At 63.6% G+C, this 53,146-nt stretch carries 56 protein-coding genes and 1 tRNA gene (1 of these 57 running past the window's edge); 35 read left to right on the forward strand and 22 right to left on the reverse strand.

The window, feature by feature from the left end:
- The 4 genes from FJ940_RS26540 to FJ940_RS26555 all read left to right on the forward strand — a co-directional run.
- Positions 1–639: the 3' end of a phosphoenolpyruvate carboxykinase gene (locus FJ940_RS26540; RefSeq protein WP_140658364.1), read on the forward strand. 972 nt of this gene lie to the left of the window's left edge; the window shows 639 of its 1,611 coding nt (coding positions 973–1,611); the start codon falls outside the window, past its left edge; the stop codon is at positions 637–639.
- A gap of 84 nt (positions 640–723) precedes the next feature.
- A complete protein-coding gene (arfB, locus tag FJ940_RS26545; RefSeq protein WP_140491189.1) occupies positions 724–1,161 on the forward strand; it encodes an alternative ribosome rescue aminoacyl-tRNA hydrolase ArfB in 438 nt (145 codons plus the stop codon).
- Positions 1,162–1,250: 89 nt separating this feature from the next.
- Positions 1,251–1,724: a peptidoglycan-binding protein LysM gene (gene lysM, locus FJ940_RS26550; RefSeq protein ID WP_140491191.1), complete on the forward strand. Its 474-nt coding sequence runs from the start codon at positions 1,251–1,253 to the stop codon at positions 1,722–1,724.
- Between the two features lie 103 nt (positions 1,725–1,827).
- Positions 1,828–2,445: an alpha-ketoglutarate-dependent dioxygenase AlkB gene (locus FJ940_RS26555; RefSeq protein WP_140524103.1), complete on the forward strand. Its 618-nt coding sequence runs from the start codon at positions 1,828–1,830 to the stop codon at positions 2,443–2,445.
- On the opposite strand, the gene FJ940_RS26560 is transcribed toward FJ940_RS26555, so the two are convergent.
- The 10 genes from FJ940_RS26560 to hisB all read right to left on the reverse strand — a co-directional run bounded on the left by FJ940_RS26560 (position 2,439) and on the right by hisB (position 9,921).
- Positions 2,439–4,031 (reverse strand): hypothetical protein, encoded by a 1,593-nt coding sequence (locus FJ940_RS26560; RefSeq protein WP_140658366.1) that lies wholly within the window; start codon positions 4,029–4,031, stop codon positions 2,439–2,441. The genes FJ940_RS26555 and FJ940_RS26560 overlap by 7 nt on opposite strands.
- Positions 4,032–4,174: 143 nt before the next feature.
- Positions 4,175–5,134 (reverse strand): type I pantothenate kinase, encoded by a 960-nt coding sequence (coaA, locus tag FJ940_RS26565; RefSeq protein ID WP_140491197.1) that lies wholly within the window; start codon positions 5,132–5,134, stop codon positions 4,175–4,177.
- Between the two features lie 23 nt (positions 5,135–5,157).
- Positions 5,158–5,481, reverse strand: a complete 324-nt coding sequence (locus tag FJ940_RS26570; RefSeq protein ID WP_140524106.1) for a phosphoribosyl-ATP diphosphatase — start codon at positions 5,479–5,481, stop codon at positions 5,158–5,160.
- A gap of 33 nt (positions 5,482–5,514) precedes the next feature.
- Positions 5,515–6,309, reverse strand: a complete 795-nt coding sequence (hisF, locus tag FJ940_RS26575; RefSeq protein WP_181165351.1) for an imidazole glycerol phosphate synthase subunit HisF — start codon at positions 6,307–6,309, stop codon at positions 5,515–5,517.
- Entirely contained in the window at positions 6,306–7,142 is an 837-nt protein-coding gene (locus tag FJ940_RS26580) for an arginase family protein (RefSeq protein ID WP_140658370.1), read from the reverse strand. The genes hisF and FJ940_RS26580 overlap by 4 nt, the downstream gene beginning before the upstream one ends.
- On the reverse strand, positions 7,139–7,888 hold the full coding sequence (gene hisA / locus FJ940_RS26585) for a 1-(5-phosphoribosyl)-5-[(5-phosphoribosylamino)methylideneamino]imidazole-4-carboxamide isomerase (RefSeq protein WP_140658372.1): 750 nt from the start codon (positions 7,886–7,888) through the stop codon (positions 7,139–7,141). The genes FJ940_RS26580 and hisA overlap by 4 nt, the downstream gene beginning before the upstream one ends.
- Positions 7,889–7,892: 4 nt before the next feature.
- Complete coding sequence (locus FJ940_RS26590; protein WP_140491206.1) at positions 7,893–8,183, reverse strand: DUF1330 domain-containing protein; 291 nt, start codon at positions 8,181–8,183, stop codon at positions 7,893–7,895.
- 6 nt (positions 8,184–8,189) lie between these two features.
- Positions 8,190–8,840, reverse strand: coding sequence for an imidazole glycerol phosphate synthase subunit HisH (gene hisH / locus FJ940_RS26595; RefSeq protein WP_140517743.1), 651 nt, complete (start codon positions 8,838–8,840; stop codon positions 8,190–8,192).
- Between the two features lies 1 nt (position 8,841).
- Positions 8,842–9,318, reverse strand: a complete 477-nt coding sequence (locus FJ940_RS26600; RefSeq protein ID WP_140517742.1) for a DUF2628 domain-containing protein — start codon at positions 9,316–9,318, stop codon at positions 8,842–8,844.
- Positions 9,319–9,321: 3 nt separating this feature from the next.
- Entirely contained in the window at positions 9,322–9,921 is a 600-nt protein-coding gene (gene hisB, locus FJ940_RS26605) for an imidazoleglycerol-phosphate dehydratase HisB (protein ID WP_140491213.1), read from the reverse strand.
- A 214-nt stretch (positions 9,922–10,135) separates the two neighbouring features.
- Here hisB and hslV point away from each other — a divergent pair, with 214 nt between their 5' ends.
- The 5 genes from hslV (at position 10,136) to FJ940_RS26630 (ending at position 14,337) form a co-directional block, all read left to right on the forward strand.
- Complete coding sequence (gene hslV, locus FJ940_RS26610) at positions 10,136–10,687, forward strand: ATP-dependent protease subunit HslV (protein ID WP_140517741.1); 552 nt, start codon at positions 10,136–10,138, stop codon at positions 10,685–10,687.
- 75 nt (positions 10,688–10,762) lie between these two features.
- Positions 10,763–11,296 carry a GNAT family N-acetyltransferase gene (locus tag FJ940_RS26615; RefSeq protein WP_140658374.1) on the forward strand — a complete coding sequence of 178 codons (534 nt, stop codon included), beginning with the start codon at positions 10,763–10,765 and terminating at the stop codon, positions 11,294–11,296.
- A gap of 3 nt (positions 11,297–11,299) precedes the next feature.
- Positions 11,300–11,899 carry a DUF2585 domain-containing protein gene (locus tag FJ940_RS26620; protein ID WP_140491219.1) on the forward strand — a complete coding sequence of 200 codons (600 nt, stop codon included), beginning with the start codon at positions 11,300–11,302 and terminating at the stop codon, positions 11,897–11,899.
- A 4-nt stretch (positions 11,900–11,903) separates the two neighbouring features.
- Positions 11,904–13,214 (forward strand): ATP-dependent protease ATPase subunit HslU, encoded by a 1,311-nt coding sequence (gene hslU / locus FJ940_RS26625; RefSeq protein ID WP_140658376.1) that lies wholly within the window; start codon positions 11,904–11,906, stop codon positions 13,212–13,214.
- A gap of 163 nt (positions 13,215–13,377) precedes the next feature.
- The gene (locus FJ940_RS26630) at positions 13,378–14,337 is read left to right on the forward strand and encodes a DUF1402 family protein (protein ID WP_140658378.1); all 960 of its coding nucleotides are present in this window, start codon (positions 13,378–13,380) and stop codon (positions 14,335–14,337) included.
- 69 nt (positions 14,338–14,406) lie between these two features.
- Here the strand turns inward: FJ940_RS26630 and FJ940_RS26635 are convergent, their stop codons facing one another.
- From FJ940_RS26635 to FJ940_RS26645, 3 genes are read right to left on the reverse strand one after another with little or no spacing between them, the layout of a single operon-like run.
- Positions 14,407–15,645 carry an FAD-dependent oxidoreductase gene (locus tag FJ940_RS26635; RefSeq protein WP_181169565.1) on the reverse strand — a complete coding sequence of 413 codons (1,239 nt, stop codon included), beginning with the start codon at positions 15,643–15,645 and terminating at the stop codon, positions 14,407–14,409.
- A complete protein-coding gene (locus FJ940_RS26640) occupies positions 15,642–15,956 on the reverse strand; it encodes a MocE family 2Fe-2S type ferredoxin (RefSeq protein WP_140625513.1) in 315 nt (104 codons plus the stop codon). The genes FJ940_RS26635 and FJ940_RS26640 overlap by 4 nt, the downstream gene beginning before the upstream one ends.
- Positions 15,957–16,001: 45 nt before the next feature.
- Complete coding sequence (locus tag FJ940_RS26645; protein ID WP_140658382.1) at positions 16,002–17,099, reverse strand: fatty acid desaturase family protein; 1,098 nt, start codon at positions 17,097–17,099, stop codon at positions 16,002–16,004.
- Between the two features lie 166 nt (positions 17,100–17,265).
- Here FJ940_RS26645 and FJ940_RS26650 point away from each other — a divergent pair, with 166 nt between their 5' ends.
- The 9 genes from FJ940_RS26650 (at position 17,266) to FJ940_RS26695 (ending at position 26,026) form a co-directional block, all read left to right on the forward strand.
- Positions 17,266–18,297, forward strand: a complete 1,032-nt coding sequence (locus FJ940_RS26650; protein ID WP_140658384.1) for a LacI family DNA-binding transcriptional regulator — start codon at positions 17,266–17,268, stop codon at positions 18,295–18,297.
- A gap of 394 nt (positions 18,298–18,691) precedes the next feature.
- Positions 18,692–19,633 (forward strand): sugar ABC transporter substrate-binding protein, encoded by a 942-nt coding sequence (locus FJ940_RS26655; RefSeq protein WP_140491233.1) that lies wholly within the window; start codon positions 18,692–18,694, stop codon positions 19,631–19,633.
- Between the two features lie 108 nt (positions 19,634–19,741).
- Positions 19,742–20,818, forward strand: a complete 1,077-nt coding sequence (locus FJ940_RS26660; RefSeq protein ID WP_140517734.1) for an ABC transporter permease — start codon at positions 19,742–19,744, stop codon at positions 20,816–20,818.
- 2 nt (positions 20,819–20,820) lie between these two features.
- Positions 20,821–21,588 carry an ATP-binding cassette domain-containing protein gene (locus FJ940_RS26665; protein WP_140491237.1) on the forward strand — a complete coding sequence of 256 codons (768 nt, stop codon included), beginning with the start codon at positions 20,821–20,823 and terminating at the stop codon, positions 21,586–21,588.
- A gap of 116 nt (positions 21,589–21,704) precedes the next feature.
- The gene (gene iolG / locus FJ940_RS26670) at positions 21,705–22,700 is read left to right on the forward strand and encodes an inositol 2-dehydrogenase (protein WP_140658386.1); all 996 of its coding nucleotides are present in this window, start codon (positions 21,705–21,707) and stop codon (positions 22,698–22,700) included.
- Positions 22,701–22,725: 25 nt separating this feature from the next.
- A complete protein-coding gene (locus FJ940_RS26675; protein ID WP_140658388.1) occupies positions 22,726–23,520 on the forward strand; it encodes an SDR family oxidoreductase in 795 nt (264 codons plus the stop codon).
- 455 nt (positions 23,521–23,975) lie between these two features.
- On the forward strand, positions 23,976–25,067 hold the full coding sequence (locus tag FJ940_RS26685; protein ID WP_140658390.1) for a 3-deoxy-7-phosphoheptulonate synthase: 1,092 nt from the start codon (positions 23,976–23,978) through the stop codon (positions 25,065–25,067).
- Positions 25,068–25,185: 118 nt separating this feature from the next.
- The gene (locus FJ940_RS26690) at positions 25,186–25,551 is read left to right on the forward strand and encodes a metalloregulator ArsR/SmtB family transcription factor (protein WP_140524135.1); all 366 of its coding nucleotides are present in this window, start codon (positions 25,186–25,188) and stop codon (positions 25,549–25,551) included.
- Positions 25,529–26,026, forward strand: a complete 498-nt coding sequence (locus FJ940_RS26695) for an SRPBCC family protein (RefSeq protein ID WP_140658392.1) — start codon at positions 25,529–25,531, stop codon at positions 26,024–26,026. Before FJ940_RS26690 ends, FJ940_RS26695 begins: the two co-directional genes overlap by 23 nt.
- A gap of 42 nt (positions 26,027–26,068) precedes the next feature.
- Here the strand turns inward: FJ940_RS26695 and FJ940_RS26700 are convergent, their stop codons facing one another.
- A complete protein-coding gene (locus FJ940_RS26700; protein WP_140561739.1) occupies positions 26,069–26,704 on the reverse strand; it encodes a LysE family translocator in 636 nt (211 codons plus the stop codon).
- 128 nt (positions 26,705–26,832) lie between these two features.
- Between FJ940_RS26700 and FJ940_RS26705 the strand changes: the two genes are divergently transcribed.
- Positions 26,833–27,531, forward strand: coding sequence for a YafY family protein (locus FJ940_RS26705; protein WP_140658394.1), 699 nt, complete (start codon positions 26,833–26,835; stop codon positions 27,529–27,531).
- 20 nt (positions 27,532–27,551) lie between these two features.
- Here the strand turns inward: FJ940_RS26705 and FJ940_RS26710 are convergent, their stop codons facing one another.
- Entirely contained in the window at positions 27,552–28,661 is a 1,110-nt protein-coding gene (locus FJ940_RS26710; RefSeq protein ID WP_140491256.1) for a Gfo/Idh/MocA family oxidoreductase, read from the reverse strand.
- A 155-nt stretch (positions 28,662–28,816) separates the two neighbouring features.
- Here FJ940_RS26710 and FJ940_RS26715 point away from each other — a divergent pair, with 155 nt between their 5' ends.
- The 9 genes from FJ940_RS26715 to phnN all read left to right on the forward strand — a co-directional run bounded on the left by FJ940_RS26715 (position 28,817) and on the right by phnN (position 38,432).
- A complete protein-coding gene (locus FJ940_RS26715; RefSeq protein ID WP_181165350.1) occupies positions 28,817–29,662 on the forward strand; it encodes a MurR/RpiR family transcriptional regulator in 846 nt (281 codons plus the stop codon).
- Positions 29,663–29,802: 140 nt separating this feature from the next.
- The gene (gene iolC, locus FJ940_RS26720) at positions 29,803–31,737 is read left to right on the forward strand and encodes a 5-dehydro-2-deoxygluconokinase (protein WP_140658398.1); all 1,935 of its coding nucleotides are present in this window, start codon (positions 29,803–29,805) and stop codon (positions 31,735–31,737) included.
- Between the two features lie 34 nt (positions 31,738–31,771).
- Positions 31,772–33,622, forward strand: coding sequence for a 3D-(3,5/4)-trihydroxycyclohexane-1,2-dione acylhydrolase (decyclizing) (gene iolD / locus FJ940_RS26725; RefSeq protein WP_140650721.1), 1,851 nt, complete (start codon positions 31,772–31,774; stop codon positions 33,620–33,622).
- A 144-nt stretch (positions 33,623–33,766) separates the two neighbouring features.
- Positions 33,767–34,684 (forward strand): myo-inosose-2 dehydratase, encoded by a 918-nt coding sequence (iolE, locus tag FJ940_RS26730; RefSeq protein ID WP_140524144.1) that lies wholly within the window; start codon positions 33,767–33,769, stop codon positions 34,682–34,684.
- A 40-nt stretch (positions 34,685–34,724) separates the two neighbouring features.
- Positions 34,725–34,943, forward strand: a complete 219-nt coding sequence (locus FJ940_RS26735) for a DUF3329 domain-containing protein (protein WP_140491266.1) — start codon at positions 34,725–34,727, stop codon at positions 34,941–34,943.
- Between the two features lie 4 nt (positions 34,944–34,947).
- A complete protein-coding gene (iolB, locus tag FJ940_RS26740; protein WP_140524146.1) occupies positions 34,948–35,760 on the forward strand; it encodes a 5-deoxy-glucuronate isomerase in 813 nt (270 codons plus the stop codon).
- 151 nt (positions 35,761–35,911) lie between these two features.
- Complete coding sequence (locus FJ940_RS26745) at positions 35,912–36,619, forward strand: DUF1045 domain-containing protein (RefSeq protein WP_140524148.1); 708 nt, start codon at positions 35,912–35,914, stop codon at positions 36,617–36,619.
- Positions 36,620–36,663: 44 nt separating this feature from the next.
- Positions 36,664–37,803 carry an alpha-D-ribose 1-methylphosphonate 5-triphosphate diphosphatase gene (locus FJ940_RS26750; protein WP_140524149.1) on the forward strand — a complete coding sequence of 380 codons (1,140 nt, stop codon included), beginning with the start codon at positions 36,664–36,666 and terminating at the stop codon, positions 37,801–37,803.
- Entirely contained in the window at positions 37,800–38,432 is a 633-nt protein-coding gene (gene phnN, locus FJ940_RS26755; protein WP_181167259.1) for a phosphonate metabolism protein/1,5-bisphosphokinase (PRPP-forming) PhnN, read from the forward strand. Before FJ940_RS26750 ends, phnN begins: the two co-directional genes overlap by 4 nt.
- A gap of 55 nt (positions 38,433–38,487) precedes the next feature.
- Here the strand turns inward: phnN and FJ940_RS26760 are convergent, their stop codons facing one another.
- The 4 genes from FJ940_RS26760 to FJ940_RS26775 all read right to left on the reverse strand — a co-directional run bounded on the left by FJ940_RS26760 (position 38,488) and on the right by FJ940_RS26775 (position 42,901).
- Positions 38,488–39,006, reverse strand: coding sequence for a DUF2231 domain-containing protein (locus tag FJ940_RS26760; RefSeq protein ID WP_140493403.1), 519 nt, complete (start codon positions 39,004–39,006; stop codon positions 38,488–38,490).
- 231 nt (positions 39,007–39,237) lie between these two features.
- The gene (locus FJ940_RS26765) at positions 39,238–40,233 is read right to left on the reverse strand and encodes an ABC transporter permease (RefSeq protein WP_140517717.1); all 996 of its coding nucleotides are present in this window, start codon (positions 40,231–40,233) and stop codon (positions 39,238–39,240) included.
- 50 nt (positions 40,234–40,283) lie between these two features.
- The gene (locus tag FJ940_RS26770) at positions 40,284–41,822 is read right to left on the reverse strand and encodes a sugar ABC transporter ATP-binding protein (RefSeq protein ID WP_140517789.1); all 1,539 of its coding nucleotides are present in this window, start codon (positions 41,820–41,822) and stop codon (positions 40,284–40,286) included.
- A 116-nt stretch (positions 41,823–41,938) separates the two neighbouring features.
- Positions 41,939–42,901 carry a sugar-binding protein gene (locus FJ940_RS26775; protein WP_140491278.1) on the reverse strand — a complete coding sequence of 321 codons (963 nt, stop codon included), beginning with the start codon at positions 42,899–42,901 and terminating at the stop codon, positions 41,939–41,941.
- 551 nt (positions 42,902–43,452) lie between these two features.
- Between FJ940_RS26775 and FJ940_RS26780 the strand changes: the two genes are divergently transcribed.
- The 5 genes from FJ940_RS26780 to FJ940_RS26800 all read left to right on the forward strand — a co-directional run bounded on the left by FJ940_RS26780 (position 43,453) and on the right by FJ940_RS26800 (position 48,654).
- Positions 43,453–44,547: a LacI family DNA-binding transcriptional regulator gene (locus FJ940_RS26780; RefSeq protein WP_181167260.1), complete on the forward strand. Its 1,095-nt coding sequence runs from the start codon at positions 43,453–43,455 to the stop codon at positions 44,545–44,547.
- A 361-nt stretch (positions 44,548–44,908) separates the two neighbouring features.
- Positions 44,909–46,510 (forward strand): flavin monoamine oxidase family protein, encoded by a 1,602-nt coding sequence (locus FJ940_RS26785; protein ID WP_246671092.1) that lies wholly within the window; start codon positions 44,909–44,911, stop codon positions 46,508–46,510.
- Positions 46,511–46,559: 49 nt separating this feature from the next.
- The gene (locus FJ940_RS26790) at positions 46,560–46,973 is read left to right on the forward strand and encodes a cytochrome c (RefSeq protein WP_140658400.1); all 414 of its coding nucleotides are present in this window, start codon (positions 46,560–46,562) and stop codon (positions 46,971–46,973) included.
- Between the two features lie 88 nt (positions 46,974–47,061).
- The gene (locus tag FJ940_RS26795) at positions 47,062–47,574 is read left to right on the forward strand and encodes a RidA family protein (RefSeq protein ID WP_140658402.1); all 513 of its coding nucleotides are present in this window, start codon (positions 47,062–47,064) and stop codon (positions 47,572–47,574) included.
- 279 nt (positions 47,575–47,853) lie between these two features.
- Positions 47,854–48,654 (forward strand): class I SAM-dependent methyltransferase, encoded by an 801-nt coding sequence (locus FJ940_RS26800; protein ID WP_140658404.1) that lies wholly within the window; start codon positions 47,854–47,856, stop codon positions 48,652–48,654.
- Between the two features lie 66 nt (positions 48,655–48,720).
- Here FJ940_RS26800 and FJ940_RS26805 read toward each other — a convergent pair whose 3' ends face one another.
- Positions 48,721–50,259, reverse strand: a complete 1,539-nt coding sequence (locus tag FJ940_RS26805) for a winged helix-turn-helix domain-containing tetratricopeptide repeat protein (RefSeq protein WP_140658406.1) — start codon at positions 50,257–50,259, stop codon at positions 48,721–48,723.
- A 127-nt stretch (positions 50,260–50,386) separates the two neighbouring features.
- On the opposite strand from FJ940_RS26805, the gene FJ940_RS26810 reads away from it, so the two are divergent.
- A complete protein-coding gene (locus FJ940_RS26810; protein WP_140658408.1) occupies positions 50,387–50,848 on the forward strand; it encodes a cupin domain-containing protein in 462 nt (153 codons plus the stop codon).
- Positions 50,849–51,051: 203 nt separating this feature from the next.
- Positions 51,052–51,750, forward strand: coding sequence for a haloacid dehalogenase type II (locus FJ940_RS26815; protein ID WP_140658410.1), 699 nt, complete (start codon positions 51,052–51,054; stop codon positions 51,748–51,750).
- Between the two features lie 118 nt (positions 51,751–51,868).
- Here the strand turns inward: FJ940_RS26815 and FJ940_RS26820 are convergent.
- Positions 51,869–51,945 (reverse strand) — tRNA-Arg (locus FJ940_RS26820).
- Between the two features lie 105 nt (positions 51,946–52,050).
- Positions 52,051–52,977: an HNH endonuclease gene (locus FJ940_RS26825; RefSeq protein ID WP_224684867.1), complete on the reverse strand. Its 927-nt coding sequence runs from the start codon at positions 52,975–52,977 to the stop codon at positions 52,051–52,053.
- Between the last annotated feature and the right edge of the window lie 169 nt (positions 52,978–53,146).

Here is a 53,146-nt window from a genome sequence, read left to right on the forward strand (position 1 = left end):
TATCCGCTCGACTTCATACCCAATGCCAGCAAGACGGGGCGCGCCGGCCATCCCCGGAACATCATCATGCTGACCGCCGACGCTTTCGGCGTGATGCCGCCGATCGCACGACTGACCCCGGCGCAGGCGATGTATCATTTCCTGTCCGGCTACACGGCCAAGGTGGCCGGAACGGAGAAGGGCGTGACCGAGCCCGAAGCGACGTTCTCGACCTGTTTCGGCGCGCCGTTCATGCCGCGCCATCCCTCGGAATATGGCAATCTGCTGCGCGAGCTGATCGCGCAGCACGGTGCCGATTGCTGGCTGGTCAGCACCGGCTGGACTGGCGGCGCCTACGGCACAGGCAGGCGGATGCCGATCAAAGCGACGCGCGCGCTGCTTGCCGCGGCACTCGACGGCTCTCTGAAGACGACCGGTTTCCGTACCGACGCCAATTTCGGTTTCGAGGTGCCGGTGGCGGTGCCGGGCGTCGACGCCGCCATCCTCGACCCGCGATCAACCTGGGCCGACAAATCCGCTTATGACCGGCAAGCGGCAAGGCTGGTCGGCATGTTCGCCGTCAATTTCGAGAAGTTCGAAAACCATGTCGACGCCTCCGTCCTCGGCGCGGCGCCGCACATGCGGGAAGCGGCGGAATAATCGCCCGCCAGGCTCAGCCATCCTCGCAAGGCCCGGTCCCGATCGGGCCTTTTCTTTTTTCGTGCGCCGCGCCATGACTGCGGCATGACGAGCGACGACACAATCATCATTGCCGACGATGCCGTGATCCATCCGGGTGATCTGCACGAGGATTTCATCCGCTCCTCCGGCCCCGGCGGGCAGAACGTCAACAAGGTGGCGACGGCGGTGCAGCTGCGCTTCGATGCACGCAACGCACCCGGCCTGTCGGAGCGCGTGCGCGAACGCACGATCAGGCTTGCCGGCCAGCGCGCCACCAAGGACGGCGTCATCGTCATCGAAGCCGGACGCTTCCGCACGCAGGAGCAGAACCGGGCGGATGCACGGGCGCGGCTGACGGCGCTGGTCGCCAAGGCGGCCGAGCCGCCACCGCCGCCGCGCAAGAAGACGAGACCGTCGAAAGGCGCGGTCGAACGGCGGCTGAAGAGCAAGGCCGGACGCGGCACCATCAAGAAACTGCGCGGCCGGGTAGAGAACGATTAAGCAACACACCAATCGCGCGCGTGAACCCGCTTTCAATTTCGCTTTGCAGATGCAAGGTTTACTCATTGCCACAGCAAGGAGACCTGGAGATGGGTATGTTCGATTTCGTCAAGAGCGTCGGCAAAAAGCTCGGCATAGGCGGTGACGAGGAAGCGGCACCCAGCGCCGATACGCTCAAGAAAGAACTCGATTCGCACAAGCTCGGTACCGACGGCGTGCAGGTCGTCGTCCAGGGCGACACGGCGGTGCTGAAGGGCGTGGTCAAGGACCAGTCGGTTTTCGAAAAGGCGGTCATCGCCGTCGGCAACACGCTAGGCGTCTCCAAGGTGCAGGCGGACGAGTTGCAGGTCGCGCCGGCCTCCGGTTCGGCGGCGGCCGCGGCCAAGGAACCGACCTTCTACACCGTCCAGAAGGGCGACAATCTCTGGAAGATCGCCGAGAAAAGCTATGGCAAGGGCAAGGGCGCCAAGAACACGGTCATCTTCGAGGCCAACAAGCCGATGCTGACCCATCCCGACAAGATCTATCCGGGGCAGGTCCTGCGCATTCCAGACCTCACCTGATCAAGGGAGACGCGAATTTTTCGGGAACGGCGGCTTTCGGGTCGCCGTTTTCATTTTCAGATGGCATGCTCGAACCGACGAAACGGAGCTAGCGACCGACCTCATGCTCGTTCTGCCCAAGGGCGTCCGCCACATGCCGGCCTATCTGTCCCGCGACGTGCAGGAGGCGCTGGTGGAGGATGTGAGAGGCATCGTCCAGCAGGCGCCGCTATTCGTGCCGGCCATGCCGCGCACCGGCAAGGAAATGAGCGTGCGCATGACCAATTGCGGCCCGCTCGGCTGGGTCACCGACAAGGAACGCGGCTATCGCTACCAGCCGACGCACCCCGTGACAGGGACGCCGTGGCCGCCGATCCCGGATGTGCTGATGCGGTTGTGGCGAGAGGTCTCGGCCTACCCGCATCCGCCGCAGGCATGCCTGGTCAATTTCTACGCGCCGGATGCGAAGATGGGCCTGCATCAGGACCGCGACGAGGAGGATTTCTCAGCACCCGTCGTCTCGGTCTCGCTGGGCGACGACTGCCTGTTCAGGGTCGGCCAGACGACGCGCGAGGGGGCGACCCGGTCGTTCAGGCTGAAGAGCGGCGACGTCGTCGTGCTCGGCGGCGAGGGACGCCTCTGCTTCCACGGCGTCGACCGCATCTATCCCTCGACCTCGGCGCTGCTGAAAAATGGCGGCAGGATCAATCTGACGCTGCGGCGGGTGACGAGGGGTCAGTGAGCACTGCTGCGCCGCGCATAGACCTCGATGTAGTCTCCTAGCGCGATCTCTTCGTAATTGCTCATCAAGGCCTGGAAGTCAGCGTTCTGACGCATCCAGGTAGTCCATATTGGAGGATAATTCGCCGCCAACGACAACACGGATTTCTTCTTGTCCAAGCGATCGACAAGGATGATGTCCGGCTTGTTGTCGCGGATCAAGGAGTTGACATAAAGCGTATAGTTGTCGAGGTCGTGCCGCGCTATTCGTTCGTCTTCGCCGTGATAGTTGCCTTTCATCAAACCCCAAAGCGCATGGGCGCCAACCCAATCATGAGCGTAGGCTGAAAGCCAGCGGCCATTGACCATCCTCGCCAGCGGATTCCCGACGGAAAGATCCGAACTGACCTGAACAATGGACGGCGAGGAGTATCGGGCCTTGATTGCATCGACCAGGCTCTTTTCCGGCATCTGGTAAAACTGGTGGTGCGTTACCGTGAGAGCGACAACCACGGCAAAGGCGGCGCTAGAATGAAGTCTTGCATTGGCGCGCTCCGAAGCCGCTTCTTCTCCTGAAAGCGCGAGCACTTTTTGCCTTCGCGATGCAACAGCCAACAGCATCGCGACCAGCAACGCAAGCTGATACGGATACTGGTGATTGGGCCAATATTTGCCAAGATATGCCATTGAGACAAAGAAGCCTGCGCCACTTGTTACCGCAATTGCCACATCACTTCGCCAAGCAGATTTCCGCATCTGGAAGGCTATAAAAACGACGAACACCGCAAAGGTCGGCAACGCCAACAGAATATTTATGTTGGCCCGCAGACTGACATAGTAGCGCATCAGCAAAGGCAAGAACGTATCAAGAAATTCTGGGAACCATATTCGCACGCTGGCGAGATACCCCGTGCAGATCGCGCCTATGACGATATTCTCAACAGTCAGGCAGGCCAGAAGCGACCGCCTTCGCCAGGCGATGACAAGATAAGGCAGTGCGATGCCAAGTGCCCAGTGGGGCTTAACGAGCAGCAACACGCTTGCCGCCAGCCCAACGGTGAATGCAAGTGCAAATGGTATATGCTGGCCTGGACTATCGTTGGAACGCCACATCATCAGGAACAGCATCGGCATGAACAGCATCATACCGATATGCTCGCGTTGTCCGAAAATATTCCCTGGCATGATCAGAAGCAGAACCGCGAGCATGGGATAGACCCACTGGGTTCTGAGATCGACAAAGATCCTGCCTTTCTCGATCACAAGGGCCGACAACAAAATCGAAACGACGAAGATAAGATAGATGAAATATTCGATCGCCAATTCCGGCGAAATTCCTAACCTATGGGACAACCACACTGGTCCGATATACAGAGCGACCGAAAAAGGCGGGTTGGTTTCTAAAATGTCGACATAGAGTTTCTGACCAGAAAAAATCTTCTCGCAGATAATGATTATCCAACTCACATCGGTGTTGTCACCCGCTGTCCAAGGCATGAAAAAGGAGATCACGACGACCAGTCCAACGAGCGAGAATTGCCGCAGACTGCCGTTACGGTACTGGGATGCGACCATCGCATCGAACGTTCTTGCGCCCGACAAGCTCATATGATTGCCTCTAAAAGGACGAGCCTCCGCAAAAGATTAAAGGTCATGATCGAAACTGGGACAGAGGCATAGCTGCTTGCGATCCCATTAAGATTGCATCGGAAACTAGCTCGGATAGCCTAAAGTGCCGTTAATCGCGCCAGCTAAAGCTTGCGCAGCGCCACTTCCTCGACGAGGTGGTCGGCGCCTTTGCGTAGGATCAAGTCGGCGCGGGCGCGTGTCGGCAGGATGTTTTCGCGCAGGTTCTTCAGGTTGATGTTGGTCCACAGGCCTTCGGCAATCGCCCGTGCCGAATCCTCCGACAGTTGCGAATAGCGATGGAAGAACGATTCCGGATTGCGGAAAGCGGTCTCGCGCAGCCGCATGAAGCGGGAAATGTACCATTCGTGGATCAGCTTCTCGTCGGCATCGATGTAGATGGCGAAGTCGAAGAAGTCGGACAGGAAAGGCACGATCTTGCCGTCCTGCGGCAGCTTGCCCGGCTGCAGCACATTGATGCCCTCGAAGATCAGGATGTCGGGCCGGTCGATGGTGACGAACTCGCCGGGGATGACGTCATAGGTGAGGTGCGAATAGACCGGCGCGCGGATATCCGGCAGCGCCGACTTGATGCCCGAGAGGAAGCGCAGCAGCGCGCCGACGTCGTAGCTGTCGGGAAAGCCCTTGCGCTCCATCAGGTTTTCGCGGCGCAGCACCTCGTTGGGCAACAGGAAACCGTCGGTGGTGATGAGATCGACCTTGGGGCTGGACGGCCAGCGCGCGAGCAGCTCCTTCAGCACGCGCGCCGTGGTCGATTTGCCGACCGCGACCGAACCGGCGATGCCGATGATGAAGGGCGTCTTGACCACGTCCGAGGCGTTGAAGAAAGCCTGGCGCTGCCGGAACAGCAGTTGGCTGGCCTCGACATGCGCCGACAGAAGCCGCGACAGCGACAGATAGATGCGCTTGACCTCTTCGAGATCGATTGGATCGTTCAGCGACCGCAGGCGGCGGAATTCATCCTCGCTCAGCGTCAGCGGCGTGTCGGCGCGGAATTGCGACCATTGCTCGGCCGAGAAGAAACGAAAAGGGGAATATTTCTCGGTCGGTGCGAGCTGATCCATCGAGATTCCTGCCCTCCTCGCGGTCAGCGCTTGGACCGTGACGCCTTCTCGGCGATACCCGAACGCCCGGTGCGGCTTTCGAGCTCCCTAAGCACGTCGTCCAGCGGCACACCCGAAATGCCGAGAACGACGAGCCAATGATATATAAGATCGGCACTTTCCGAAACGAGCGCCTGTTTGTCGCCCTTGATGGCGGCAATCACCGTCTCGACCGCCTCTTCGCCGAGCTTCTGCGCCGCCTTCTCGATGCCGCGCGCGTAAAGCTTGGCGGTCCACGAGTCCGGATCGCCGGAATGGGCGCGTTCGCTGATGATTGTCTCCAGGTCGGAGAGTGAAAACTCAGTCATGGCGCCTTGGCCCTGTTTCTTAGCCGCAAGCCTCTAGGGCCGATCGCCCGAGGAGTCCAGCCGCATCGGCAGGCCGGCTTGCGCCATATGGGCCTTGGCCTCGGCGATCGTATAGGTGCCGAAATGGAAGATGGAGGCCGCCAGCACGGCACCTGCATGACCGTCGCGAATGCCTTCGACCATATGGTCGAGCGTGCCGACACCGCCCGAAGCGATCACCGGGGCGCGCACCGCGTCCGATACCGCGCGGGTCAGCGCGATGTCGTAACCGGCCTTGGTGCCGTCGCGGTCCATCGAGGTCAACAGGATCTCGCCGGCACCGCGATCGACCATTTTCCGGGCGAATTCGATCGCATCCATGCCGGTTTTTTCCCGTCCGCCGTGGGTGAATATCTCCCAGCGGTCGGCCTCGCTGGCGCCCGACACTTTCTTGGCGTCGATGGCGACAACGATGCACTGGTTGCCAAATTTGTCGGCGGCTTCGGCGACGAAATCCGGGTTCTTGACCGCCGCCGTGTTGATCGACACCTTGTCGGCGCCGGCCAGGAGCAATTTCCTGATATCGGCGACCTGGCGTACGCCGCCGCCGACGGTGAGCGGCATGAAACATTGCTCGGCCGTGCGGGCGACGACATCGAAGATGGTCTCGCGATTGTCCGATGACGCGGTAATGTCGAGGAAGCAAAGCTCGTCGGCGCCGGCCGCGTCATAGGCCTTGGCGGCCTCGACAGGATCGCCGGCATCGATGAGATCGACGAAGTTGACCCCCTTGACGACGCGGCCGCCCTTGACGTCGAGACAGGGGATGACGCGGGCTTTCAGCATCAGCGGCCTTCTATCGTGGCTATGAGATCGTTGAGCAGCTGCCCGACCAGCGGCGGCACATCGGCCTGCGCATCGAAAGCCGGATCGTAGGCGGAAACGGTGATGCCGACGATCGGCACCGCAAGCGCCATAGCGCAGGTCGCGTCGCGCAATTGTTCCGGGTTCGGCCCGCCCGGCGCTACATAGCGGTTGGCCTGCAGCGCCTCAGGGTCGTGCACGTCGAGATCGAGATGCAAGTGCACGCGTTTAGCGCCGGCGACCTTGAGTTTTTCGGTTGCCGCTGCCGCTCCCGGACATTCCGTGCGGATCACCGGCAATGCCTCCAGAAGCTGTTTCTCGTCCGGGTCGAGATCGCGAGCGTTGACGAGCACGCAGCGCGACGGATCGATCGGCTGGAAGCCGGGAATGGCCGCCGCCATCGGGCGCCAGCACAGGCCAAGCATGGTGGCCAGCGCCATGCCGTCGAGAAACCCGTATATGGATGTGTCGGGCGTGTTGAGGTCGCCGTGCTGGTCGGCCCAGATGATCGCGTCGGCGCCTTCGCCGGCGACCGCGCCGGCTGATGTCAGGCAGTTTCCGGCCAGCACGATGGGAAAGCGTCCCCTGTCGCGGGCAATGCGGACCTCGCCCGAAACGGCATTGCAGACAGCGAAACCGGTGGCGATCTCACGCTCCTGGGCATCGCCGACCTTGCCGATGTCCTCGACCGCGACATCGTGGCCGGCCATGGTCAAGGCTTCGACCAGTCCGCCCGCAATCAGCGCGTCCGGCCCCTGCCCCATGCCGCCATGATAATGGCCGCTGTCATAGGAGGCCAGGATGATCGAGACTTTCAAGATCGCATCTCCACCGGGGGCGCGCCTTTCAGGATCGCCAATGCTTCGGCCGGATCGATGCGGCCGTCGTAAAGGGCGCGGCCGGAGATCGCGCCTTCGAGCTTTTGCGCGTCGGGCATGGTCATGCGCACGATGTCGACGATCGAGGCGAGGCCGCCAGAGGCGATGACCGGGATCGACACGGCGTCGGCGAGGCTGATCGTGGCATCCCAGTTGATGCCGGTCAGCACGCCATCGCGGTCGATATCGGTGTAGATGACGGCGGCGACACCGGCGCCTTCGAATTTCCTGGCTAGCTCGACGACGCCGAGGCTCGACGCCTCGGCCCAGCCTTCGACCGCCACCTTGCCGCCCTTGGCGTCGATGCCGACGGCGACCTTGCCCGGAAAGGCCTTGCAGGCCTGCCTGACCAGGTCGGGATCGCGCACCGCAACCGTGCCGAGGATGACGCGGGCCAGCCCTCGGTCGAGCCAGTCCTCGATCTGCTCGAGCGTGCGGATGCCGCCGCCGAGCTGCACCGGGTTCTTCGTCGCCTTGAGGATGGCGCCGACCGCGGCGCTGTTGACGCTCTGACCCCGAAACGCGCCATTGAGGTCGACGACATGCAGCCACTCGAAGCCCTGCTCTTCAAATGCCTTTGCCTGGGCGGCCGGGTCATCGTTGTAGATGGTCGCGGTCGCCATGTCGCCGTGCTTGAGGCGCACGCACTGGCCGTCCTTGAGGTCGATTGCAGGAAACAGGATCATTTTCTCAGGCGCCTTCGACAATGACGAAATGGCCGGTCGAGGCGGCAAGCCGGAATTTAGAGGCCTGTTGATATTCCGGCGAATGATAGCATTCGACGGCCTTGGCGTAGGATTCGAACTCGACCAGGACGTGGCGGTTGCCGGTTGGCCCTTCCGGGCTCTCGTGGCGTCCCGCCCGCACGACGAATTTCGCGCCGTACTTGGCGAAGGCAACGGCATTCGCCTCGATATACCGCTTGTACAGATCGGGATCGCGAACATCGATCATCGCCATCCAATAGCCCTTCTTGCTCATGGCTCCTCAAGGCCTCCAGCGCAGGAAATTGGTGATCAGGGCGAGGCCCAGCGCCTGGCTCTTCTCTGGGTGGAACTGCGTGCCGACGAGGTTGTCGCGGGCGACGGTCGCCGTTACCGGGCCGCCATAGTCGGCGACCGCGAGCACCTCGTCGGGCTTGCGCGCATCGAGATGATAGGAATGGACGAAATAGGCGTGCAGGCCGGTTGGCCCGGTTGGAACGCCGGAGAACAGCGGATGCTTGCGCATCAGCTCGATCGTGTTCCAGCCGATCTGCGGGATCTTGAGTGCCGGATCGGCCGGCGTGATCTCCTTCACGTCACCTGATATCCAGCCAAAGCCATCGGTGATCGTCTTTTCGAGGCCGCGCTGCGACATCAGCTGCATGCCGACGCAGATGCCGAGGAAAGGACGCCCCTTGGCGATGGCGACTTCCTCGACAGCTTCCCACATGCCGGGGACGGCACGCAGGCCGGCCGCGCAATCGGCATAGGCGCCGACGCCAGGCAGCACGATGCGGTCGGCCGTGCGCACCCGCTCGGCGTCGGCGGTCAGGTCGATGCCGGCGGCGATGCCCGCCTCGCGCGCCGCGCGCTCGAAGGCCTTGGTGGCCGAGCGCAAATTGCCCGAGCCGTAATCGATGATCGCAACGCGCATGTCAGCGCCTTCCCGGAATGTGGGTCAGCCCAAGCGCCATGCCCGGCTGCGCCGGGCGCGCCAGGGCGGCGTCCGGCACCATGCGCGGCGCAGGCTCGGCTCCATCCGCATGCCGCTCGGCCTCCAGGGCAAAGCGCGCATCGGCATCGTCGAGCCAACCGGCTTCGACCACCCCCCATTCGCGCCAGCCGCGGCGGCGGAGCGCCGCGATGCGCAGCGCCTGCCCTTCCAAGCCGACATAGAGCGAGACAAGCAGGGACAGCAGCGAACCGGCCAACCCGAGACCGAGCCTTTCGCCAAGCATCGAAAGCACCGCCATGACAATGAAGGTGAGTGCCGCTTCGATCCACAGCCGATGCCAGGCGAACCACAGCGGCGGCACCAGCAGGCCGAGCCAGGTAAAGCCGTCGCGGACAAGCGCCGTCGCATCGGCCTTTTCGCCAGGGCCCGGCGGTTCCATCACGACATAGCTGGCCATGACCTATCCCTTCAACGATCCCTTGGTGGAGGGAACCGCGTCCGGCTGGCGCGGATCGCGCTCCAGTGCTGTCCGCAGCGCACGCGCCACCGCCTTGAAGCAGGTTTCGGCGATGTGGTGGTTGTTGGCGCCATAGTGATTGGTGACATGCAGCGTGATGCCGGCGTTCTGTGCCAGCGCCTGGAAGAATTCGCGCACCAGTTCGGTGTCGAAGGTGCCGATCTTGGGCGAGGAAAACGAAACGTTCCACACCAGGAAGGGACGGCCAGAGACATCGATCGCCGCGCGCGTCAGCGTCTCGTCCATGGCAAGATCGATCGAGGCATAGCGCATGATGCCGCGCCGCTCGCCCAGCGCCTTGGCCAGCGCCTGGCCGAGCGCGATGCCGGTGTCCTCGACCGTGTGGTGGTCGTCTATGTGCAGGTCGCCCTTGGCCCGAACGGTCATGTCGATCAGCGAATGGCGCGAAAGCTGGTCGAGCATATGATCGAAGAAGCCGACGCCGGTCACGATGTCCGATTTGCCGGAGCCGTCGACATGGACCGACACGGCAATGTCGGTTTCCCTGGTCTTGCGGCTGATTTCGGCGGAACGGGGCGACATGGCCTTGTCCTTGTCCGTGAGTTTAAGCGCTTCAGGCGTTTCGCCTGCTTGAAAACGAAAGCCTTCTAGCAGCATGATCCGGCGATTGCCAGTTGCCATCCGGGTCGGTATCGAGCGTTTGCAATCACCGCCCCCATGCATACATATGGGCCGATCAAAGTCACTCGTACCGCGCCGATCGCCTTTTTAGGGATGGCGCGAATCGGAGCAGCAAATGTCCAATGAACTGACCATGCACGCCACGACCATCGTGACGGTACGCAAGGGCAACAAGGTGGTGATCGCCGGCGACGGCCAGGTCAGCCTTGGCCAGACCATCATGAAGGGCAACGCCAGAAAGGTGCGCCGCATCGGCAAGGGCGGAAACGTGATCGCCGGTTTCGCCGGTGCCACGGCGGACGCCTTCACGCTTCTGGAGCGGCTCGAAGCCAAGCTCGAACAATATCCCGACCAGTTGACGCGCGCCTGTGTCGAACTCGCCAAGGACTGGCGCACCGACCGCTATCTGCGCCGGCTGGAAGCGATGATGCTGGTGGCCGACAAGTCGGTCTCGCTGGCGCTGACCGGCACCGGCGACGTGCTCGAGCCCGAGCATGGCGTCATGGCCATCGGTTCAGGCGGCAACTATGCGCTGGCTGCGGCCCGCGCCCTGATGGACACAGACAAGGACGCCGAGGAGATCGCGCGCAAGGCGATGCAGATCGCCTCCGACATCTGCGTCTACACCAACAACAATTTCGTCGTCGAAACGCTCGATGCTGCCTGAACCAGGCCTGCGTCCGTGATCCCGATCCGAAAGACCGCGCAAGCGAAAAATGGAGGCCGGCTTTCGGAGAAGATCATGGAAAGACACGAAGATAGCTATGATTTTCGGCCTGTGACCGCGAAAGACCTGCCGATGATCGCCGGCTGGCTCGCCGAACCGCATGTCGCTCAGTGGTGGAACGATCCAGAGACGGAAATCGCCGAGATTCGCGATCATATCGATTCGATTTCCGTCGAGCCGCTGATCGTGGAACTCGACGGCACGCCGATCGCTTACCTGCAGAGCTACGATCCACACCTGGAAGAAGACCACCCTTATGCCGACCAGCCGTTCGGGACGCTCGGCATCGACCTGTCGATCGGCCGGCCGGAACTGGTCGGCATCGGCCATGGCTCGGCGATGGTGCGCCAGTTCGTCGAGCAGTTGTTCGAGGAAGGCGTGCCGCGCGTCATCATCGATCCCGACCCATCCAATGGCCGCGCCATCCGCGCCTATGAAAAGGCGGGATTCCGCGCAATTGATCGCCGGCAATCCAGATATGGTGATGTCGTGCTGATGGCAATCGATGCGCACGAGACGCAAGCGGGCGACACGGAAGCGGGGAACTGACGGATGAACGCAGTTGGCGAGGACAGAACGCTCTCGGCCTATGAAGACAGCTGGCGGATGGGGCTTCTGCTCGTGCTCGCCCTGGTCATCTTCCAGGCTGGAGCCCTCTATGGCATGGGGCATCCGCCGATCTGCACCTGCGGCTATGTCAAGCTCTGGCACGGCGTGGTGAACAGTTCCGAAAATTCCCAGCATATATCGGACTGGTACACGTTCTCGCATATCATCCACGGCTTCCTGTTCTATGCGCTGGCCAGGTTCCTGTTTCCGCGTTCGCCGGTCGGCTTGCGGCTGGCTTTCGCCGTCTTCATAGAAGGCGGCTGGGAGCTGATCGAGAACAGCCCGTTCATCATAGAGCGCTACCGCGCCGGCACCATCTCGCTCGACTATTACGGCGACAGCATCATCAATTCGGTGTCGGACACGCTGGCCATGGTGCTGGGATTTGTGATGGCGCGAAGGCTACCTATATGGGTGATCGTCAGCCTCGCCATCCTTTTCGAACTGGGTACGGGCTACCTTATCCGGGACAATCTGACACTCAACGTGATCATGCTGCTGCATCCGTTCGAGGCCATCAAGCAGTGGCAAAGTGGAATTTAGTGATATGAGCACATTTTCTCCCCGCGAAATCGTTTCGGAACTCGACCGCTTCATCATTGGCCAGAAGGACGCCAAGCGTGCCGTGGCCATCGCCTTGCGCAACCGCTGGCGCCGCCAGCAGCTGGAGGGGCAGATGCGCGAAGAGGTGATGCCGAAGAACATCCTCATGATCGGGCCGACCGGCGTCGGCAAGACCGAGATCTCGCGCCGCCTGGCGCGGCTGGCCGGTGCGCCCTTCGTCAAGGTCGAGGCGACCAAATTCACCGAGGTCGGCTATGTCGGCCGCGATGTCGAGCAGATCGTGCGCGACCTCGTCGAGGTCGCCATCGGCCTGGTGCGTGAGAAGATGCGTGAGGACGTCAAGGCGCGCGCCCATGTCAACGCCGAGGAACGCGTGCTGGAAGCGCTGGTCGGCAAGACCGCCAGCCCTGCCACACGCGATTCTTTCCGCAAGAAGCTGCGCGAGGGCGAACTCGACGACAAGGAGATCGAGATCGAAGTGGCCGATACCGGCAATAGCGGCATGCCCGGCTTCGAGATTCCCGGCATGCCGGGCGCCAATATCGGCGTGCTCAATATCAACGACATGCTGTCCAAGGCAATGGGCGGCAAGAAGACCAAATTGCGCAAGACGACGGTGAAGGAATCCTACGACCTGCTGGTCAACGACGAGTCCGACAAGCTGCTCGACCAGGACGAGGTGGTTCGCCGGGCGCTGGACGCCGCGGAAAATGACGGCATCGTCTTCCTCGACGAGATCGACAAGATTGCGGCCCGGTCGGACATCTCCGGCGGCCCTTCGCGCGAAGGCGTGCAGCGCGACTTGCTGCCGCTGGTCGAAGGCACCACGGTGGCGACCAAATATGGGCCGTTGAAGACGGATCACATCCTGTTCATCGCATCGGGTGCGTTCCACGTCTCGAAGCCGTCCGACCTTTTGCCAGAGCTGCAGGGCCGCCTGCCTATCCGGGTCGAATTGCGCGCGCTGGAGAAGGAGGACTTCGTCCGCATCCTGACCGAGACGGAAGCGAGCCTCATCAAGCAGTATATCGCGCTGATGAAGACCGAAGGCGTCGACCTGACCTTCACCGACGACGCCATCGATTCGCTCGCCGGCATCGCCGTCGACCTCAACGCCAGCGTCGAGAACATCGGCGCGAGGCGTTTGCAGACGGTGATGGAGCGCGTGCTGGACGAGATCTCCTACGACGCGCCGGACCGCAACGGCACTGCGGTGACCATCGACGCCGCCTATGTGGAGAAACATGTCGGCGACTTGTCGAGGAACACCGATCTGTCGCGCTTCATTCTTTGAGCAGGCGCGCGCCGGATCGTTCCGGCGCCTGTCGGGCGAATGGATCATGTGTGGCCGGATGGTATCATTCGGCCACCTTTCGTTCTGCCGAGCGCAGGGCCGCTCTCGACTCGACCAGGAGCTTTACCTAGTTTGCGCGGCAATTCTCTAGGCGGCGGGGCGCATGAAAAAACTCATCCCAGTCATTCTCGGCTTGACGCTGGCGGCAACGCTGTTCGGCGCCGACGCGGCAACCCTGGTGCCGCCGGGAAACCGCAATGCCGAGCAGCCCAGCATTCCGGGAGCCTCGAGCCGGCGCACGCAGGCCACCAACACCACTTTCCAGGCGAAGTACCGCAAGGTCTACGCGCTGCTGCAGAACGACGCCGACCTGCGCGGCAAGATCAAGAAGGCGGCAAGCGTCTACGGCATCGATCCAATGCACATTGTCGGCGCCATCGTCGGCGAGCACACCTACAATGTCGACGCCTACGACCGGCTGCAGACCTACTACGTCAAGGCGATCTCCTATCTCTCCAGCAAGCTGTCCTTCGCCTATGACGGCGAGGACATTACGGATTTCGTGCAGCGGCCGGAATTCAGGAAATGCGCCGGAATGTCCGACAGTTACGATTTGTGGGAATGCCGCGAGCAGGTGTGGAACCGTTCGTTCCGCGGAAAGACGGTGGGCGGCGAGGATTTCCCCAACGACCGTTTCGGCGCCACTTTCTTCCAGCCCTACTATGCCGGCCAGACCTTTGGTCTCGGCCAGCTCAATCCGCTGACCGCGCTCCAGATGAGCGATCTCGTGCACAAGGTTTCCGGCCTGCCCAAGCTCGACGTCGGCGATCCCAATGCGGTCTACAAGACCATCATGGATCCCGACCTGACGCTGCCCTACGTCGCCGCGACGATCCGGAAATCGATCGACGCCTACAAGAGCATCGCCGGCTTCGACATTTCGGGCAATCCGGGCCTGACCGCCACGCTCTACAATGTCGGCAATCCCGAGCAGCGCGCCTATGCGCTGAAGGCGGAGAACGACAAGCGCAGCGCCGCCGGCGAGCCGCTGAAGCTACCGGAAGAGAATTATTACGGCTGGCTGGTCAATGACAAACTACCGGAGCTGAAGGCGCTGTTTTAGGGAGCTCAGGCGCGCTGACGTTAATTTGCCAACGCCTGCGCCGCAGACCCTGACAATTGGCGTTGCATCCTACGCCGCCAGCAGCGATTTCAATTTCACCGCCTGCGAACCGAGCGCTTCCGGCGCGGGCCTCGCCCGTTTGCCGATCAGCATTTCCGCCAGCCTGATGTCACGGGCGACCGCATTGCCCGGCCCGATGCCGCTGGCGGCCACCAGCCTGCCGTCCTCGGCAAGGTGAAAGAGAATGAAGGCGCCCTCGCCGAGATCGCGGCGCACCGTGCTGCGGCCTTCGTCGGAAAGCCCCGCGATCTGCAGGGACAGGCCATATTGATCCGACCAGAACCACGGCACCGCCGCATGTGCCTCGGCGGCGCCGAGCATGTTTTTTGCTGCCAGCGCGCCTTGCTCCTGCGCATTGCGCCAGGCCTCCAGCCGTACGCGGCGGCCAGCATAGATGGCAAGCGGGAACGAACAGCAGTCGCCGGCAGCGAAGATGTCGGCGTCGGTGCTGCACAGTTCGGCATCGACTGATATGCCGTTGTCGATGGCCAGTCCCGCTTCGGCGGCAAGAGCCGTCACCGGCACGGCGCCGATGCCGATGATGGCGAGATCGGCGAGGATTTCGCGGCCGCCGGCAAGCACGATGCGCACCTGCCTGCCGTCGTCGGCGATCGAGGCAATGCCTTCGCCGCACGCTATGTCGACGCCTTCGGCGACGTGGGTGTCATGGACGACCTTGGCGATCTCGGCCGGTACGCCGCGCATCAGGATGCGCGGCTGCGCCTCGATGACGGCGACCGCAGCACCGAGCTTGCGGGCCGCCGCGGCGAGTTCGAGGCCGATGAAGCCGCCGCCGATGACGGCAATGCGGTTACCCGCCTTGAGATGGGCGCGGATAGCCAGCGCATCGGCGAAGGTCCTGAGGTAGACGCAGCGCCCGCCAAGGCCGGGCATCGGCAGTTTGCGCGGCGTCGAGCCCGTCGCCAGCAGCAGCTTGTCATAGGGCAGGACCGAACCGTCCGACAGGCGCACAGTATGCGCGGCGCGATCGATCGCTGCAGCCTGAATGGAATGGATATGCCGGATCGACTTTTCGGCGAGGATCTCGTCGCTGGCGATCGCCTTGATCTCGGGCACGCCGCCGGCCATGGCGTCCTTGGACAGAGGCGGCCGTTCATAGGGCAGATGCGGCTCGTCGCCGACCAGCGTCACCGGTCCCTCATAGCCGAGGTCACGCAATGCAAGCGCTGCCCGGCCGCCGCATTCCCCGGCGCCGATGATGACCATTCCGCGCGTCATACCGGTCATCCGATCTGGACGAGGACGCTGCCGGCGTCGACCTTGACCGGATAGGTCCTGAGATTGACGCAGACCGGCGCGCCCTTGGCCTGGCCTGTCTTGTAGTTGAAGCGGCCATTGTGCTTGGGACATTCGATGATGTCGTCCATGACAAGCCCGTCGGCGAGATGCACCTTTTCGTGCGTACACAGGCCGTCGGTGGCGAAATACTCGTCATCGGGGCTGCGATAGATGGCGTAGCTGCGGCCGCCGTGATCGAACCGCATCACATCTTCTTCGTCGATGTCTCCCACAGCACAGGCCTCGACCCAGTCGCTCATACATTTCTCCCGCGAAATTTCCCGATCGCGCCTCACGGGCGGATATCACTCCGCCGCGGCGTTGAAGGCAGCATTGTCGTTGTGCAGATCCTCGCGATACGGCCTGGCCGTTGGCGGCAGCTCGCGCTTGAGGAAATAATCCTCGTTGCGCAACTGGCGCCAGAAGACAGGCAGCATCTCGCGATAGCCGGCCAGGATCGACGGCGTCGGCGCCGGCAAATCATGCTTGATCAGTTCATGCAGCTTCGGCAGCGCATGGTAGGGCACCATCGGGAACATATGATGCTCGACGTGGTAGTTCATGTTCCAGTAGATGAAACGGCTGATCGGGTTCATGTAGACGGTGCGGCTGTTCAGCCGATGGTCGGTGACGTTGTCGGCAAGGCCGCCATGCTGCAGCAGGCCGACCATGACGTGGTGCCAGGCGCCGTAGAGCCGGGGCAGGCCGACCAGCATCAAGGGCAGGAACGAGCCGGTAGAGAGCGCCAGCGCGATGGTAGCGGCATAGATTGCGGTCCAGATGCGTGCAATGCGGATCGCTTTCGGCTGTTCCTGCTCGGGAATAAAGGTCTTTTCGGCCGCGCTGATGTTGCCGGCGGCGTTGCGCAGCATGTCTGACATCGCATGCCAGGCGTCGAGCACGCCGACAAAGCCGAGGATGGCGCGCACCAGGTCCGGCGGCCGCATGACCGAGATTTCCGGATCGCGGCCGACGATGATGGTGTCGGTGTGATGGCGCGTGTGGCTCCAGCGCCAGGTCACCGGGTTGCGCATGATCATGAAGCAGGCGACCTGATAGACCCAATCATTCATCCACTGCGTGCGGAAGGCCGTACCATGGCCGCATTCGTGCCAGCGGGAATCCGTGGACGAGCCGTAGAGCACGCCATAGGCGAAGAAGAACGGCACGCACCACCAGGTGCCCCAGAACCAGGCACCGCCGGCGCCGCTGACGATGAGCGCGGCGATCCAGATCGCCGTGTCGCGGAGCGCGGGCGCGTCGGAGCGCTGCATCAGCTCCTTCATCTGCTTGCGGGGAATGTCGGTGTGATACCATTCGGCCGCCGACAGGCCGGTCTCGACGGCCAGCCTGGCGTCGCGGCCGATCAGGCTGTAGTCACGCCGGGACGGCGCAGCATGCATGGTTGCCTCCCTCGGCAAGGGCATCCGCCACGCGAATGCCCGACATCTCCTGACTTCGAGGCTGAAAATAACGCTAGCTCATGATAGACTCAACATCATAAAGATAGTTTCCATCATTTCCTATCATCAAGATGTAGGAAAGATGCACGGTCAAATGAGGACAGACATGGCGAAACGGCCGACCATATCAGATCTGGCGCGCATCTCCGGCGTCAGCGTCGCCACGGTGGACCGGGTGCTCAACAGCCGCCTGCCTGTGCGCGAGGAAACGGCGCGCCGCGTCTATGACGCCGCGACCGAGATCGGCTATCACGCCGCAGGCCTGATCAAGCAGCGTATGCGCCAGGAATTGCCCGAGTATCGGCTGGGTTTCCTGCTGCTTCGGGGCAATGACGTTTTCTATGGCGATTTCGCGCGGGAACTCGAACTCGCGGTCGCACAATCGCAGCGCTTCCGTGGCGTCGCAACCATCGATTTCGCCAGTTCCCTGGCCCCGGATGAGATCGCCGCCCAGATGCGCAGGCTGGCGGCGAAATCGCGGGCGATCGCCGTGGTCGGCCCTGATCATCCGACGCTGACGGCGGTCGTGGAGGCGCTAAAGGCCAGGGGGCAGCCGGTCTTCTCCCTGCTGTCCGACTTCGCCGCCGGCATCCGCGAAGGCTATGTCGGGCTCGACAACCGCAAGGTCGGCCGCACCGCCGCCTGGATGATCTCGAAGGCTGCGAGGAAGCCCGGCAAGGTCGCCCTTTTTGTCGGCAGCCATCGCTTCCACGGCCATGAGCTGCGTGAGATCGGCTTCCGCTCCTTCTTTCGCGAGCATGCGCCGGACTTCAACGTGCTGGAGACGCTGGTCAATCTGGAGGCCAACCAGGTGACCCATGATGCGACGATCGATCTTCTGACGCGATATCCGGATCTTGTCGGCTGCTACGTCGCCGGCGGCGGCATGGAGGGCGCCGTCTCGGCGCTGCGGACAGCGAAGCCCGCAAGCATGCCGGTGGTTGTCTGCAACGAGATCAACGCCGAATCGCGCGCCGCGCTTGCCGACAACATCCTGACGATGGTGATCTCGACGCCGCTTGCCGCGCTCTGTCGCGAGCTCGTCGATCGGATGGCGCATGCCATCGAAACTGGCGCGGCCAATGCGCCGGGCCAGACATTCCTCCCCTTCGAGATTTATTTGCCGGAAAACATCTGAAGCCATTTCAGGAAAGCGCGGGAGCGGTTTTCCGTCCAGGTCGCGTCGGGACGGGAGGTAGAGCGTTTCCATGAAACGATAAAGCGCCCGGGCAGCCCGGTCTGCCGCAAACCGGCCGCCTAAAATGATAGAATCCATCAGAGGCAGCCGAAAATCGCACGCCCAGATTCGGAATCTCCCTTGACGCCCCGATCCGAAATGGAATAAATATTTCACTGGCTGTACATTTTGGTTCTTTCGTTCCGACAACATCTGGTTCGAGCAGGCAGTTCGGCGTTCCAGCCAGTGGTGAACCGCGTTGGAACGAAATGATATCAGGGAGAGATTCCCCGAGGAGATCGGGGATTCCGGATAGATCGGTGCGACCGGACACCCAAAGTGGAGGAGAGATACAATGAAGAAAATGATTTTGGGCGTCGCTTTCGCGGCGCTGATGAGTTCGTCCGCCATGGCCGCCAAGATCGGCGTGTCGATGGCCAAGTTCGACGACAATTTCCTGACCGTGCTGCGCAACGGCATGATCGAGCAGGCCAAGGGCATGAGCGGCGTGGAGCTGCAGGTCGAGGACGCGCAGAACGACGTCGCCAAACAGCTCGACCAGATCAAGAACTTCGCCGCATCAGGGGTCGACGCCATCATCGTCAATCCGGTCGACACCTCGGCCACGCAGGCGATGTCGGATGCCGCGGCCGCCGCCAAGATCCCGCTGGTGTATGTCAACCGTGAACCGGTGAATGTCGACACGCTGCCTGACAACCAGGCCTTCGTCGCTTCGAACGAGGCCGACTCCGGCACGCTCGAAACCAAGGAGGTCTGCCGCCTGTTCAAGGAAGCCGGCAAGAAGGAAGCCAATGTCTATGTGATCATGGGCGAGCTTTCCAACCAGGCAGCCGTGCAGCGCACCAAGGACATCGAGGAGGTGATCGCAACGCCGGATTGCAGCTTCATCAAGATCATCGACAAGCAGACGTCGAACTGGAACCGCGATGAGGCCCAGAACCTGATGACCAACTGGCTGTCGACCGGCAAGCCGTTCGACGGCGTCATCGCCAACAATGACGAAAGCGCCATCGGCGCCATCCAGGCAATGAAGGCCGCCAATGTCGACATGAAGACGGTTGTCGTTGGCGGTGTCGACGCCACGCAGGACGCGCTCGCCGCCATGCAGGCAGGCGACCTCGACGCCACCGTGTTCCAGGACGCGGCTGGCCAGGGCGCCGGCGCGCTCGACGCGGCACTGAAACTGTCCAAGGGCGAGAAGGTCGAACACAAGGTCTACGTGCCCTTCCAACTGGTGACGCCGGCCAACATCGACAAGTTCCTGAAGAAGAACTGAGCGGCGGAACGGTTCACCTCGGGGCGGCGCTCAAAGGACCGGGCGCCGCTCCTCCTCTCGGCGCTTTCATGGCGCCAGGAGCGACCGCGGCTGACGGAGGATAGACGAGTGGCACAGACATCTCATGGCGTCGGCGGGGTCAGCTATGATGCGAAGAAGCGCATATGGCCGGCGGAATTCAACGTCTTCCTGGCGCTCGTCATTCTTGTCGTCATCTTCGAATTGATCGGCCGCGTCTTTCTCGGCGACAGCTTCCTGTTCAACACCCGCAGCAATGTCGGCGGCCTCTTCAACGAGGCGCGGCTACAGATCATCATCCTGCAAGTATCGATCGTCGGCATCATCGCCATCGGCGTGACGCAGGTTATCATATCGGGCGGCATCGACCTGTCGTCGGGCTCGATCGTCGGCGCCACCGCCATGATCGCCATGAGCTTCGCCCAGGTGGCGACGGTCAACGGCAACCCCAATCCCAAGGCGATGTTCCTGGCTCAGGGCTGGACCGACCTGCCGGTGATCGTGCCGGTGCTGGTCGCCATCGGCTGCGGGCTGCTGGCAGGCCTGGTCAACGGCGCCCTGATCGCCTACACGCGCATTCCGCCCTTCATCGCCACGCTAGGCATGATGGTGACCGCGCGCGGCATCGCCAAATGGTGGTCCAAGGGGCAGCCCATCTCGTTCCCGACCGAGAGCTTCGCCGCCATCGGCAAGGGCCTGATGCCCGTCATCATCTTCCTGTCGCTGGCCGTGCTGTTCCAGCTGATCATGACCTACACACGATACGGCAAGCATTGCTACGCGATCGGCTCCAACGAGGATGCCGCGCGCATGTCCGGCATCAAGATCGCCAACCACAAGATCCTGGTCTACGTCATCGCCGGCATACTCGCGGCGCTCGCCGCGGTGGTGCTGTCTTCCAAGAACCTCACCGCCCAGGCCGGCATGGGCGTGATGTACGAACTCGACGCCATCGCCATGGCGGTCATCGGCGGCGTATCGCTGTCGGGCGGCCGCGGCTCGATCATCGGCACGGTGATCGGCGCGCTGATCTTCGGCGTCATCATCTCCGGCTTCACCTTCCTGCGCCTCGACGCCTACTACCAGGAGATGGTCAAGGGCGTGATCATCGTCGGCGCCGTCGTTCTCGACCAGTGGCGCCAACGCCTGCGGGCATTGAGGGCTTGACCATGTCAGACATCGTCCTGAAGACCGAAAACCTGACCAAGCGCTATGGCGGCGTGCAGGCGCTGGAAGGCGCGAATTTCGAGCTGCGCAAGGGCGAACACGTCGCCATCATGGGCGACAATGGCGCCGGCAAGTCGACTTTCGTGCGCCAGATCACCGCCGTCGAGCAACCGACCAGCGGCCAGATCTGGTTCGACGGCAAGCAAGTCAATTTTTCGGGCCCTATCGAGGCGCGCGAGGCCGGCATCGAGACCGTGTTCCAGAACTTGGCGCTGGCCGACGACCTCGACGTGCCGTCGAACCTGTTCCTTGGCCGAGAAAAAGTGCTGTTCAATCTGGGACCGTTTTCGATCCTGGACCGCCGGGGAATGCGCAAGGCGACCGAAGCGGCGCTGGTGCGCACGGCGGTGAAAATCCCAAACCTGTCGAACACCATCCGCCATATGTCGGGCGGCCAGCGGCAATGCGTGGCGATCGCCAGAACCGCGACCTTCGCCTCCAAGCTGATCATCATGGACGAGCCGACGGCAGCACTCGGCGTGCAGGAGACCGCGCAGGTCGAGAACATCATCCGCACGCTGAAGGACAATGGCGAGCCGCTGATCCTGATCAGCCACAATATGCGCCAGGTGTTCGACCTTTGCGACCGCATCGTCGTCTTCCGGCGCGGCCGCATCGTCGCCAATTTGCGCAAGGAGAACACCGACGGAAACGATATCGTTTCCTACATCACCGGCGCCAAGACCGGAGAGGCCGAACTCGCGGCCTAGGCCGGGCGCGGAGGCGGCGGTCATCGCCTCCCTGTCGATCTTGTCTTGACCGGAAAAACACCTGCGCGCATGACCGGCGCCCCGCCAGCTTCGAACCATCCCCAGAGGAAATTTCCATGACTCTCCGCTTCGCCCTCCTCGGTGCCGGCCGCATCGGCAAGGTCCACGCCCGCGCCGTCGGCTCCAATCCGCAGGCCAAACTGGTCGCCGTTGCCGACGCTTTCGAGAAGGCGGCGAGCGAACTCGCCACGGCCTACGGCGCCGAGGTGCGCACCATCGATGCCATCGAGAAATCCGGGGACATCGACGCGGTCGTGATCTGCACGCCGACCGACACCCATGCCGACCTGATCGAGCGCTTCGCCAAGGCCGGCAAGGCGATCTTCTGCGAGAAACCGATCGACCTCGACGTCAAGCGGGTCGAGCAGTGCCTGGCCGTGGTCGAGAAGGCCAAGGCGACGCTGATGGTCGGCTTCAACAGGCGCTTCGACCCGCACTTCGCTGCGGTGCGCAAGGCAATCGATGACGGCGCCATCGGCACGGTCGAGATGGTGACCATCACGTCGCGCGATCCGGGCGCACCGCCGATCGACTACATCGCGCGCTCCGGCGGCATTTTTCGCGACATGACCATCCATGATTTCGACATGGCGCGCTTCCTGCTCGGCGAAGAGCCGGTGGCGGTCAGCGCGCATGCCTCGGTGCTGGTCGACAGGAAGATCGGCGAGGCCGGCGATTTCGACTCGGTCAGCGTCATCCTCGAAACCGCGTCGGGCAAGCAGGCCGTCATCTCCAATTCCCGCCGCGCCACCTATGGCTACGACCAGCGCATCGAGGTGCATGGCTCGAAAGGCATGGTCGCGGCCGAAAACCAGCGGCCGGTCTCAATCGAACTGGCCAATGAAAAGGGCTATACCCGCCCGCCGCTGCACGATTTCTTCATGACCCGCTACCTCGACGCCTATGCCATTGAGATTGCGTCCTTCATCGCCGCCGCGACGTCGGGCAAGAAGGCGGCACCGAGCGGGACGGACGGACTCATTGCACTTCGGCTGGCGGATGCGGCGCTGAAATCGGCGACATCAGGCCAGACCGTCCGCCTCGACAAGTAACGACTTAAAGCACAGGAGCAGAGCGATGAGCGCATCAGCCGATCGCAATTCACAAACGCGCGCCATCGTCACCGGCGGCGCACAAGGCATAGGCTTCGCGGTCGCCGAGGCATTGGCGGACGAAGGCTGCCGGGCGCTGGCCCTGATCGGCCGCTCGCAGGAAAAGGGCGACAAGGCGGTCGCCACCCTTAAGAAGTCCGGTGTCGACGCGATCTTCATCAGCGCCGATGTCTCCAAGGTGGCCGACTGCAAGCGCGCCGTCGCCACCGCGCTTTCGCATTTCGGCACCATCAACGCCCTGGTCAACGCCGCCGCCACATCCGCGCGCGGCTCGTTGGTGGAGACTAGCGAGGAGCTGTTCGACACCATCTTCGACACCAATGTGCGAGGACCCTTCTTCCTGATGCAGGGCGTTGTGGCGCATCTGCTTGAGAAAAAGGCCCCCGGATCGATCGTCAACGTGCTGTCGATGTCGGCGCATACCGGCCAGTCGTTCCTGACGCCCTATTCGACCAGCAAGGGCGCGCTGATGACGCTGACCAAGAATGTCGCCAATGCCTACCGCTTCAACCGCATCCGTTGCAACGCCGTGCTGCCCGGCTGGATGGACACCGAGGGCGAGGACATCGTGCAGAAGAAATGGCACGATGCACCCGACGACTGGCTCGAGAAGGCCGAGGCCGCGCAGCCGATGGGCCAGCTGGTGAAGCCGGACCAGCTTGCCCGGCTGATCAGCTACATGGTCAGCCCGCAGTCCGGCGTGATGACCGGCTCGCTGGTCGACTACGACCAGAGCATCGCTGGGGCGTCGCCGGAGTAGCGGCCGCGTAAGCGAAACCGTTAACCAGGTGGTCATCCACGGGCGGAGCAAGGAGCGCAGCGACGCGGCGCAGACCCGAGGATCCATGCCGCGACTTCCGGGCCGTCGCTACGGCGCAAGATTCTGCACCGCAGCACTCTCCCATCTAGGTCGCGGCATGGATCCCAGGGTCTCCGCGACGGAGCTTCGCTCCTGCTTCGCCCTAGAATGACGAAATCGCAAAGGCTCGGCCCTCACCTGAAATTGCTTGCTACCAGGGTACGTGACAAACGCCGCCGCTTCGACTATATGAGCCGCATGATCCACCTGACCGCCACCTATTGGTACTTTAGCAGCTCGCTGGCGGCGGGAGGATTGCGCTCGATCTGAAGATTGCAGCAAACAGTCCGACAAGCCGCCAGACCTGGCGGCTTTTTTGTTTCAGCCGGCAGGTCTCCCAACCAGGAGCAGAAGCCGTGTTGACCACCACAGACGACCTTCGGGTCAAGGAACTGAGACTGCTGAGCACGCCGGAAGAGGTGATGCGCGAGATACCGCGCTCACTCACGGCGACGCGCACCGTTGCCGCCTCGCGCAACGCCATCCACTCCATCCTGACCGGGGCCGACGACCGACTTGTTGTCATCGTCGGCCCTTGTTCCATCCACGATCCGGTCGCGGCCGTTGACTATGCCAGCCGTCTGGCGGCGCTGCGCGAAGCTCTGTCCGACCGGCTCGAGATCGTGATGCGGGTCTATTTCGAAAAGCCGCGCACGACGGTCGGCTGGAAGGGCCTGATCAACGACCCCGACCTCGACGGCAGTTTCAACATCGACAAGGGGCTGCGGATGGCCCGCAATGTGCTGTCGGCCGTCAACAATCTGGGCCTGCCGGCGGCGACCGAATTCCTCGACATGACGACGCCGCAATACATCGCCGACCTCGTCGCCTGGGGCGCGATCGGCGCGCGCACGACCGAGAGCCAGATCCATCGCGAGCTGGCCTCGGGCCTGTCCTGTCCGGTCGGCTTCAAGAACGGCACCGACGGCAATCTCAGGATCGCTGCCGAGGCGGTGAAATCCGCCGCCCAGCCGCATCATTTCATGGCGGTGACCAAGGGCGGACGCAGTGCGATCGCGGCAACGACCGGAAACGAGGATTGCCATGTCATCCTGCGTGGCGGCGTTCAGCCCAACTATGACGCGGCAAGCGTCGAGGCCGCCTCGGTCGAACTCGCCCGCATCGGTACCGCGCCCCGCCTGATGATCGATGTCAGCCATGCCAACTCAGCCAAGAAGCCGGAGAACCAGCCCAAGGTCGCGGCTGACGTGGCAGGACAGGTCGCGGCGGGGGACGAGCGCATTATCGGCGTCATGGTCGAGAGCAATCTCGTCGCCGGCCGGCAGGATGTCGTGCCGGGCAAGCAGCTCGTCTACGGCCAGAGCATCACCGATGGCTGCATCGACTGGGCGGCCACGGAGACGGTGCTGCACGGCCTTGCCGGCGCCGTGGAATGGCGCCGGTCGGCGCGCCGCGCCTTGATGGAGAGCCGGCAGGGCGCCGCCTGATCCGGTTGGAGCATAAGGGCGGCGTTTCCGGTTTCAGCCCAGGACCACGCCGCCCTAGGGCCCGCAGCGCTCCACCTCACTTGCACGCCTCCGACCCGCGTGTTACATACTGAACCAAATGGTTCAGTATTCCGCGACCCGCCTGGATGCCTCGTTCGCCGCGCTTTCGGACGCCACCCGGCGCGGCGTTCTGGAGCAGCTCGGCCGTGCGGACGCTTCGATCACGGACTTGGCCCAGAAATTCCACATGACCCTCACGGGCATGAAGAAGCATGTCGGCGTCCTGGAGCAGGCGGGACTCGTCACGACGCGGAAGGTCGGGCGCGTGCGGACCTGCAAGCTGGGCCTGCGCCGCCTGGAGGAGGAGACCGCATGGATCGAGAGATACCGCCAGCTCTGGGCCGCACGCTTCGACGAGTTGGATAAGGTTATCGAGGAATTGAAACGCAAGGAGGACGTCGATGGACGCAGGAAGAGCGAGTGAGGCCAAACGCACGACGGTGGAACGGAGGTCCGACCGGGAGTTGGTCGTTACGCGAAGCTTCGACGCGCCTGCGCGCATCGTGTTCGAGGCGTGGACCAAGCCTGAGCTGTTCAAGCAGTGGTGGGTGCCGAAGTCGATGGGCATGTTCCTGCGTTCCTGCGAGATGGATGTTCGTGTGGGAGGCGGGTACCGTTTGGTGTTCGGGCATGACGGCTCGAACCCTGCCGAGTTCTTCGGCAGGTATCTCGAAGTGACACCGCACTCGCGCCTCGTCTGGACCAATGACGAAGGGGGTGAGGGTGGACCCGTCACCACGGTGACCTTCGAGGAAAAAGGCGGCAAGACGCTGCTAGTCATGCGCGAGCTCTATCCCTCGAAGGAAGCCCTCGACGCCGGCGCCGGGGCGGCGGATGCGATGTCCGGGCAATTCGAGCAGCTGGACGAGCTTCTCGCCACGCTGCAGGGCGCCGCCTGATCCGGCCGGCGCCAGAAGGGCGGCGGTCCGGTCTAGCCGGCATTACGCCGCCCTCAGCCCTTCCCATGCGGTGAACACGGACACCGCGAAGAGCAGCAGCCCGGCCGCCCGGCCGGCAAGGATGGTCGCTCGCGGATTAGCGATCAGCAGCTTGCGGCTGCGGCCGGCCGATATTGCGAGCCCGCCATAGATCGCGGCCTGCGTCAGCACGGTCAGCAGGCCCATCACCGTCGCCTGCATCCAGATCGGGCCGTAGTCCGTTTTCAGGAACTGCGGATAGACGGCAAGGACGAACAGGTAGGCCTTCGGGTTGATCAGGCAGGTCACAAGGCCTTGGCGAAACGCCTTCCATGCCGAGCGGCTGCCGGCGGGCCCGTCGCGACCGACAGTGATGGAGCTGCGCATCAGTGTGATGCCGATGAAGGCCATGTAGGCGGCGCCTGCAATCAACAGCGGCTTGAACAGGATCGGCAAAAAATGCATCAGCAGGCCGACGCCGATCGCGCCGTTCAGCGTGTGCACCATGCCGCCGACCATGATGCCGCCGGTCGCGGCAAGGCCCCTGTCGCGCCCGCCCGTCAGCGCATTGGCCAGCACGAACAGCATGTCCATGCCCGGAACGGCGATGATGCCGAACAGCAGGATAAAGAACAGCCAGAGATTTTCAGCATAGCTCATGTCAGTAGCCTGTCGCCTCGCTCGGCCCAGCCGCAGCGGAACCTGTTGATTTTCAGTCCGATAGACGATCCTATAGGCCGAACCAACTGACGATGATGTGTCAGTTGTGATCGGCAACGGGTGAGAAAATGCGCAAGGCGTCGCGCCTGTTCGAGATCATCCAGATCCTGCGGCTGGCGCGGCAGCCGGTGACGGCGTCAATGATAGCCGCGCAGCTGGAGGTGACGATACGCTCGATCTATCGCGACATCGCAGCGCTTCAGGCCATGCGCGTGCCGATCGAGGGCGGGAGGGGCATCGGCTATATCCTGCGCCCCGGCTTCGACTTGCCGCCTCTGATGTTTTCGATCGAGGAGATGGAGGCGATCGTGCTGTCACTGGCGCTGCTGGAGCGCACGGGCGACGACGAGCTCAAGCAGGCAGCCAAGCGCGTCGGCGCCAAGATCGCCGGCGCCGTACCGCCGCCTTTGCGCCAGACGCTCGACGCCAATGCGCTGCATGCGTGGGGATTCGCCGCGCCCTCTGCAGGTGCGATCGACCTGGCGCTGGTGCGCCGCGCCATACGCGACGAGGAGAAGCTCGACCTCTCCTATCGCGACGAGCTTGGCCGCGCTTCCGAGCGCCTCATCCGCCCGATCGCGCTGATCTATTATGCCGAGACCGCCAACATCGTCGCCTGGTGCGAGCTACGCCAGGCGATCCGCAATTTCCGCAGCGACCGCATCGAGGATTGCCGGCCGACCGGACTGCGCTTCAAGGGCGAAGGCGATCGGTTGCGGCAGATCTGGGTCAATGGGTGGGAAGTCAACGCAGCGGCCGCCGGCTAAACCGACCAGCGGAGCGAACCTTACCTTACATCCACCCAGCGCTTCTCCTCGAACGATCGCGCCATCGCATGCACGGTGCGCTCGATCTCCAGACCTTCGTCGAATTCGATGAGCCGCGCCGGTCTGCCGGCGAGCCGGGTCAGCAGTTCATGGCATTCGATGATCTTGAGATCATTGAAGCCAAGACTATGCCCGGGCGCGGGGACGAACAGGTCGTAGGGCTTGTGCTGTGGCGACACGAGGATGGTGCGATAGCCCTGTTCGGTCGGGCGATCCGATGTGAGGTAGAGCTGGAACTCATTCATCCGCTCCTGGTCGAACAGGATCGAGCCCTTGGAGCCGAAGATCTGGACGGCGATGCGGCCCTTGCGGCCCCAGGCCGAACGGTTGACCAGAAGCGTGCCGGCGATGCCGTTCTCCAGATGCATCAGCACGGAGGCAATGTCGTAGGTCTCGACCGCGCGGCGGCCGCCGGCGGCCAGCTTGCGGTCGGCATAGGGCTTGGCCATGTCGCAGATGACGCTGGCGACGCGGCCGAACAGGGTCGACACCAGCGACAGCGGATGCACGGCGAAATCATCAAGCGCGCCATAGCCGGAAGATGCCTCGTGCTTCCAGAAGAACAGCGCCTCGGGATCGGCCATGAAATCCTCGTCCATCTCGATGCGCAGATGGTTGACCTCGCCGATGATGTTTTCGTCGAGCAGCGCGCCGATGTGGCGGATGGCCGGGCTCTGGATGTAATTGTAACCGAGCGCCGCGACCTTGCCGGATTTCTTCGCCGCGGCCGCCATCGCCTCGGCTTCGGCGAAGCTCGGCGCCATCGGCTTTTCGCACCACAAATGCTTGCCGGCCTCGAGAACTGCGATGGCCATTTCCGGATGGAACTGGTTGGGCGTGGTGAGCGAGACGACGTCCACTTCGGGATCGTTGACGACGGCGCGCCAGTCGCCGGACGCCCTGGCGAAACCGAACTCGCCGGCCTTGCGCCTGGCGAGATCCTCATTGACCTCGCCGAGATGGACAAGCCGCGGTTTGGTCATGTCTGGAAAGACGGCGCCGACGGCACTCCACGCGATGGCGTGGCACTTGCCCATAAATCCCGTGCCGATAAGACCGACGCCGACCATTTTCCGTTCCTCCACCGTCATAGATGCTACGTGGATGAATTAGTCCATTTTTGTTCGGAATGGAATGTCTGCCTCATTTTTTATGGTGTTCTTGCGCAGCCTCGCTATGATGGGGCAGAGAGGACGCTTCACCGATGAGCTTGGACGGGCTGACGATGGACGAACGGGTACCTCGCGACTTCGAGACGCTGCGCGCCACGATCCTCGATCGGCGCGAAAGCCTGCCCAAGCGCATCGCCCAGATCGCCGCTTATGCGCTCGACAATCCCGACGATATCGCCTTCGGCACCGCCGCCAGCATCGCCGCCTCGGCCGGCGTGCAGCCCTCGACGCTGATCCGCTTTGCCCAGCAGCTCGGCTTTGACGGCTTCACCAGCCTGCAGCAGGTGTTTCGCGAACGGCTGCGCGAGCGCAACTCCTCCTATGACGAACGGCTGCAGGCGCTGCGCGCCAAGGCCGAGGGCGGCGCCGGCCACCGGGCGATCTTCGACGGCTTCGTCGCCGCCGCCAGCACCTCGCTCAACGACATTTCGCGCACGCTGGACGACGCGCATCTGGAAGAAGCGATTTCCCTGCTGGCCAAGGCACAGACCATCTATGTGCTGGCCAAGCGGCGCTCCTATCCGGTGGCGTCCTACATCGCCTATGCGCTTGGCAAGCTGAAGATCCGCAACCAGCTGATCGAATCAGCCGCCGGCCTCAACGCCGAGATGGTCAGCTTTGCGACGCCCGCGGATGCCGTCGTCGCCATTTCCTTCTCGCCCTATGCGCCGGCCACGATCGAGGAGGCGCGCACGATTTCCGAACAGGGCGTGCCGATCATTGCCATCACCGACAGCTCGTTTTCACCGCTTGCTCAGTTCGCCAGCGTCTGGTTCGAGGTTGCCGAGGCGGATTTTGCCGGCTTCCGCTCGCTATCGGCGACGATGGCGCTGGCCATGGCGCTGACCGTTGGCGTCGGCGAGAAGCGGCGCAACCCCGGCAAGGGGCGCAAGGCCTGAGGGGAAGGCAAAAGGCGATTTTAGATCGGGGAATGCTCATTCCATATTGACTATGGATTGGAATTATTATTTCATATTTTCGGCGCCACGCTGCCGCTCGCGCGTGTACCCCAACATAACAGGCCCGACGGGAGGTTCCAATGAGCGAAGCCGTGGACGCGAAATACGCTGCGCTCGACGTCATCACCATCGGCCGGGCTTCCGTCGACCTCTATGGCCAGCAGATCGGCTCGCGGCTGGAGGACATCACCTCCTTCGCCAAGTCGGTCGGCGGCTGCCCCGCCAATATCTCGGTCGGCACGGCCAGGCTCGGCCTGCGTTCGGCGCTCCTGACGCGCGTCGGCGACGAGCAGATGGGGCGCTTCATCCGTGAACAATTGAAGCGCGAAGGCGTCAACACCGACGGGCTGAAGACCGACAAGGAGCGATTGACCGCACTGGTGCTGCTTTCGGTCGAGAGCGAAGGCGTTTCGCCGATGATCTTCTACCGCTCCGACTGCGCCGACATGGCGCTGGCCGAGGAGGACATCGACGAGGCGTTTATTTCCTCGGCTCGCGCGGTCGTCGTCACCGGCACACATTTTTCCCGGCCCAACAGCGATGCCGCCCAGCGCAAGGCGATCCGCATCATGAAGGCCAAGGGCGGCAAGGTCGTGTTCGACATCGACTACCGGCCGAACCTCTGGGGCCTGGCCGGCCACGCCGAGGGTTTTGAGCGCTACGTCAAGTCCGACCGCGTCTCGGCGCAGTTGAAGACGGTGCTGCCCGATTGCGACCTCGTCGTGGGTACCGAGGAAGAGATCATGATCGCCTCGGGCGCGGACGACTGCCTGAGCGCGCTAAAGACGATCCGTTCGCTGTCCTCGGCCACCATCGTCTTGAAGCGCGGCGCCATGGGCTGCATCGTCTATGACGGGCCGATCAGCGACGATCTCGAGGACGGCGTGGTCGGCAAGGGTTTTCCGATCGAGATCTACAACGTGCTTGGCGCCGGCGATGCCTTCATGTCGGGCTTCCTGCGCGGCTGGCTCGGCGGCGAAAGCCTTGCCACGGCGGCGACCTGGGCCAACGCCTGCGGCGCCTTCGCCGTGTCGCGGCTGTTGTGTGCGCCGGAATATCCGACCTTCGAGGAATTGCAGTTCTTCCTCAAACTCGGCAGCAGGCATCTGGCGTTGCGCAAGGACGAGGCGATCAACCACATCCATTGGGCAACGACGCGCCGGCACGACATTCCCTCGCTGATGGCATTCGCCTGCGACCACCGGGTGCAGCTCGAGGACATGGCGGCCAAGACTGGCGCTGACGCGTCGCGCATCGAGGATTTCAAGGTGCTGACGGTGAAAGCGGCGGCCAAGGTCGCCGCCGGGCGCGACGGATACGGCATGTTGCTCGACGAGAGGCATGGCCGCGAGGCGATGTTCGAATTCGCCAGGCATTCCTTTGCCTGGCTCGGGCGGCCGGTGGAGCTGCCGGGCTCGCGGCCGCTGCGCTTCGAATTCTCGCAGGACATCGGTTCGCAGCTCACCGAATGGCCGGTCGACCACTGCATCAAATGCCTTTGCTTCTATCATCCCGACGATCCGCCGGGCTTGAAGGAGGAACAGCAGCAGAAATTGCGCGCACTGTTCGAGGCCGCGCGGAAAGTGGGCAGGGAGCTTCTCATCGAGATCATCGCCGGCAAGCACGGCAAGCTCGACGACACGACCATCCCGCGTGCGCTTGAGGAACTCTATGCGCTCGGCATCAAGCCGGATTGGTGGAAGCTCGAACCGCAGGCGTCTAGCGGCGCGTGGACGAAGATCGAGGCCGTGATCCTGAAAAACGATCCCTGGTGCCGCGGCGTCGTGCTGCTCGGCCTGGAAGCCCCGCATGACGAGTTGGAGGCCGCCTTCGCAGCGACGGCCAAGGCGCCTATCGTCAAGGGTTTCGCGGTCGGCCGCACCATCTTCATCAATGCCGCCGAACAATGGCTTTCCGGGAAGATGTCGGACGACGAAGCGATTGCCGATATGGCATCGCGCTTCGAGCAACTGACCGAGGCATGGCTTGCCGCGCGCGGCCGTAAAGCAGCATAAGAAGGCACGGGCACAGGGACTGCGGAGGAAACCAATGAGCAAGACAATCCGCCTGACGATGGCGCAGGCGCTGACCCGTTTCCTGAGCAAACAGATGACCGAGATCGACGGCGCAAAGGTACCGATCTTCGGCGGCGTCTGGGCCATCTTCGGCCACGGCAATGTTGCCGGCATCGGCGAGGCGCTCTACCAGGTGCGCGACAAACTGCCGACCTTCCGCGCCCACAATGAACAGGCGATGGCGCATGCGGCGATCGCCTATGGCAAGGCCAATTTCCGCCGCCGCTTCATGGCCGCCACCTCATCGATCGGGCCCGGCGCGCTCAACATGGTGACGGCGGCGGCACTTGCGCATGTAAACAGGTTGCCTGTCCTGTTTCTGCCGGGTGACGTCTTCGCCAACCGCGTTCCCGATCCGGTGCTTCAGCAGGCCGAGGATTTTTCGGACGGCACGGCGACGGTCAATGACTGTTTTCGTCCGGTGTCGCGCTTTTTCGACCGCATCACGCGGCCGGAGCAGATCATCCCGGCGCTCAACCGCGCCATGGCCGTGCTGACCGACCCGGCCGAATGCGGGCCGGTGACCTTGTCGCTCTGCCAGGACGTGCAGGCCGAGGCCTATGACTATCCCGAGAGCTTCTTTGCCGAACGGGTCTGGCGCCAGCGCCGGCCGCGCCCGGACCGGGCTGAATTGGCGGCTGCGGTTGCAGCGCTGAAGAGCGCAAGCAAGCCGCTGGTGATCGCCGGCGGCGGCGTGCTCTATTCTCGGGCCTCGGACGAACTGGCGAAATTCGTTGAAGGCGCCGGCATTCCGGTCTGCGAAACGCAGGGCGGCAAATCCTCGCTGCCGGACGATCATCCGCTCAACATGGCGGCGATCGGCGTCACCGGCACGTCGGCCGCCAACCGGCTGGCGGAAGAGGCCGATGTCGTGCTCGCCATCGGCACGCGCCTGCAGGATTTCACCACCGGCTCCTGGGCGCTGTTCAAGAATTCGGGCAAGACCATCATCGGCTTGAATGTGCAGCCTTTCGATGCCGGCAAGCATCGGGCATCGCCGCTGGTCGCCGACGCGGCCGAAGGCTTGGCCGAACTCGGTGCCGCGCTGAAGGGTTGGAAGGCGCCATCCGCCTGGACCGACAATGCGGCAGCCGGCAAGAAGGAATGGCAGGCCGAAGCCGCCAAGGTGACGGCGTCGACCAATGCCGCCTACCCTTCCGACGCGCAGGTGATCGGCGCCGTGCAACGCGCCATGGGCTCCGGCGTGACGCTGCTCAACGCCGCCGGCGGGCTGCCGGGCGAATTGCACAAGCTTTGGCAGGCCGGCGCGCCCGGCTCCTACCACGCAGAATACGGCTTCTCGACCATGGGCTATGAGATTGCGGGCGGGCTCGGCACCAAGATGGCCAAGCCTGACGAAGAGGTCGTCGTCATGATCGGCGACGGCTCTTATCTGATGCTCAATTCCGAGATCGCCACCTCGGTGATGCTCGGCCTGAAGCTGACCATCGTGCTGCTCGACAACAGGGGTTTTGGCTGCATCAACCGGCTGCAGATGGCGACCGGCGGCGCCAACTTCAACAATCTCCTGAAGGACGCGCGCCACGAGGTGCTGCCCGACGTCGACTTTGCCGCGCACGCCGCGAGCATGGGGGCGATCGCCGAGAAGGTCTCGTCGATCGCAGGGCTGGAGACGGCGCTGGCTCAGGCGAAAGGCAACGACCGCACCACGGTGCTGGTCATCGACACCGATCCGCTGGTCTCCACCGATGCCGGCGGCCACTGGTGGGACGTGGCGGTGCCGGAAGTCTCCGAGCGCAGCCAAGTGAACGCGGCGCGCAAGGTCTATGACGAGAAGCGGCGGATGCAGAGCGTCGGCGATTGATCTCGGCGCTGCCCACCCCCTACCTCTCCTTGTGGGGAGGTCGGACCGAAGGTCCGGGTGGGGTCTGGCGCCGCACCCCCACCCCGCTGCTTCGCAGCGACCCTCCCCACAAGGGGGAGGGTGAACAAGAACCGGAGTGACGACTTGAAAGCCAAACTGGGCATGTCCCCCATCGCGTGGTGGAACGACGATCTTGCGGAACTCAGCGACGACGTGTCGTTGGAGGAGTGCCTACGCCAGTCGCGTTCGGCCGGCTTCACCGGCATGGAGATGGGACGGCGCTTTCCCAAGGACCCCAAGGTGATGCTGCCGATCCTGAAGGCGGCTGACGTCACACTGTGCGGCGGCTGGTTCTCGGGCACGCTGGTCGACGAGGAGATGAGCAAGAACAAGGATCGCATCCAGCCGATGATCGACCTGTTCAAGGCGGTCAACGCGCCTTGCATCGTCTATGGCGAGGTTGGCCGTTCGATCCAGGGCGACCGCTCGAAGCCGCTCGCCACCAAGCCGAAACTCTCGAGCGACGAGATGAAGGCCTATGCCAGGCGCCTGACCGAATTCGGCGAATGGTGCGCCGAGCAAGGCATGCCGCTTTCCTATCATCACCATATGGCGGCGGTGGTCGAGACCGAGGCGGAGCTCGACGCCTTCATGCGCCATTCCGGAGCGGGCATTCCGCTGCTGCTTGACGCTGGACATCTGGCCTTTGCCGGCGGCGATGTGCTGCGCGCCATCGACAATCACCACAAGCGCATCAGCCATGTGCATGTGAAGGATGTACGCATGGGCGTGATCGAGAAGCTCGACCGCACGAGGCAGTCCTTCCTCGATGCGGTGGCTCTCGGCGCCTTCACCGTGCCGGGCGACGGCTCGCTGGATTTCGGCGCCATCGTGCAGCGTTTCGCCGACCACGGCTATGAAGGCTGGTTCGTGGTCGAGGCCGAACAGGACCCGAAGAAGAACCCGCCGCTCAAGATGGCGCAGGTGGGCCACAAGGAGTTGATGCGGGTGATGACGGCGGCCGGCTACACGGTCGAGACCCAGGGCTTCCCCGATGTCTGATCGGGTTCTCGCCAGGCCGGGCTTGCTGTAGGTTGCCGCGATGAAAGATTCCGAGCACCCCTTCTTCCGGCCCCTATGGCGGCGTGTCGCCGTCGTCGCGGTCTGCGTCATCTGGTCGATCATCGAATTCGCGAGCGGCACGCCGTTCTGGGGCGTGATCGCGCTGGGCTTCGCCGGCTATGGCGTCTGGCAGTTTTTTTATCTCTACAAGCCGGCCGACGAGAACAAGGCGCCCGCCGAAGTCGAACCGAAGGAGTAACCGGATGTCGAAGCTGCTGGTCAAAGCCGACAAGGGCCATGGCCGTGTCGCGCATGTCACGCCGCAAAGCGCCGGATGGACCTATGTCGGGTTCGACCTGCACCGGCTGGAACCGGGCGAAACGGCTTCGGGAACAACGGACGATCGCGAAGTCTGCCTGGTGTTCGTCACCGGCAAGGGCACGGTCACGGCCGGCGGCAAGGATCTCGGCCTGCTTGGCCAGCGCATGTCGCCCTTCGAAGGCAAACCATGGTCGGTCTATGTGCCGCAGGGATCGGACTGGTCGGTGACGGCTGATAGCGGACTGGAACTGGCGGTCTGCTCGGCGCCGGGATTGAGCGGCGGCCTGCCGGTTCGCGTCATCGGGCCTGACGACCTCGGCCAGGAGGTGCGCGGCAAGGGCACCAATACGCGCTACGTCACCAACATCCTGCCCGAGGGCAAGCCGGCCGATTCGCTGCTGGTGGTCGAGGTCATCACGCCCGGCGGCCATACGTCGAGCTATCCGCCGCACAAGCACGACCAGGACAATCTGCCTAACGAATCCTATCTCGAGGAAACCTATTATCACCGCCTCAACCCGCCGCAGGGCTTTGCTTTCCAGCGGGTCTATACCGACGCCGACAAGGACGGCTCCCGCGCGCTGGACGAGGCGATGGCGATCGAGGACGGCGACGTCGTGCTGGTGCCCAAGGGCTATCACCCCTGCGCGGCTTGCCATGGCTACGACCTCTACTATCTCAACGTCATGGCCGGCCCGAAGCGGACGTGGAAATTCCACAATGCGCCCGAGCACGAATGGCTGATGAAGGCCTGACCGTTGCGCGTTCACGGCTGAACCTGTTGGTCCAGATCAGAAAAATCGTCGGCTAAGGACCGGCGGGGTCGATTTGCCTTCGAAAACCCTTCAAAGCTTCGTCAATCCGTCATGGAAATCACCTATGGCAACGGGCTGACGAGGATTTTCGATGCGCTACGCCATCTACTTCACCCCCCAACAGGACGAAAAATTGGCGCGGATCGCCGCCAACTGGCTGGGCCGTGACCCGTTCGGCGCCGCGACGCGACCGGTGGAGGCGGTGGGCGATTTGTCGGCGGCGGAAGTCGCCTTCCACACCGCATCGGCACGGCGCTATGGTTTTCACGCAACGCTGAAAGCCCCTTTCCGGTTAGCGGCCAACGAAACCGAAGCCTCGTTGCGCGCAGCGCTCGACGCCTTTGCCGAGGCGACGCCCGTTGTGATGATCCCGCGTCTCGTCGTCAGCCAGATCGACGGTTTCTTCGCACTGGTGCCGGAGGCGCCATTGCCTCCGCTCAATCGCTTCGCCGATGACGTGGTGCGCGATTTCGACCGCTTTCGCGCGCCGTTGACGGAGGCCGAGATCGAGCGGCGCAGCCCGGACTCGCTGAAGCCGGGCGAATTCCGCAATCTCTGCCAATGGGGCTATCCTTACGTCTTCGAGAGCTTCCGCTTTCACATGACGCTGTCCGGCAGGGCCGGGCCACAGGAAAGCCTTCGTCTTCGCCTGGCAATCGAGGGCCTGTTCGCCGAGGTGCTGCGCCAGCCGGTTCCGGTGGACGCGCTGACGTTGTTCATCGAGCCCGAACCCGGCGCCCCGTTCATGGTGCTTTCCCAGCACGCGCTCGGGCGCCGTCCGGCCAGAAAAACCGCCTGAAGCAACAAGCCGTAAAGGCGAGAAAAAACCAAGGACTGCCTGAAATGACCGCCGAGACCATTCTGAGCAACGCCCGCATCGTTCTTGCCGACGAGATCATCGAGGGCTCGCTCGTGATGCGTGACGGTCTGATCGCCGACATATCCTCCGGCGCCGTGCGAGCCGGCGAGGACATGGCTGGCGACTTCATCATTCCGGGGCTGGTCGAGCTTCACACCGATCATCTCGAAGGCCATTATGCGCCGCGGCCGAAGGTGCGGTGGAACCCGATCGCCGCCGTGCTCGCCCATGACGCGCAAGTGGCGACCGCCGGCATTACCACCGTGCTCGACGCCTTGCGTGTCGGCATGGACGAGGATGCCGATCTCAACGCCACCGATATCCGCAAGCTCGCCGACGCGATCGAGGACAGCGTGCGGATGGATCGATTGCGGGCCGACCATTTCATCCATCTGCGCTGCGAGGTCTCGGCGCCGGATTGCCTCAGGGCCTTCGCCAATTTCGAGACCGACGAACGGGTGAAGCTCGCCTCGCTGATGGACCATGCGCCGGGCCAGCGCCAGTTCGTCAACCTCGAAACCTATGCCTACTACTATCAACGCAAGCTGAAGCTGACCGATCGCGATTTCCAGAAATTCTGCGAGAAGCGGATGGGCGAATCGGCACGGAATTCGGCCCCGAACCGCGTCTTCATCGCCGCCGCCTGCCACGAGCGCGGCATCGTGCTTGCGAGCCATGACGATGCGACGACGGGCCATGTCGACGAAGCCATCGAGCAAGGCGTGCGCGTTGCCGAATTCCCAACCACCGAGGAAGCCGCCAGGGCTTCGAAGGATGCAGGGCTCGGCGTGCTGATGGGCGCGCCCAATGTCATGCGGGGCGCCTCGCATTCGGGCAACGTCTCGGCGCGCACGCTGGCCAGCGACGGCCTGCTCGACATATTGTCGTCCGACTACATCCCCTTCAGCCTGATCCAGTCCGCCTTCTTTCTCGGCGACGTCGTCGATAGCATTTCCCTGCCGCAGGCGGTGGCAATGGTGTCCAAGAACCCGGCCGAGGCCGTCGGTCTTTCCGATCGCGGCGTCATCGAAGAGGGCCGCCGGGCCGACCTGGTGCGCGTGCGCCTCGACGACCACGTTCCGGTGGTGCGCACGGTCTGGCGGCAGGGGCGGCGGGTCGCGTGATGGCTTCGGCATTGATCGAGCGTGAACTGTCGGCCGAGGCGTTTCCGATACGCGACGGCGTCTTCGTTGCCGTGGTGGGCCCGAGCGGCGCCGGCAAGGATACGATCATCGGCCATGCCAAGGCGCTTTTCGCCGACGAGCCGCGGCTGGAGTTCGTGCGCCGCGTCATCACCAGACCGAGCGACACGGCAAGCGAGGATCACGACACGCTGGCGGATGCCGCCTTCATCGAAGCCGAAGCCGACGGCGCCTTCGCCGTCTCCTGGGAGGCGCACGGCCTGCGCTACGGCCTGCCGGCCGAGGTCGATTGGGCAGTGGCCAACGGCCATGTCGCTGTCGCCAACGTATCGCGCGCGATCATCCCTGCCTTGCGAAAGCGCTATGCCAATCTGGTCATCGTCGAGATCACCGCTTCGCCCGATGTGCTGGCCGGGCGGCTGGCGATGCGTGGCCGCGAGTCGCGCGGGGAGGTTCTGGCACGCCTGGCGCGCAGCGCCCCTGTGACGCTCTCCGGACCCGGCGTCACCTCGATCGACAATAGCGGTTCGCGCGAAGCGGCAGGCGAGCGCTTTGCCGAGGTGCTGCGCAAGGCGATGGCGTTCTCCGACATGTCGGGGCTGATCGACTAAAGGTGTTGATGGTCAGGTGGCGCTCGCCTGACCTGAACATCGAAACACCTTCCTTTTATGCCGCGTGCCGGTCGTGATCGGCACGACGCGTGCTGGCCGACGGCGTTGCCGAAGGTTGTGTCGGCGCGTCCAGAACCGCGACGTGATGGCGGTACACCATTTCCCAGCCTTTCCAGCCGGTAAACAGCAGGATGCAGACAACGATCAATGAAAGCAGCACTCCCCATGGGCGAACTGCCGCTTCGGCGCCTTGGCTGTAGCGAAGATAGAAATTGATCAGCGCCAGAACGACGGCGGTCAAATTGCCGACCATGTGGTACCAGGCGTCCGTCAGGGCGCGGATGCGCGGCTCGCTCAGGAAATCGATAAAGCCGGCAATCGCCGCCAGGAGAGCCATGACGATGGCTGCTCCAATCAGCCACATCGACGCGCGTGCCCAAAAGGCGTCGGCAGTCCCCCAGAACATCAAATCGGTGAGAAACGCGCCGACAAGGAACGCGACAGGAAAGGGAATGAGCATCGGATGGATGGGATGACCTCCCACCTTGGCGGTGCTTAGCGGATTCGCGGCCATGACAATGCCTCCGAATAGAAAAGCTTTGAACAACGCCCAGATAAGGGTTTCGTTCCAATCCGGATGGAAGCTCGCAAGACCGTTTTCGCGATGCCGCCCCCCTTTTGCACTCAAGTCACTTGGGGCCGCACAGATACGGCCGACAACAGATCGAGCGGAATTGCGGGGCGGGCGAGATAGAGCGGCGTTATCTTTCGACGGCCACGGCGGACGGCGGCTTTTTGCCCCTGACTATTCCGCCGCTGCCCCGGCGATGCTCTTGCGGCTGGCGTCGACCATGCGCCGCCGCGCGCGGAACACGCCCCACTGCTGGTCGATCAGCACGCCGATGAGGATGACGCCGCCCATCACCGCGAAGTTGAGCGAGGACGGGATGCCGAGCAGATTGACGAGGTTCTGCAGCTCCTGCAGCAGCACGGTGCCGAGGATGACGCCGATCAGCGAGCCCTCGCCGCCGCGCAGCGAGAAGCCGCCGAGCACGGCCGCGGCAATGGCGTAAAGCTCGTAGAACTGGCCGTGGCTGGCCGGCGAGATGGATCGCGTGTACATGGCGAAATAGATCGCCGACAGCGCCGTCAGTACCCCGCAGATGACGTAGGCGGCCATGACGACACGCCCGGTGCGGATGCCGGAATATTTCGCCGCCTCCTCGTTCTTGCCGATGGCGTAGAGATAGCGGCCGAACACCGAGCGGTGCAGCACCACCCACATGACGATGGCGATGACGATCAGGGCGAAGAAGGAGTTCGGCACGCCCCAGGAGCGGCCGGCGGTCAAGAATTCGAGCTCCGGGAAATTCTGGCCGAAGGCGAAGCCGGCGGTGCCGTCGGCGGTGTAGAAGCGGGCGACGCCGCGATAGATCAAAAGGCCGCACAAGGTCACCACGAAGGGCTGCAATTTGAGCCGCGTGATCAGCCAGCCATGCGCCAGGCCGATGATGGCACCGAGCACCAGGATGAGTACGAAAGCCAGCGGCCATTCCATGCCGCGCACGGCGATGAAGTCGATGAACAGCGTTCCCAGCAGCGCCACCAGCGAGCCGACCGACAATTCGATGCCGCCGGTGATGATGACGAAGGCCTGGCCGATCGACAGGATGCCGAACAGTCCGATCAGGTTCGAGGTGTTGGCGAGATTGATCGGCAGCAGGAAGCGCGGATTGATGATGGCGACGATGGCGCCGACCACCAGGATCAGGATCAGCAGGCCGAGATCTTTCTTGCTCATCATCTTCTCCCCAATGCCGGCCCGAGCGCTTCCGCGGCGCGGCGGCAGAATTATTTCGGCTGCTTGCCTACCGCCAGCAGCAGCACGTTTTCCTGGCTGAACTGGTCCTTGTCCAGAATGCCCGAGATCTGGCCCTCATGCATGACGGCGATGCGGTCGGACACGCCGATCACCTCCTCCATGTCGCTGGAGATCATCAGCACGGCGACGCCGGCGTCGGCCAGCGCACGCATCAGCCCGTAGATCTCCGCCTTGGCGCCGATGTCGATGCCGCGCGTCGGCTCATCGAGGATCATCACCTTGGGGTTCATCGCCAGCCATTTGGCCAGCACGACCTTCTGCTGGTTGCCGCCCGACAGCGTGCCGGTGCGCGTCTGCACCGAGGGCGCCTTGATGCCGAGATCTTTTTTCTGCTTCTCGGCGGTTGCCGTTTCGGCGCTGGTCGACACCAAGGAGCGCTTGGCATGCGCCGGCAGGTTGGGCAGCGAAATGTTCTGGGCGATCGAAAGGTCGAGCAGGATGCCGGTCAGCTTGCGGTCCTCCGGCACCAGGAAGATGCCGTGCGCGACGGCATCGGCCGCCGAGCCCAGGGAGAGCGGCTTGCCGGCGAGCTCGAGCGTGCCGCCGAGGCTGCTTTCGATGCCGAAGAACACCCGCGCCAGCTCGGTGCGGCCGGAACCGACAAGGCCGGCAAGGCCGAGGATTTCACCGCGCCTGACGTCGAGATCTACCGGCCGGCCTGGATAGGTCGGGGTACGGATGGCCTTGGCCGACAGGGCGACGGCGCCGGGGGCGCGGGCCGCCTCGGAAGCCTTCTCGCGCTCCTTCAGCATGCGGCCGATCATCAGCTTGACCATCTGGTCGTGGTTGATGTCGCGCTTGGGCAAGGTGCCGGCCAGCATGCCGTCGCGCAGCACGATGACGCGGTCGGCGACGCGCTCGACCTCGTGCAGGCGATGCGAAATGAAGATGACGCTGATGCCGTCCGCCTTCAGCGCCTTGATGACGTCGAGCAATTTGTCGGTCTCGGCGATCGGCAGGCTCGACGTCGGTTCGTCGAGGATGACCAGCCTTGCCTTGATCGACAGCGCCTTGGCGATCTCGACCATCTGCTGCTGGGCGAGCGACAGTTCCGCGACAGGCGTGTCGGCGGAGAAATTGGCGCCGACGCGCTTCAGGAGCGGCGCCACCATGGCCCGCAGCCTGGCGCGGTCGACGAGCCTGAGCGGCCCGGCGCGCAGCGGTTCGCGGCCGAAGAAGATGTTGGCAGCGACGTCGAGATTCTCGAACAGGTTGAGTTCCTGGTGGACGAAGGCGATGCCGGAGCCAAGGCTGCCCTCGACGCTCAGGCCGTCATGGGCGGTGCCGTCGACGGTGACGGTGCCGCTGTCCGGCCGCGTCACGCCGCCGAGGATCTTCATCAAGGTGGATTTGCCGGCGCCGTTCTCGCCGACGAGACCGATGACCTCGCCCGGCCTGACCTCCATCGAGAAGCCATCGAGCGCGACGACGCCCGGATAGGTCTTGCGCACGTTCTCGAGACTGAGGAACGGGGTGGTCGCGGCGATGGATGTGTCGGAATAATTCATCATGCCTGACAGCGTTGGCGGGCCGACCTCTTGGCAGACTGACTGGCCTCGAAGGGTTCGTCAATGCGAGAGCAGCCGGCTCAAGCGACGTTGAGCCGGCTGAACTGCCTTCGGTCTTAGTTTCCAGCCATCGCCTTCAGATTGGCGGCGTAGGCGTCGACGTCATCCTTGCCGATGATCTTGGTCGGGATGATGATGAGGCCGTCGGCCGGGATGCCCGACTTGTCGCCCTTGAGATAGGATGCCATCAGCTTCATGCCCTGATAGGCCCACTCGAAGGGCTGCTGCACGACGGTGGCGGCAATGGTGCCTTCCTTGACGCCGCCCAGGGTGATCGGATCGTCATCGAAGCCGACGACGGTGATCGAGCCGAGCTTGCCGGCATCGCGCAGCGCTTCATAGATGCGCGGCGTGTTGTAGGAGTAGAAGCCGACCATGCAGGTGACGTCGGGGCTGGCGACCAGCGCGTCCTCGACATTCTTCTTGGCGCGGGCCTGGTCGATGTCGTCGCCGCGCACGTCGACGAGCTCGATCTTGGTGCCGGCCAGGCCATCCTTCATGCCCTGGATGCGCTCCTTGGCATTGTCGGCGCCGAGCAGGCCGACGAAGCCGAGGCACTTGCCGCCGTCCGGCATCGCCTTCTTGGCGATTTCGGCCGCCTGCTTGCCGGCATCGACATTGGACGAGCCGATATAGGCGACGCGCTTGGTCTGCGGAGCGTCGCTGTCGGTGGTGAACAGCGCCGTTTCCGAGGCGATCTTGTTCAGCCCGTCGGTCGAGGTCTTGGGATCGACGGCCGAAACCATGATGCCCTTGACGCCGGCGGTGACCAGATCGTCCATCAGCCGCTGCTGGATGGCGACCGAGGACTGCTCGGGATATTTCAGCTCGAGATTGTAGTCGGGCAGTTCGCCCTGCGCCTTCTTGACGCCGGCTTCGGCCGCCTTCCAGAAGTCGGAAGCGCCGTTGACGACGAAGGCCAGCGTCGGCTTGTCGTCGGCGCGCGCGATCGTGCTCGCCGTCAGGCCAAGCAGCAGCGCCGCGGTGGCCACGGATGCATTGCGTATCAAGGATTTCATGTTCAACCTCCCGTTTTGGCCGGTCGTCGGACCGGCCGATCCTGCACTTGTCTGATTTGCCGTTCGCGGCTTGGACGCCCTCCTCCTCAAGGGTTCCCGGCACTGAAGATGGCGTCGTTCCAGCCACGGCGACGGACTTTAGAGACTCATCCCCCGTTCGTAAATAGTCCGATTTGTCTGACATATCACATGTCCGCGACAAGGCTTCGCGGGGGTACTATCCGCTTGCCATCGGGCCATTCGCATGCACCGCGCCCCAGGGAAAACGGACGCGACGGACCGACGTTACAGCGCATTTTCGTATTAGTAAACGGTATTAGTTGCGTTCGATGGCGACCACGCCGGCGGCGACGCCGTTGGGTTTGCCTGAAACGCAATGGCTTGGGGCAAACGGGGTAATCGGCTCATATGCTGTGATTTGAGCTGCCCGGAGCCGGCTAGCCAGTAGACCCGTCGTCCGCTAATAGGTATAAGTTAGCCGATATTTCTATAAACCGGCGCGGCCTTGATGGTCGCCGGGCAGGCCGGACAGGCTGGGGAACACGAACAGCATGAGCGAGACCACCGATATCGCGACGGCAAGGCGCCGCAAGGCGCCGGTGAAGCCCAAGGGCCGGGTCACCATGACCGACATTGCGCGCGCCGCCGGCTGCTCGCAGGCGACTGTTTCCTTCGTGCTCAACAATTCGCCTGGCATAAAACTGTCGCGGCAGACGCGCGAGCGGGTGATCGAGGCGGCGCGCGCGCTGGGCTATAGTGCGCCGGCCTTTTCGGCACTGAAGGCGCCGGCCAGCGCCTTCGACGGGCTGGACGGGGTGATCGGCTTCGCCGTCGACCAGCTCGCCACCAGCCCGGAAGCCGTCGTCGCCATCGAGGGCGCGCGCCAGGCCTCGTGGAACGCCGGCAACGTGCTTCTGGTGGCGCAGACCATGGGCGACGCCGTGATGGAGCCGCGCGCCATAGAGGCGCTGACCAGGCGGGGCATTTCGGCGCTGATCTACATGACCATCTTCACCCGCGAGATCACGGCGCCCGACTTCCTCTACAGCCTCGACATCCCGGTGATCCTGCTCAACTGCTACACGTCGGATTACGCCTTCCCCGCCGTGGTGCCCTCCGAGATCGCCGGCGGCCAGAGCTCCACCCGGCACTTGATCAGCCACGGCCACCGCCGCATCGCCACCATCACCGGCGAGCCCTGGATGCAGGCGGCACAGGACCGCCTGAAAGGCTACCGCCGCGCTCTTGCCACTGCCGACATCCCTTTCGATCCCGAACTGGTGGTCGAGGGCGACTGGTCGGCAAGTGCCGGCTATGCCGCGACCGTCAAGCTCCTGGCGCTGAAGGACCGCCCGACCGCCATCTTCTGCCAGAACGACCGCACCGCGATCGGCTGCTACGAAGCGCTGAAGGAAGCCGGCCTGCACATCCCGCAGGACATCTCCGTGGTCGGCTACGACGACGAGGAAATCGCCAGGCATCTGTTCCCGCCGCTGACCACCTCGATCCTGCCGCATATGGCGATGGGCCAATGGGCGATCGAACAGCTCGAAGCGCCAGCGACGGTGGGACGGGGGCGCTATCCCATCACCAAGCTGGAATGTCCGCTGGTGGAGAGGGAGAGCGTGCGGGCCGTGGCAGGCTGACCGACCCGGCCGACAAGGCAAGCATTTGGGCGATGAAAACCGGCGCCGCGAGCGCCGGCAGGCCACGGACTTTCCCGTCGGACTTTCCCGCTGCCGGGGCCAGCCAGGCATGCCCTTTCAATTGGCACAGCAAGCGGTCGGGCCGCCGGCCCCGAGGCCGCGAAGGCGTGAAAAATGCCGGCCAGCGACGCCGCGAGAGCCCGATTGCGCCAAGATTCGAGGACATTTGTTCCAAGCGCGGCGTGTTGGTTGAACAGATTGGGTTGCAGGCATAGCCTTGCGTCGTCCACCGGGGCTCGCCTCGAGCTTGCGGGGGCAACAGGCGGCGGATCGCGGCGTGCCGCTGATCGAGGAGACGAACATGCAGCTCGAACAATCCCTTGCCGGCATGCGCCGGCGCGACCTTCTCAAAATAATCGGCATTACGGCGGGCAGCGCCGCAATGTACCAGGCCATGACCAGCATGGGGCTGGCGGCAGAGTCCGATTACAAGGGACCGATCAAGCTCGAAGGCGACCCGAAGGGCGCTTCGGTGCTCGTCCTGGGCGCCGGCCTGGCCGGCATGCTGGCGGCCCTGGAACTGCGCCAGGCCGGCTACAAGGTGAAGATCCTCGAATACAATGCCCGCGCCGGCGGCCGCAACTGGACGATACGCGGCGGCGACACCGTTACCGAACTTGGCGGCTACACGCAGAAATGCGAGTTCGACGAGGGGCTCTACCTCAATCCCGGCCCCTGGCGCATCCCTTACCATCACAACGGGCTGTTGGCCTACTGCCGGAGGCTCGGGGTGACGCTGGAGCCGTTCCAGCAGACCAACCACAACGCCCTGCTGCACTCGACGGAGGCCTTCGGCGGCAAGCCCAAGCGGGTGCGCGAGATCGAGACCGACTTCAAGGGCCACACTTCGGAGTTGCTGGCCAAGGTGGCCAAGAAGGGCCAGCTGGAGGGGCTCGTCTCCAAGGAGGACCAGGAGGTGCTGCTCGAGGCGCTGCAGTCCTGGGGCGCGCTGGACAAGGACTACAGCTACAAATCCAGCCTCGCGACCGCCGAATTCCGCGGCTACGAGAAGGAGCCGGGCGGCGGCATCGGCGCCGAGCCGGCCGCGGGTCAGATCATCGGCGCGTCCGACGTATTGAATTCGCGCCTGTGGGGCAGCCTCGCCAACTTCTCGCTCTACGAATTCCAGACCACCATGTTCCAGCCGGTCGGCGGCATGGGCAGGATCGGCGAAGCCTTCGCCAAGCAGGTCGGCGACCTCATCACCTACAATGCCAAGGTCACCAAGATCGCCCAGAACGACAAGGGCGTGACGGTGACCTATGAGGACGCGAAAAACCCCGGAACCGCCCAGGAAGCCAGCGCCGACTGGTGCGTGTGCACCATTCCGCTCACCATCCTCAGCCAGATCGAAATCCAGGTCGGCGGCGCCATGCAGGCGGCGATCGGGGCGGTGCCCTATGCGTCCTCGGTCAAGGTCGGCCTGCAGATGAAGCGCCGTTTCTGGGAGGAGGACGAATCGATCTTCGGCGGGGTCAGCTACACCAACCTGCCGATCTCGCAGATCTCCTACCCCAGCACCGGCTTCAACGCCGGCGGCAAGGGCGTGCTGCTCGGCTGCTACACATGGAACGGACCGAACTCCTACGAATTCACCGCCATGACCCCGCAGGAGCGCGTGCAGAAGGCGGTGGAATACGGCGCGCAGCTCCACCCGCAATACAAACAGGAGTTCGAGACCGGCGTTTCCTGGGCATGGCACCGCTCGCCCTTCACGCTTGGCTGCGCGGGCGACTGGACCGAGGAGGCGCGCAAGGAGCACTACGACAACCTGTGCCAGATCGACGGCCGCATCGTGCTGGCCGGCGAGCATGCCTCCTACATTCCCGCCTGGCAGGAGGGCGCGATCCTGTCCTCGCTCAACGCCATCACCCGCCTGCACCAGCGCGTCATGCAGGGATGAGGTCATGCCGATCCCTTCGTTCACCCCGTATCCCGCGAGGCATCCCATCATGAGCAGCTCCTTCAAAAGACCCTGCGGTCTCATCGCCGCCATGGCCGTCGCCGTGGCGTTCACGGCCCCCGGCGCGTTCGCCGATTCGGCCGGCGTCACATTCAGCCAGGGCGATACTTTCACCGAAAAGGACGGCGCGGCGCTCTATGCCAATGTCTGCGCCGCCTGCCACCTGGACAAAGGGCAAGGCGCGGTCGGCGCCGGCCACTATCCGGCGCTGGCCAAGAACAAGAATCTGGAGACCGGCGGCTATCCCGTAAGCCTCGTCCTGCACGGGCAAAACGGCATGCCGCCGGTGGGGCAGATGATGAGCGACGACCAGGTCGCGGCCGTGGTCAACTATGTCAGGACGCATTTCGGCAACGACTACAAGGATGCCGTGACGGCGCAGGACGTAAAGGATGTCCGCTGATTGACGGATGTCGCCCGCTCATGCGGCAACGCAAACGGCGGCGGGCATTCCGGCGCTCGCCGCCCTCTCGAACAGAAGGAAACGGGTCATGAAACCATCGATCGGGAAATCATGGATCGGGGCCGCCGTGCTGGCGGCGGGAATGCTGGCCGCCGGCGCGGCCTTGGCCGACGACGTCGTTCGCCACAAGATTCCGAATTCGGATTTTCCGATCCTGCGCGCCGTCGAGGTGCCGGCCGGCAAAACCACGGTCTATCTCAGCGGCGCCGTGCCGTCCGTTATCGACGAGAAGGCCGACAAGGCAACAGTTGCCGCCTATGGCGACACCGAAGCCCAGACCCGCTCGGTGCTGAAGTCGATCGACAAGACGCTGGCCGATCTCGGCCTGAAAATGGGCGACGTCGTCAAGATGCAGGTCTTCCTGGTCGGCGATCCCGCCAAGGGCGGCAAGATGGATTTTGCCGGCTTCATGAAAGGCTACACGAAATTCTTCGGCACCAAGGACCAGCCGAACCTGCCGACGCGTTCGGTGGTGCAGGTCGCGGGCCTTGCCGGCCCCGGCTTCCTGGTCGAAATCGAAGTGACCGCCGTGCGGCCCTGAAGCCGGGGCGTTCGGCCAGTCTTGCGCCAGGATGCCGAACGGGCTGGCGAGGCGCGGATCCGGCGGGCCGGGAATCGTACGGTTGAAGTGACCTTCAGGCACCCACCGAAAGACGGAGCTGGGCGACGTTGACCCGCCAGCGAGGGCTAAACCGCGCGGAGCCCACGCCCAGGCACTAGCCATTCGTCGAAGGCAGGTCGCGCGACCGCGGACGGAAAACCGCCTCACACCTTTCCCGGAATTGCCCTAGCCTCGCCTCTTCAGCGCAGGGAGAGCGAGATGACCTCAAGTTTCACCGTTCATGACGCCAGCGGATATGAGCAGCTCATGGGCCGCTGGAGCCGCAAGCTCGCGCCCAAATTCATCGACTTCGCCGGGCTTGCCAGTGGCGAAAAGATCCTCGACGTCGGCTGCGGCACCGGCAGCCTGACGTTCGAGCTGGCGAAATCCGCCGAGCTCGCGGCAATCGCGGCAATCGACTTTTCGCCTGTCTTCGTCGAGGCGGCAAAGCGGCGCAACACCGACCCGCGCATCGAAATCCAGCAAGCCGACGCCACCGCCTTGCCGTTCGCCGACGATGGTTTCGACCGCGCGCTTGCGCTGCTCGTGCTCCACTTCGTGCCGGAGGCCGGCAAGGCGGTGGGCGAGATGCGCCGCGTGGTGCGGCCGGGCGGCGTGGTGGCGGCCGTCGTGTGGGATCATCTCGGCGGTATGCCCGGCATGCGCATGATGATCGACACGGTGGCCGCGCTCAGCGAAGGCGGACGCCAGATGCGCAGCCGCTATTGCTTCCAGCCGATGATGCAGCCGGGCGAAATGAAGCGGACTTTTGTCGAGCAGGACCTGGCCGATGTGACCGAGACCGAGCTGATGATCCGCATGGACTACCGGGACTTCGACGACTATTGGGCGCCGATAGCGGCCGGCGAAGGCCCGCTCGGCAAATACATGATGACGCTCGATCCAGCCGAGCGGACGCGCAGCGAGGCCGCCGTCCGCGATGCCTACGAGGCCGGCCGGCCGGATGGCGCGCGGTCGTTTGCGAATGTTGCCTGGGCTTGCAGGGGCGTGGTGCGGTAAGGGCGCCGAAGAACCGCCCATCCGCCATCTGCCGCCCAGGCCGGTCTCCATGAAGACGCACCGGCGCTATTGCGGCAGACCGGCGGCCTGCAGCGCGTCGCCGAGGCATTGCGCGAGCGCCGGGGCGCAATGCACGGCCGCGAACTGCCGGCCGTAGCGAAACGTCGGATGCAGCTCACGCACCCGCGCCGCTGCCGCCATCGCCTCGTCCAGCCGGCCGAGCTTGGCCAAGGCGGCGGCCAGTTGCACATAGGTGATGCTGTGGGCGGGATTGGCCTGCACCGACCTGTATGCGGCACGGCAGGCCTCGTCATAGCGGCCGCGCAGCAGATGGCTCATCGCCTGCGCGTCGAAGGCGGCGAAGGCCCAGGGGTCGAAGGGGCTGAGCCGCATCCCGCGCTCGCTCCACGCGATGGCCTGCTCCGCTTCGCCGCTCCAGCCGAGGATGACGCTGCCCAGAATGTAGGTCAGGGCGGATGACGGGCTGACGGCAAGCGCGGCTTCCAGGGCGGTGAAGGCGGCCTTGCGGTCATGTCCATCCATGCCGATCGAAAACCCCGCAAGGGTAAGCGCGGCCGCGTCGTCCTGTCCGTGCAGGATGGCCAGCCGGGCATGGCGTACCGAAGCCTCGCGATCGGCTTCCTGCAAGCCGGCGCGAAGGAACAGGCAATGATGGCACATGGCGGCATTGCCGTGGGCAAGCGCATAGGTCGGCTCGAGTTCGATGGCGCGTTCGAGCAGCACGAGCGCCTGCGCCACCCGTTCGGGCATGCCGGAATCCACGTCCGGCTGGGCGCGCAGCACGAGGTCGTAGGCATCGAGACTGTCGGGGCGCTTGCGCCTCACCCTCTCGATTTCGACGCGCCGCAGGCTGGGCGCGATCGCGCCGACGGCCGCCAGCGCGATCTCATCCTGGAGCGCGAAAATATCGGCGGAGGCGCGGTCGAAGCGCTCGGCCCATATGTGGGCGCCGGTCGAGGTGTCGATCATCTGGCCGGTCACGCGCACGCTGCCGCCGGCCCTGCGCACGCTGCCTTCGAGCACATAGTGGACGCCGAGCTCGCGGCCGACCTGCTTCACGTCCACCGCGCGCCCCTTATAGGTGAAGGAGGAGTTGCGCGCGATGACGAACAGCCAGTTGATGCGCGCCAGGCCGGTGATGATGTCGTCGACGATGCCGTCGGCGAAATAATCCTGTTCGGGATCACCGCTGAGGTTCGAGAACGGCAGAACCGCGATCGAAGGCTTTCCGGGCCATGTCAGCGTTGCCGCCTCGGGGCCCAGGCCACCGATCGCGACCTCGGGCCCGACATAGCGATAGCCGTGCCGCGGCAGCGTCTCGATCCAGCTTCCGCCGCCGGCCGCGCTCTCCAGCATGCGCCTGGCCGCCGCGATCTGCACCGTCAGATTGCTGTCCTCGATCGCTTGGCCCGGCCATGCGGCGTCGATCAGCGCCTGCTTGGGAACCGGCTTGCCCGTGCGTTCGACAAGCAGCGCCAGCAGCGCGACGGCCCGTTGGCCGAGCGGCGTCGGCTGGTCGCCGTGGAACAGGATCCCGGCTTCGCCGTCGATGCGAAAGGGGCCAAAGGCGAGGCTCGTTGCCATTCCCGAAGGAGATACCGTTTGCAATCTTTTCGCAATGATTTCGCAACGGCTTCACGACTGGCCGGCCGGGTAGAGGCATCCTGTGCCGGTGGCTGCGGGAAAAAGCAGCGAACCGATGGAGGATCAAATGAGCGCCGCCCCTGTCATCCGGATGCCCGACGAGAACAAGGGGGTCATGCTGCGTGGCCAGCCGATGGTGTTTCTCGTCACCGGCGAGGATACCAGGCACACGAGCATGTTCGACTGGACCATACCGGCCGGCTTCGCCACCGGCCTGCATGTCCATCGCGTGCAGGAAGAAACCTTCTATGTGCTTGACGGCGAATGTGTCTGGCACGTCGGGGCGGAGGTGATCCGGGCGACCCCGGGCACCTTCCTGTTCATTCCGCCCGGCGTGCGGCACAACATCACCAATGTCGGCGAAAAACCGGCCCGCGTGCTGATGACCGTCTCGCCGCCCGGGCATGAGCACTATTTCGAAGACCTTGCCAGGCTCGCCGCAAAAGGCTCCCCGGATCCGAAGGCGCTCACCGAACTGCGGAACCGCTACGATACCGACCAGCTCTCCACGTTGACGACGAGTGCCTAGGCGCAGTTGGTACATAGGCGTGATCGGCATGCTTCCGGCGTAACGGCGGCCTTCGGTGCCTCGGATGCCTGGACACAGCAAAGATCATCGCTGCGGCCGAGAGCCGGCCGTCCGACGCGGAGAATCCTGCACCTGGATAAAAGCGCCCAATGGTCTAAGTTGTGCCCGGAGGCTCCCGACGTCTTTTCGCAAAAGGTTCCCGAATGACACTTGGCGGACCGCGCCCGACCTGGCTTACTTTCGACTGCTACGGCACGCTGATCCAGTGGGATGAAGGGCTGATGACCGCGATGGAGACGATCCTGTCGCGCAAGGGCCGCAGGATCGAGGCGCAGACATTCATCCCGGTCTACGACCGGCACGAACACCAGCTCGAGCATACCAAGCCGCACCTCTCCTTCGCCGAGGTGACCGCCAAAGCGCTGCATCTGGCGATGCAGGACTTTTCGCTGGAAGCGGAAGCCGGCGACGCCGAACTGCTGACATCCTCGATCGGCCGCATGCCGCCCTTCCCGGAGGTCGTCGCGACGCTGCAAAGGCTGAAGCAAGCCGGCTTCAGGCTGGCGATCATCTCCAACACCGACGACGCCATCATCGCCGGCAATGTCGCGCAGCTGGGCGGCGCCATCGACCGGGTCATCACGGCGCAACAGGCGCAGGCCTACAAGCCGTCGCGACGGATCTTCGAACACGCCTGGCGCACCCTTGGCGTGACCAGGGATTTGGTCCACATCTGCGCCAGCCCGCATCTCGACCTGACCGCCGCCCGCGACCTGCGCTTTCGCGCGGTCTGGGTCGATCGCGGGACGGGACGGCGGCCGCCGGCGGATTATGAGCCGGACGCGGTGGCGCATGGGCTGGACGATGTGCCGGGGTTTTTCGAGGAGGCTGGGTGGATTTAGGATATCGGAGGGTCGGGCGCGTAGGGTTGAACCACTCCAAAGCCCTTCGGGCCAAAAGTGTTACCCATGTCTCCGGTATAAACCGTAACCTATGTGTCCGGAACGGACCCGGTGCCCTTGGCGCACCCGACAGGATTCGAACCTGTGACCTCTGCCTTCGGAGGGCAGCGCTCTATCCAGCTGAGCTACGGGTGCTTCCCGGCGGGCCGGAAAACGAACCGGGTGAACCGGCAAGTCACGGCTTCTTAGCGGAAGCGGGCGCGGGCTTCAACGGCGAACTCATTTTTGTTCGAATGCGAGTCATCCGAGAAACCGGCTGTTGTTGTGCCAGGTCAGCGCATCGCGATCGGGCTGCTGACTGGCGATGGAAGGGACAGCAACGGACGATCCGTGAAGTTCGTAGTAGTGTCGACCATTCTCGAATTCCTCGCGAATGCGCCGGCTCACCTCAAAACGACTATCAGGAGTAATGGTCACATACCCTTGATCGAACAGGCTGTGGATGTCCCGCCGCATGAGGATGCCATTGTTCGGAGAGTGTTCTCCACCGTCGGCATAGGGGCGAATATGGGCGGCCTCCAATGCTGGCAAGGTACGCTCCTTCGTAATGGCGCATCGCCTGTCATAAAGATCCGTCACCAACAGCCTAAACGCTCCTTGACCGAGACGCGGTCGTATCAGCACAGGCTCACCAAATCGCGACGCCTCTTCCGAAAACCCTGTGCTGGTGGAAACAGCGGGAGTCATTGCGTCCTGCACCGAATTCCAAAGTGCCGCGCCTTCAGAACTATCAGTCCCGTAGGTCGTAAACGAAACAATGTTCTTTGACCAAGATGGCGGTGGCGGAAACCAGCGGCTCTCTTCGAGAAAGAAGGGCTGGGTGAGAACTCGGCAACCGATCTCGACGGGTCCGGCTGTTCTCGGATCGAGCTTTCGATAGCGGAGGATGCGTGTTCGCATCTCGGCGAGGCTCGTCACCCCATTGCTTTTGCCGAACGCCTCCCATGCCAGCGATAGGGGCATGACTGTAGAGGAAGCGAAGATCCCACCTCCCACGATCATGTTGATCGGGGCATGCAATTTGAACAGAAACAGCTCACCCGGTTGCAACGCTCGAAACGGTCTTGGCGATGGCGACCAGAAATTGACCTCCATCAAATCTGGCATCCGGCGGAGCTGCTCGAACCAGTCTCCATCCGTTACCGCGACCACAATTTTGACGGCCACGCCCGCTACCCCTTGCGGCTATTCCGGCACAAGCTATTGCCGTTGCCTTGGTATTCCTCTTCGGGAAATTAAACTTTAACGCCAGACTTTCTATCGGCAGACAATTTCTGCAGCGGCTCAACGAAATCGCTGCGCAGACAATGCCTCACCCGCCCGCCTCACCCCGCAC

Source organism: Mesorhizobium sp. B2-3-7 (assembly GCF_006442695.1).
Classification (GTDB): Bacteria; Pseudomonadota; Alphaproteobacteria; order Rhizobiales; family Rhizobiaceae; genus Mesorhizobium.

What these genes read in the sequence shown, in the direction of transcription:
- arfB (WP_140491189.1), top strand. Translation starts at nt 724, where the DNA reads ATGACGAGCGACGACACAATCATCATTGCCGACGATGCCGTGATCCAT.
- lysM (WP_140491191.1), top strand. Translation starts at nt 1,251, where the DNA reads ATGGGTATGTTCGATTTCGTCAAGAGCGTCGGCAAAAAGCTCGGCATA.
- FJ940_RS26555 (WP_140524103.1), top strand. Translation starts at nt 1,828, where the DNA reads ATGCTCGTTCTGCCCAAGGGCGTCCGCCACATGCCGGCCTATCTGTCC.
- FJ940_RS26560 (WP_140658366.1), bottom strand. Translation starts at nt 4,031, where the DNA reads ATGAGCTTGTCGGGCGCAAGAACGTTCGATGCGATGGTCGCATCCCAG.
- coaA (WP_140491197.1), bottom strand. Translation starts at nt 5,134, where the DNA reads ATGGATCAGCTCGCACCGACCGAGAAATATTCCCCTTTTCGTTTCTTC.
- FJ940_RS26570 (WP_140524106.1), bottom strand. Translation starts at nt 5,481, where the DNA reads ATGACTGAGTTTTCACTCTCCGACCTGGAGACAATCATCAGCGAACGC.
- hisA (WP_140658372.1), bottom strand. Translation starts at nt 7,888, where the DNA reads ATGATCCTGTTTCCTGCAATCGACCTCAAGGACGGCCAGTGCGTGCGC.
- FJ940_RS26590 (WP_140491206.1), bottom strand. Translation starts at nt 8,183, where the DNA reads ATGAGCAAGAAGGGCTATTGGATGGCGATGATCGATGTTCGCGATCCC.
- hisH (WP_140517743.1), bottom strand. Translation starts at nt 8,840, where the DNA reads ATGCGCGTTGCGATCATCGATTACGGCTCGGGCAATTTGCGCTCGGCC.
- FJ940_RS26600 (WP_140517742.1), bottom strand. Translation starts at nt 9,318, where the DNA reads ATGGCCAGCTATGTCGTGATGGAACCGCCGGGCCCTGGCGAAAAGGCC.
- hisB (WP_140491213.1), bottom strand. Translation starts at nt 9,921, where the DNA reads ATGTCGCCCCGTTCCGCCGAAATCAGCCGCAAGACCAGGGAAACCGAC.
- hslV (WP_140517741.1), top strand. Translation starts at nt 10,136, where the DNA reads ATGTCCAATGAACTGACCATGCACGCCACGACCATCGTGACGGTACGC.
- FJ940_RS26615 (WP_140658374.1), top strand. Translation starts at nt 10,763, where the DNA reads ATGGAAAGACACGAAGATAGCTATGATTTTCGGCCTGTGACCGCGAAA.
- FJ940_RS26620 (WP_140491219.1), top strand. Translation starts at nt 11,300, where the DNA reads ATGAACGCAGTTGGCGAGGACAGAACGCTCTCGGCCTATGAAGACAGC.
- hslU (WP_140658376.1), top strand. Translation starts at nt 11,904, where the DNA reads ATGAGCACATTTTCTCCCCGCGAAATCGTTTCGGAACTCGACCGCTTC.
- FJ940_RS26630 (WP_140658378.1), top strand. Translation starts at nt 13,378, where the DNA reads ATGAAAAAACTCATCCCAGTCATTCTCGGCTTGACGCTGGCGGCAACG.
- FJ940_RS26635 (WP_181169565.1), bottom strand. Translation starts at nt 15,645, where the DNA reads ATGACCGGTATGACGCGCGGAATGGTCATCATCGGCGCCGGGGAATGC.
- FJ940_RS26640 (WP_140625513.1), bottom strand. Translation starts at nt 15,956, where the DNA reads ATGAGCGACTGGGTCGAGGCCTGTGCTGTGGGAGACATCGACGAAGAA.
- FJ940_RS26645 (WP_140658382.1), bottom strand. Translation starts at nt 17,099, where the DNA reads ATGCATGCTGCGCCGTCCCGGCGTGACTACAGCCTGATCGGCCGCGAC.
- FJ940_RS26650 (WP_140658384.1), top strand. Translation starts at nt 17,266, where the DNA reads ATGGCGAAACGGCCGACCATATCAGATCTGGCGCGCATCTCCGGCGTC.
- FJ940_RS26655 (WP_140491233.1), top strand. Translation starts at nt 18,692, where the DNA reads ATGAAGAAAATGATTTTGGGCGTCGCTTTCGCGGCGCTGATGAGTTCG.
- FJ940_RS26665 (WP_140491237.1), top strand. Translation starts at nt 20,821, where the DNA reads ATGTCAGACATCGTCCTGAAGACCGAAAACCTGACCAAGCGCTATGGC.
- iolG (WP_140658386.1), top strand. Translation starts at nt 21,705, where the DNA reads ATGACTCTCCGCTTCGCCCTCCTCGGTGCCGGCCGCATCGGCAAGGTC.
- FJ940_RS26675 (WP_140658388.1), top strand. Translation starts at nt 22,726, where the DNA reads ATGAGCGCATCAGCCGATCGCAATTCACAAACGCGCGCCATCGTCACC.
- FJ940_RS26690 (WP_140524135.1), top strand. Translation starts at nt 25,186, where the DNA reads ATGGTTCAGTATTCCGCGACCCGCCTGGATGCCTCGTTCGCCGCGCTT.
- FJ940_RS26695 (WP_140658392.1), top strand. Translation starts at nt 25,529, where the DNA reads ATGGACGCAGGAAGAGCGAGTGAGGCCAAACGCACGACGGTGGAACGG.
- FJ940_RS26700 (WP_140561739.1), bottom strand. Translation starts at nt 26,704, where the DNA reads ATGAGCTATGCTGAAAATCTCTGGCTGTTCTTTATCCTGCTGTTCGGC.
- FJ940_RS26705 (WP_140658394.1), top strand. Translation starts at nt 26,833, where the DNA reads ATGCGCAAGGCGTCGCGCCTGTTCGAGATCATCCAGATCCTGCGGCTG.
- FJ940_RS26710 (WP_140491256.1), bottom strand. Translation starts at nt 28,661, where the DNA reads ATGGTCGGCGTCGGTCTTATCGGCACGGGATTTATGGGCAAGTGCCAC.
- FJ940_RS26715 (WP_181165350.1), top strand. Translation starts at nt 28,817, where the DNA reads ATGGACGAACGGGTACCTCGCGACTTCGAGACGCTGCGCGCCACGATC.
- iolC (WP_140658398.1), top strand. Translation starts at nt 29,803, where the DNA reads ATGAGCGAAGCCGTGGACGCGAAATACGCTGCGCTCGACGTCATCACC.
- iolD (WP_140650721.1), top strand. Translation starts at nt 31,772, where the DNA reads ATGAGCAAGACAATCCGCCTGACGATGGCGCAGGCGCTGACCCGTTTC.
- FJ940_RS26735 (WP_140491266.1), top strand. Translation starts at nt 34,725, where the DNA reads ATGAAAGATTCCGAGCACCCCTTCTTCCGGCCCCTATGGCGGCGTGTC.
- iolB (WP_140524146.1), top strand. Translation starts at nt 34,948, where the DNA reads ATGTCGAAGCTGCTGGTCAAAGCCGACAAGGGCCATGGCCGTGTCGCG.
- FJ940_RS26745 (WP_140524148.1), top strand. Translation starts at nt 35,912, where the DNA reads ATGCGCTACGCCATCTACTTCACCCCCCAACAGGACGAAAAATTGGCG.
- FJ940_RS26750 (WP_140524149.1), top strand. Translation starts at nt 36,664, where the DNA reads ATGACCGCCGAGACCATTCTGAGCAACGCCCGCATCGTTCTTGCCGAC.
- FJ940_RS26760 (WP_140493403.1), bottom strand. Translation starts at nt 39,006, where the DNA reads ATGGCCGCGAATCCGCTAAGCACCGCCAAGGTGGGAGGTCATCCCATC.
- FJ940_RS26765 (WP_140517717.1), bottom strand. Translation starts at nt 40,233, where the DNA reads ATGAGCAAGAAAGATCTCGGCCTGCTGATCCTGATCCTGGTGGTCGGC.
- FJ940_RS26770 (WP_140517789.1), bottom strand. Translation starts at nt 41,822, where the DNA reads ATGAATTATTCCGACACATCCATCGCCGCGACCACCCCGTTCCTCAGT.
- FJ940_RS26775 (WP_140491278.1), bottom strand. Translation starts at nt 42,901, where the DNA reads ATGAAATCCTTGATACGCAATGCATCCGTGGCCACCGCGGCGCTGCTG.
- FJ940_RS26780 (WP_181167260.1), top strand. Translation starts at nt 43,453, where the DNA reads ATGAGCGAGACCACCGATATCGCGACGGCAAGGCGCCGCAAGGCGCCG.
- FJ940_RS26785 (WP_246671092.1), top strand. Translation starts at nt 44,909, where the DNA reads ATGCAGCTCGAACAATCCCTTGCCGGCATGCGCCGGCGCGACCTTCTC.
- FJ940_RS26790 (WP_140658400.1), top strand. Translation starts at nt 46,560, where the DNA reads ATGAGCAGCTCCTTCAAAAGACCCTGCGGTCTCATCGCCGCCATGGCC.
- FJ940_RS26795 (WP_140658402.1), top strand. Translation starts at nt 47,062, where the DNA reads ATGAAACCATCGATCGGGAAATCATGGATCGGGGCCGCCGTGCTGGCG.
- FJ940_RS26800 (WP_140658404.1), top strand. Translation starts at nt 47,854, where the DNA reads ATGACCTCAAGTTTCACCGTTCATGACGCCAGCGGATATGAGCAGCTC.
- FJ940_RS26805 (WP_140658406.1), bottom strand. Translation starts at nt 50,259, where the DNA reads ATGGCAACGAGCCTCGCCTTTGGCCCCTTTCGCATCGACGGCGAAGCC.
- FJ940_RS26810 (WP_140658408.1), top strand. Translation starts at nt 50,387, where the DNA reads ATGAGCGCCGCCCCTGTCATCCGGATGCCCGACGAGAACAAGGGGGTC.
- FJ940_RS26815 (WP_140658410.1), top strand. Translation starts at nt 51,052, where the DNA reads ATGACACTTGGCGGACCGCGCCCGACCTGGCTTACTTTCGACTGCTAC.